At 68.4% G+C, this 46,673-nt stretch carries 30 protein-coding genes and 1 pseudogene; 15 read left to right on the top strand and 16 right to left on the bottom strand.

The window, feature by feature from the left end; translation table 11 throughout:
- The 9 genes and pseudogenes from ACIQ09_RS08260 to ACIQ09_RS08220 all read right to left on the bottom strand — a co-directional run.
- Positions 1-217 (bottom strand): annotated as a pseudogene (locus tag ACIQ09_RS08260) (IS5/IS1182 family transposase); the annotation flags it as partial.
- Between the two features lie 338 nt (positions 218-555).
- Positions 556-873, bottom strand: a complete 318-nt coding sequence (locus ACIQ09_RS08255) for a hypothetical protein (RefSeq protein ID WP_398308081.1) — start codon at positions 871-873, stop codon at positions 556-558.
- A gap of 5 nt (positions 874-878) precedes the next feature.
- A complete protein-coding gene (locus ACIQ09_RS08250; protein ID WP_398308079.1) occupies positions 879-13,364 on the bottom strand; it encodes a filamentous hemagglutinin N-terminal domain-containing protein in 12,486 nt (4,161 codons plus the stop codon).
- 11 nt (positions 13,365-13,375) lie between these two features.
- Positions 13,376-15,076 carry a ShlB/FhaC/HecB family hemolysin secretion/activation protein gene (locus ACIQ09_RS08245; RefSeq protein WP_398308077.1) on the bottom strand — a complete coding sequence of 567 codons (1,701 nt, stop codon included), beginning with the start codon at positions 15,074-15,076 and terminating at the stop codon, positions 13,376-13,378.
- Positions 15,060-17,009 (bottom strand): filamentous hemagglutinin N-terminal domain-containing protein, encoded by a 1,950-nt coding sequence (locus ACIQ09_RS08240; protein WP_398308075.1) that lies wholly within the window; start codon positions 17,007-17,009, stop codon positions 15,060-15,062. The genes ACIQ09_RS08245 and ACIQ09_RS08240 overlap by 17 nt, the downstream gene beginning before the upstream one ends.
- Positions 17,010-17,139: 130 nt before the next feature.
- The gene (locus tag ACIQ09_RS08235; protein ID WP_398308073.1) at positions 17,140-17,823 is read right to left on the bottom strand and encodes an SDR family oxidoreductase; all 684 of its coding nucleotides are present in this window, start codon (positions 17,821-17,823) and stop codon (positions 17,140-17,142) included.
- Positions 17,824-17,903: 80 nt separating this feature from the next.
- Positions 17,904-18,611: a hypothetical protein gene (locus ACIQ09_RS08230; protein WP_398308071.1), complete on the bottom strand. Its 708-nt coding sequence runs from the start codon at positions 18,609-18,611 to the stop codon at positions 17,904-17,906.
- Between the two features lie 589 nt (positions 18,612-19,200).
- Entirely contained in the window at positions 19,201-20,037 is an 837-nt protein-coding gene (locus ACIQ09_RS08225; RefSeq protein ID WP_398308069.1) for a hypothetical protein, read from the bottom strand.
- A gap of 71 nt (positions 20,038-20,108) precedes the next feature.
- Entirely contained in the window at positions 20,109-20,708 is a 600-nt protein-coding gene (locus ACIQ09_RS08220; protein WP_398308067.1) for a tetratricopeptide repeat protein, read from the bottom strand.
- A 490-nt stretch (positions 20,709-21,198) separates the two neighbouring features.
- On the opposite strand from ACIQ09_RS08220, the gene dinB reads away from it, so the two are divergent.
- Positions 21,199-22,359: a DNA polymerase IV gene (dinB, locus tag ACIQ09_RS08215; RefSeq protein ID WP_398308065.1), complete on the top strand. Its 1,161-nt coding sequence runs from the start codon at positions 21,199-21,201 to the stop codon at positions 22,357-22,359.
- Between the two features lie 39 nt (positions 22,360-22,398).
- Entirely contained in the window at positions 22,399-24,798 is a 2,400-nt protein-coding gene (gene ovoA, locus ACIQ09_RS08210; RefSeq protein WP_398308063.1) for a 5-histidylcysteine sulfoxide synthase, read from the top strand.
- Positions 24,799-24,943: 145 nt separating this feature from the next.
- On the opposite strand, the gene ACIQ09_RS08205 is transcribed toward ovoA, so the two are convergent.
- The 3 genes from ACIQ09_RS08205 to ACIQ09_RS08195 all read right to left on the bottom strand — a co-directional run bounded on the left by ACIQ09_RS08205 (position 24,944) and on the right by ACIQ09_RS08195 (position 30,323).
- Complete coding sequence (locus tag ACIQ09_RS08205) at positions 24,944-27,298, bottom strand: tetratricopeptide repeat protein (RefSeq protein WP_398308061.1); 2,355 nt, start codon at positions 27,296-27,298, stop codon at positions 24,944-24,946.
- Entirely contained in the window at positions 27,295-29,121 is a 1,827-nt protein-coding gene (locus tag ACIQ09_RS08200; protein WP_398308059.1) for a tetratricopeptide repeat protein, read from the bottom strand. Before ACIQ09_RS08200 ends, ACIQ09_RS08205 begins: the two co-directional genes overlap by 4 nt.
- Positions 29,122-29,426: 305 nt before the next feature.
- Positions 29,427-30,323, bottom strand: coding sequence for a LysR family transcriptional regulator (locus ACIQ09_RS08195; RefSeq protein WP_398308057.1), 897 nt, complete (start codon positions 30,321-30,323; stop codon positions 29,427-29,429).
- Positions 30,324-30,443: 120 nt separating this feature from the next.
- On the opposite strand from ACIQ09_RS08195, the gene ACIQ09_RS08190 reads away from it, so the two are divergent.
- On the top strand, positions 30,444-31,079 hold the full coding sequence (locus ACIQ09_RS08190; RefSeq protein WP_398308055.1) for a glutathione S-transferase family protein: 636 nt from the start codon (positions 30,444-30,446) through the stop codon (positions 31,077-31,079).
- A gap of 5 nt (positions 31,080-31,084) precedes the next feature.
- Positions 31,085-31,957 (top strand): pyridoxamine 5'-phosphate oxidase family protein, encoded by an 873-nt coding sequence (locus ACIQ09_RS08185; protein ID WP_398308053.1) that lies wholly within the window; start codon positions 31,085-31,087, stop codon positions 31,955-31,957.
- A 400-nt stretch (positions 31,958-32,357) separates the two neighbouring features.
- Here the strand turns inward: ACIQ09_RS08185 and ACIQ09_RS08180 are convergent, their stop codons facing one another.
- The 3 genes from ACIQ09_RS08180 to ACIQ09_RS08170 all read right to left on the bottom strand — a co-directional run bounded on the left by ACIQ09_RS08180 (position 32,358) and on the right by ACIQ09_RS08170 (position 34,115).
- Positions 32,358-32,855: a Dps family protein gene (locus ACIQ09_RS08180; RefSeq protein WP_398308051.1), complete on the bottom strand. Its 498-nt coding sequence runs from the start codon at positions 32,853-32,855 to the stop codon at positions 32,358-32,360.
- 119 nt (positions 32,856-32,974) lie between these two features.
- Positions 32,975-33,937 (bottom strand): ZIP family metal transporter, encoded by a 963-nt coding sequence (locus ACIQ09_RS08175; protein WP_398308049.1) that lies wholly within the window; start codon positions 33,935-33,937, stop codon positions 32,975-32,977.
- Positions 33,938-33,956: 19 nt separating this feature from the next.
- The gene (locus ACIQ09_RS08170; protein ID WP_398308047.1) at positions 33,957-34,115 is read right to left on the bottom strand and encodes a hypothetical protein; all 159 of its coding nucleotides are present in this window, start codon (positions 34,113-34,115) and stop codon (positions 33,957-33,959) included.
- 244 nt (positions 34,116-34,359) lie between these two features.
- Here ACIQ09_RS08170 and alkB point away from each other — a divergent pair, with 244 nt between their 5' ends.
- The 7 genes from alkB to ACIQ09_RS08135 all read left to right on the top strand — a co-directional run bounded on the left by alkB (position 34,360) and on the right by ACIQ09_RS08135 (position 39,009).
- Positions 34,360-35,004, top strand: a complete 645-nt coding sequence (gene alkB, locus ACIQ09_RS08165) for a DNA oxidative demethylase AlkB (protein WP_398308045.1) — start codon at positions 34,360-34,362, stop codon at positions 35,002-35,004.
- 95 nt (positions 35,005-35,099) lie between these two features.
- Complete coding sequence (locus ACIQ09_RS08160; protein WP_398308043.1) at positions 35,100-35,480, top strand: YciI family protein; 381 nt, start codon at positions 35,100-35,102, stop codon at positions 35,478-35,480.
- 27 nt (positions 35,481-35,507) lie between these two features.
- The gene (locus tag ACIQ09_RS08155) at positions 35,508-35,984 is read left to right on the top strand and encodes a VOC family protein (protein WP_398308041.1); all 477 of its coding nucleotides are present in this window, start codon (positions 35,508-35,510) and stop codon (positions 35,982-35,984) included.
- Positions 35,985-35,996: 12 nt separating this feature from the next.
- Positions 35,997-36,353 carry a YciI family protein gene (locus tag ACIQ09_RS08150; protein ID WP_324462428.1) on the top strand — a complete coding sequence of 119 codons (357 nt, stop codon included), beginning with the start codon at positions 35,997-35,999 and terminating at the stop codon, positions 36,351-36,353.
- A 20-nt stretch (positions 36,354-36,373) separates the two neighbouring features.
- Positions 36,374-36,739, top strand: a complete 366-nt coding sequence (locus ACIQ09_RS08145) for a DUF1428 domain-containing protein (RefSeq protein WP_398308039.1) — start codon at positions 36,374-36,376, stop codon at positions 36,737-36,739.
- Between the two features lie 31 nt (positions 36,740-36,770).
- Complete coding sequence (locus ACIQ09_RS08140) at positions 36,771-38,066, top strand: RNA polymerase sigma factor (RefSeq protein ID WP_398308037.1); 1,296 nt, start codon at positions 36,771-36,773, stop codon at positions 38,064-38,066.
- A 130-nt stretch (positions 38,067-38,196) separates the two neighbouring features.
- Positions 38,197-39,009 carry a peptidylprolyl isomerase gene (locus ACIQ09_RS08135; RefSeq protein ID WP_398308035.1) on the top strand — a complete coding sequence of 271 codons (813 nt, stop codon included), beginning with the start codon at positions 38,197-38,199 and terminating at the stop codon, positions 39,007-39,009.
- A gap of 194 nt (positions 39,010-39,203) precedes the next feature.
- Here ACIQ09_RS08135 and tpx read toward each other — a convergent pair whose 3' ends face one another.
- Positions 39,204-39,707 carry a thiol peroxidase gene (tpx, locus tag ACIQ09_RS08130; RefSeq protein ID WP_398308033.1) on the bottom strand — a complete coding sequence of 168 codons (504 nt, stop codon included), beginning with the start codon at positions 39,705-39,707 and terminating at the stop codon, positions 39,204-39,206.
- Positions 39,708-39,942: 235 nt separating this feature from the next.
- On the opposite strand from tpx, the gene ACIQ09_RS08125 reads away from it, so the two are divergent.
- From ACIQ09_RS08125 to ACIQ09_RS08110, 4 genes are read left to right on the top strand one after another with little or no spacing between them, the layout of a single operon-like run.
- Positions 39,943-41,298, top strand: a complete 1,356-nt coding sequence (locus ACIQ09_RS08125; protein ID WP_398308031.1) for a DUF4062 domain-containing protein — start codon at positions 39,943-39,945, stop codon at positions 41,296-41,298.
- An 11-nt stretch (positions 41,299-41,309) separates the two neighbouring features.
- Positions 41,310-42,248: an AAA family ATPase gene (locus ACIQ09_RS08120; protein ID WP_398308029.1), complete on the top strand. Its 939-nt coding sequence runs from the start codon at positions 41,310-41,312 to the stop codon at positions 42,246-42,248.
- On the top strand, positions 42,245-43,378 hold the full coding sequence (locus ACIQ09_RS08115; protein WP_398308027.1) for a VWA domain-containing protein: 1,134 nt from the start codon (positions 42,245-42,247) through the stop codon (positions 43,376-43,378). The genes ACIQ09_RS08120 and ACIQ09_RS08115 overlap by 4 nt, the downstream gene beginning before the upstream one ends.
- 6 nt (positions 43,379-43,384) lie before the next feature.
- Positions 43,385-46,261 (top strand): CHAT domain-containing protein, encoded by a 2,877-nt coding sequence (locus ACIQ09_RS08110; protein WP_398308025.1) that lies wholly within the window; start codon positions 43,385-43,387, stop codon positions 46,259-46,261.
- Positions 46,262-46,673: the final 412 nt, after the last annotated feature.

Genomic DNA, 46,673 nt, shown 5'->3' with positions numbered 1-46,673 from the left:
AGTAGAAGGCAATCAGCAATTGGGCCTTGAGCAGGCGCTCCGGCGGAATCGAAGGGCGGCCCGTCCTGGCGTAAAGGCCGTCGAGCTCCGCAGAAATGGCGGACAGTGCCGATTCGGCCAGTTTCTTAACCCGGCGCAACGGGTGATCAGCCGGAATCCGGGACTCGACCGAGAAATAGTGAAACATCGAGGACTGGGGATCGACTTCGCCGCGCATCGTTGTTCTGCCTGGGGTTCGGGGATACGGCTAGGACAGGCGGGTGGCGGGATCGGTCACTGGGTTTTGCATCACCCTGCTAGTTTATTCAAATGCTCATTCATGGCTTTTGGGGCATCCAGGAAGAGAAACCGTGGTGCGCGCCCTATTTCCCTACATCCATCCCTCGCACTATGCGCTGCCGTCATATTATTGACGTGATTATCAACCGACTTGAGCCGCCACCTCGAACCCGTATCGCGCCAAGTTGCTTGGTTTCGTGACAATGGAAGACGAGGATGACGACGATTGATGTCATTTGCGTAGTTTCGATAGCCCTGCTGGAGTTCCGCCCTTTGCTACAACAACTCAAACACATCCCACAGCCTAGTTCGGAGATTGTCTAGATCTTTATTGGCGGCAATTCGATCATCTTCGCTGTCCAGCCAAAAAAAATATTCAGCGAAGCCTCTCCCCCCTTCATTCATCGTCTTGTAGATTGACTTTGCAGCTTCGAGACCCGCCTTATTGAAAGTCCCGTCGCCAAAGGTCAGCTCGGAAATTGCGGCCTCAATGCCGCGAGTCCAATTTGACTCTCTATGTTCCTTTAGGAGCGAGCTGAGTTCAAGCAGCAATTGTCGGGCTTCTTCGCCTTTTTCAGCCGTGTTCTTCGTCATCTTATTCACCTAATCGGAGTCGCGTTCAGAATTTGCACGCCTTTGATATTCCATGGCGTGGGTACAAATACTTGGTTAGCACTTGGCCCCCCCATATAAATACCTCCTTGATATCCAACAGGCCCCTCGTAGATGATCGTGCCCTTAGAAATCCTGATTGCATACATTGTGTCAATCGTAGAAGTACCGGTGAGAACGCCAGTCTTGGGGTCAATCCATTGCGGTTTCACAGCAGAGTCGATCCGAATTTGGGCCACAGATTGAGGTGTTTCCCTCGTAAACCATTGCCCAAGCGGCTTGCCGGCTTCGCCACCTCGATAAAGCACTAAATCATCCGTCAGAACAGTTTGATTGTATTTTCCACCGTAGAAGTTTGCAGCTGGCCTGCCTGGCAACGAAGCCAGCGGTCCCGGATTTTCAATGGCATTAAAGGCAAACGAGCGCTCTGCCGCGTTTGCCCCTACCCCAACCTCCCCGATGTTCCCAACTACCCTACCACTAATCTTCGCTACGACCGTCCCGGCCCCACTGATGGTCAGCATTCCGTCCGTAAACAACTTCGCCAGCAGTTGCGTCGCTTCGTCGGCCCGTCCCTGCATCTCCAGTGCATTTGCTTGCGCGAAGGTGCTAGCAATGAGAGTTTCAGTTGCGTCGATCGGATGAGCCAGGGAGTTGCCGATCCCCTTAGCGAGGTTGCCGAGTTGAGCCTGGGCCTGGGGATCTCCTACGGTCGCCAGACCTATCGTGATGGCGAGCTCAACGGTGCCCACCACGCCACCCACGACACTCTGCGTTGCCCCGGTGAGCTTGTTGTATGCACCGGCATTGCTGCTTCGCAAGTTGTATTGAGTCGCAAGTGTCTGGCTTTCCGCACGCTCTTTAGCGATATCACCAAAAGGATCCAGGCCATCGGACTGACCTACATAACTTGCCGCCGCGAGGGTGACTTGGCGTCGCAGTTCTGCACACGCAGCACTCGACGGCGCATTACATGCGGCGGCCAGCGCTTCGTTCCGCGCCTTGTCCCGAGCTTCGAGGGTTTTGATCTCGGCTTGGGCGTCGATTCGGCATTGGGCGCTTTGGCAGGCCTTCAGTTTTTCCTTGGCCTGACTGAGTTGGCGCGCTTCGATGTGGTTGAGCCAGTTGTTCTGCGCCGCGTTCCCCGCGGCGCTTGCGCCAACCTGTGCATCGCCACCCACCAACGTAACGGCTAGTGCGCCAAACAACCGGGCGACGTCCACGGTCTTGCTGGCCTGAGTGGCGCTAACCGGTTCGCGGTTGCCGCCGTACCATTCGGCCGCCAGCTCGCCGGCCAAGCCGCCGATGGCGCCGGAGCCGCAGTCGCCGCCTTTGGCTGCGCCCAGGGCACAGCCGACAACGAGGTGACCCATGCGATTGCCGAAGCCCTCCAGGTCGCCCACGCTATTGGCGGCGCTGGCGCCGGCGGCGTCGATGACGCTGGTGGTGATGGCTTGGGCGAGTTTGTCGCCCAGGTCGCCGCCGTTGATGGCGGTGTCGATCACCGCACTGGCGGTGTTGTTGATGACGTTCTTGCCGATCTGGGCAACCAGATCGGATTTGCCGCTGATCTCCGCCAGGGTGACGAGATTACCGTCGGCATTGGGAACACTGATGCTGCCGGCCAGGGCGCTCAGGGCGCCGGCAGTGAGCATCGCGGTGGCAACGTTCCGGATGGTTTCATCGCGCCCTAAATCACTGAGCGTCTTGCCCAGGTTGCCTTTGTTGTTGATCAGGGTGACCGTGGCCTGAGTGGTGAGGGCGACGATACCGGCCTGCAGGATGATGGCGGAGGTGGCGCTGGTAGCAACGGTAGTGCCTGTAGCAAAGCTGGCCAGTGCGGCACCGGAACCAGCAGTGAGGATGCTGACGACAATGGCGATCGCCAGCGCCGCTTCCGCCGTCAGCCCCTCCTGCTTGTAGTCCCACTTGTCATAGGCCAGGGCGACGGCCTTCCAATCCACGCCGGGGCGGTCGGCCAGTTGCAGCATCCACGCCTGTCCGGGCTGCGCCGCCTGTTTCACCAACTGGGTCTTGAAGTCGCCTTCCGGGAGTTGGGCGACGATCTTCTGGGCCTGGAGCGTGACCGGGCCCTGGATGTTGACGAGCGTCAGAGTCTCCGTGCTTTCGCCCTGGCCGGATTGGCTTTGCCAGACGAAGGACTTCTTGCTGACGGAGTGGCTGGTGTCGAGCCGGCTCTTCGCGCCTTCGAGGATCAGGGTGGCGTCGGCCTGGGCCTTGTCACCGACACCCACCTCAATGCGGGTTTGGGCTGCAGCGATTGAAGTGCCCTGCAGCAGGGTGTCGCCGCCGCTCTGGGTGGTGAGCTCACCCACGCTCTGAAGCTGGGTAACCTGGGCTTCGTCAGTCGTGCTGCTATCGCGGGTTTCGGTCTTTCGACGCCGAAAGGTCGGGTCTTCTCCCAGCAGAAGGGCGCCGATACCTGGCGCACGGACAACTTTCCGGCGGTCCATGACGCTGTGCACGTCCTGCACAGCATAGGCGTGCAGCTCGCCCCCGGCAGACAGGCGTGCTTCGCCGCCGGCATTGAGACGGGTACCGTAGAGATCCAGGTCACCGCCCGACTGGAGCTGGATGTCCTGGGCGTCGATCCGGGTGGTGGCGGCCTGAAGGCTTTGTTCGGAGTGCTCGGTGGTGGTCGTCTTCTTGCTCAACCAGCTGCCGCTTTTTTTGACGTTGAGGGTGTGTTCGAAGGCGGTGTCGGTGGCGGCGGTGAGGGCGAGGACTTCCCGGGCAACGATCGTGGCTGTGCCTGGGGTGGTGAGCGTGGCCGCTTCGAGGGTGACATTGCGGCCAGCCAGGCTGATGGCCTCGCCACTGAGCAGGTTGCGGGCGCTTTCGTCACGGCTGCGCTCGACGATGGACGTGCCGGAACGGTTGCGCGTGACGTGCTCCTCGGTGTTACGCCCGGCTTCGAGGGCGATATCGCCTTCGGCGGCGAGGGTCAGCGCGCGGCTTGCGTCGAGCTGGACACCGCTGCCACGGATGCTGCCTGCCGTGCTCGCCGCGTCGGCGGGCTTGCCGGTGGCGGTGACCTCAAGGGTGCCAGCGCTCTGGATGGCGCTTCCGACATGGCGGGTCTGGGCGTCCAGGGAGACGGTGGTCGCCCCAACGTTGCGGGCTTCCTGGCGGTTCTCGAGCGTGATGCCGTCGAGGATGACGCTGTCGCCGGCGAGGCGGGTGTCGCCAGCGCTGTTGATGCGCTGGCCGCTCAGGATGAGGCCTCCAGCGGCCTGGAGGGTGGTGGCGCCACCGGCATCAAGTTGCCCGCCGACGGCGGTTTCGGTACGTGTCAGTTCAAGGCGTTCTCCGTTTGCCGTCGGCAGCCCGGGAAGAATCGCCGCGCCTTCGACGCGGGTGGTGAGGCGCTGCTCCACATGGGTGCTGTCAACGACCGCGCCGAGGGCCAGGTGCCCGCCGGCGACGATGCGCGTCTCTGCTCCGGACTTGACCTGGGCACCGACGATGACCGTGCTGCCGCCGCTTTCGAGGTCGAGCTTGCTGCCGGCCTCCAGTACGGAGGCCTGATGGCGGATCTGACGGTCGATCCGGGTGTTGACGATGCTGCCGCTGGCGGTGAGGCCGGTGGTTTCGGTCTCGCCGTTGTTGAGGGTGTAGCTGCGCTCGTTGCTAACCGTGTCGACGCGCTGCCGGCTGGTCTCTACGGACAGGGCCCGAATGTCGATGTTGCCGCCCACCCGGCCGGTGAGCGCGCCGGCCGCCTTGAGGTCGGCGCCGGTGACGACCAGGTCCTTGCCCACATTCAGGCTCAGATCGCCCGTGCGGGCCACGATGCCGGCGCGAAGGTCGGCGCTCTGGGTCACGGTACTGTCGCTGCGGGTGGTGACGGTGGTGCCGAAGACGCTGTCGTACTCGGTGCGAGTGGTGGTGGTCGTGTCCTTGAGGTCGACCGCGTAGAGGCTGCGGTTGTAGAGATTGCCGCCCACATCCAGGGCCAGGCTGCCGGCCTCGATGCGGCCGGAATCGTTGATGAGGTCGCCGCCCACAGCGAAGCTGGCGTCCTTGTCGATGAGGATGCGGCCCCGGGTGTTGTCCAGGGATCCACCCAGGGCGAGCACGAGGCTGTCGGCCTGGATGGCGCCGTTGCGGTTGTCCAGACTGGCCCCGAACAAGCCCAGGGCACCGCCAGCCTTGATGGAGGCCCCGAAGTTGTCGATGCCACCTTCGGCCTGGATCAGCAGCTGGTTGGTGACTTCAAACGCACCCCGGTTGGTGAAGCGGCCAGACAGCAGCAGGTCTACGTTGTCGGCGCGGAGGGTGCCGGCGACACCGCTAAAGCTGCCCCAGTCGGGGAAGGCCAGGCCGTAGCGGGCGGCTTCGTCTGCTGGCAGGCTTCCACCAGGGGTCGCGGGCACGGAGGGCGTCTTGATCGAAGATTCGCCTCCACCCACCGCCAGGCTTGGCGAGGCCGGGTCGATGTCGGCCTGGGGCACGGCATGCGTACCATTCCCCGATGCAGGCTGACCGGGATCGGCCAGCCCCGGATCTGTCGGAGTAACCACCCCGGCAGTGCTGCCAGCGACGAGGCTCTCGCTCACCTGAACGACGCCGCTGCCCTGGGCCTGGGTGGGTGTGACACCGGCCAGCACCGTCTGCCCCGGACTGAGGGGCGACGCGGCAACCGGCGCCGTCGGGCCTGCAGTTTGGATCGAAGCAGGCTGAAGCGCGCCACCCGTTCCGATCACCCCACCCGGCGTCGTGACCGTCCCCTGGAGCCCCGTCAGGCTGCCGGCCGTCACCCGGTTAAGGCGTGACGCAGCCAGGGCCTGCTGGGCGGCAGCAGGATCGACCCCCGTACCGAGGCTGAGATTGACACCCGTGATGCCGAGATTGCCGGCGATGATGGTGCCGGCGTCCGGGCTCTCCAGGGTGATGACCGTGCTGCCACCCGTGGCGTCAAGGCGCGCCTGGCTGAGGGCAGCGGTCTCCTCGATCTCGCCCTGGGCGTTGGTCCAGCGGACGGTCTGGGCGACGCTTCCTGCGCTGTAGCTGTACGTGCCAGCCGCCTTGGCATCGGAAGCCACATTGCGCAGGCTGCCCTGGAACAGGCCATTGACCACGAACTGGGCCCGGGTCGCCACGTCGGTATGCTGATCCACGTAGGGGCCGTTCAGTGCCGGCAGCCCGAGCAGAAGATAGGCGCCGTTGAGCAGATCCGGCTCGCCCGCCAGCGTCTGGCTGCCGGTGGCCAGGTTCTCCACACTGCCCGCCCCATTGCCGCCCAGCAGCACACGCCCGGTGTTCACAAGAACACCCGTCCAGAGGGTATTCGTGGCGGGGCTTACCCAGGTTTCACCAACGTCAACAGCAACACCGGCCACATCCAGGCGCAGGGTGCCGAAGGCCAGCAGAGAACTGCTGGCGGGACGGAACACGAAAGTCGGCGCCTCCAGCCGGGCGTCGCCCCGGGACGCCACCGTGCCACCGTTGGCGTAGGCGGCAGCCTTGATGTCCAGGGAGGCGTCGGCCAGCACCGTGCCCGTGCCGGCGTTACGGAAGGTGCCATCTCCCGCGTCGATGAGCACCCGTTCGGCAGCCTCCCCGTTGCCGTAGATCAGGCCGGCATTGTCGACACCGTGGGCACCCTTGAGGCTGATTGAACGCGTGCCCAGCAGGGCAGCCTTGTCGGCGTTGGTCACGGCCGTGCCGGCAACGACGGCAAGGCTGTTGTCGGCGAGCAGGGTGCCGCGGTTGGTCAGGCTGCCGGTGAGGGCCAGGAGGGTCAGATCCTGGGTGGCATGCACCAGGCCGTCGGTGCGCAGCTCGGCACCGGAGAGGGTGATGTAACGCCCGCCCAGAACGGGCGAAAGGCCGGCGCGGGTGCCCGCCACCGAGCTCAGCTCGCCGCTGACGCGGGCATCCAGCCCGCCCCCGGCGGCAATGCGCCCACCACTGTTAAGCAGCGATCCCGCGGAGACGATGATGTCGTCCGCCGCCAGGATCAGGCCGGTGTTGGTGGTGGGTGCCTCGGCACCGAAGTTGGCATCGGTGAGGACATCGTTCTCACTGCGCGCGTTGACGAGGGCACCCAGGCCAAGGGCCATGTGGATGCCGCCGGCCTGGATGACGCCACGGTTCTCCACCCTGCCGCCGGAGAGCGTGAGTTGCCCGCCCACGGCCAGCACCCCAGGGGTCTGCACGAAACGGAAATCCTTGTCGGGGTCGGGTGGGAGCGGCGGTGGCGACCCGGGCAGAGGATTGCAGACGGCAGGCGTGATGCAGCGGGACACCTCGGCCAGCTGATTGACGAAGCCGCCATCCGCCACGATGTCGGCATTGCCGCCCACCAGCACGCTGCCAGCATTGGTGAAGGCGCCGAGGGTAAGTGCGTCGAGGGATCCGGCGCTGAGCGTGCCCTGGTTCCCCAGCTCAGCGGCCTGGATGACCACATGGCTCGCCGACACCAGACCACTGTTGGCCACCACGCCGCCCGACAGGCTGACCCGGTCGCCGCTGATCTCGCCGTTGTTGCTGACAGTACCGGACGCACTCACGGTGCGGCCAGCAATAACACCCGCGTTACCCAGCCCACCATCGAAGGACAGGGCAGTACCGGCGATGGCGCCCCGGTTGGTGGTATATCCGCTGACGCTGATCGTCTCGCCGTAGACCGCCCCCTGGTTGTCGAGCGCACCGGTCACCCGGACCGTTTCTGCGGCAATCTGCCCGGCGTTGCTCAGGGTGCCACCCGAGAAGACAAAACCCGCCCCACCGGCGATCACATCACCGGCATTGCTGAAGCGGCTCCCTGACAACAGGACCGACCCGCCACTGCTGTTCACGCTGCCCAGGGCGCCAAGCTGACCCAGGTCGCGGACCACCAGCTCAATGTCCCCGTTGGCCACGATGCCGCCGGCGCGGGCGAGGTTGGTGGTGATGTTGCGAGCCTGGATGCGCACGCCCCCGGCGCTCTGCAGCAGGCCCTCACTGACGAAGTCGCCGGCAATGTCGAGCAGCAGATCGCCCCCGACCTGCAGACGAGTGCGGCTGTCCAGCGTCCGCCCCACCCGCGTCGCCGACAGGGGGCCATAGAACAGGGCGTCGCCCAGGAAGACGAGATCCTGCCCCACCGAGAAGCTCGCGGCCCCGGCCACCCCCAGCCCACGCTCGAACACCACCGACCCGGCAGCCGAACGCGCATCGAGCGAGGCGCCCGCCGCCAGCTCGGCGCCAAGCCTTACATCCCCCGCGGCGTCCAGGCCCAGGGCTTCCAGAGCGGTCACGGGGCCCTTGAGGTGAATGCCATCCTGACGACTGCGCAGCTGTGCCGCAGCAAGGGCCAGCGTTTCGCCGCCCACGGTAACGGCCTTGTCCGTGTCCACCTGCAGACGGCCGCCTGCGCCCAGCTCACCGGCAACGCTCACCGCGCCCGTTCCGCCCTCGACCGACAGCGCGGCCGGGGTACGCAGCGCACCAGCCACATCCACCCCGGCGCCCGCGCGAAGCTCCAGGGTGTCACCTGCCGACACGCTGCCGGCATAGGCCTGCCCGCCCCCGCTAATGAGCACGCCCTGCCCCAGGATGCGTGTCTCGCCCTGGGCCAGACTGCCGCCGGCCTGCACCGTGGCATTGCCGCCGATGCTCACGGCACCGCGCTGGGCCACATCCCGAACGGCAAGCAGATCGAGGTTCCCGACCACCAGGCTTGCGCCGCTCACCCGGTAGTCGCCCCCCGCACGGGCACGGTAGTGGCCGCCGGCCTGCACCTCGGCGAGGCCTACGCTCTCGCCCGCCTCGATCGAGACGGACTCACCCTTCTCCAGGCCACCGCTCACCGCTCCGGCATCAAGCGCCCCGCCGGCCTTCAGGTTCAGGGCGCCATTGGCAGCCACCCGACCTCCCAGCGTCAGGGCACCGGCATCCGCGACCAGGCTCATGGCGCCACCGGCCAGCACATCCCGGGAGTTGCCCAGGGACTGCCCGGCCCTGGCCTCCAGAGCGCCGGCCGACCACCACGCACCATTGGCAAGGACGTGCTCGGCGGCGTCCAGGCGCAGATTGCCGCCGGCCTCCACCTCACCCGACACGCTCAGACCACGGCCGGCCACCAGGGCGACATTCCCCTGACTCGCCACGCGGCCCCGTTGTGCCACACCGCCCAGTGACACCACATCGACACCGGTATTGCCCACCAGGCTGCCGCTGTTGTCGAAGCCATCGGCCCCGGCCTGCACTGCGACGCTCCCTCCAGTCAGCACACCGCTGGCTGAAACCTGCTGCCCCTTGAGCACCACGCCGGCGCCCGCCCTGACCTCTCCGGAAAGCGCCAGCCCACCCGAACCAGCATCCGCCAGCAAGGCCCCCACCACCTGGACCGGGCCGCCCACCCACACGCTGCTGCCGGAGAGCCTGGCCGCAGCACCGGATGCCAGCACCCCATCCACGCCCAGCGCCGCCCCCGCACTCAGGGCCACCGCCCCGTCACTCACCACGGAACCGAGCACGCGGGCGTCCCCCGCCGCGACGAGACTCACGGGCCCCGATGCAGCGAGGCTCCCCGTGCCCACACTGCCCAGGGTACTGCCCACACCCAGGGCGCCCCCTGCCGCCAGAGCGTGCGTCACCACACCGTCCCGGCCAGTCAGGAGCAGATTGCCGCCGGCGACAAACGGGCTGCCGACGCGCAACTGGCCACCGTCGGCAGAGAGCGTCGCATCACCCCCTGCGCCCCCTTCAGCCACTTCGACCCCACCCCCCGCCTGGACCCGCAAGTGGCCATTTGCAGCCAGCAGGCCGGCACCACTCAGGTCGCCCGCCACCTGCACGCCCAGATCGCCACCCGCCAGGATCCGCCCTGCGCGATTGCTCAAGGAGGTGCCGGTGACGATGCTCAGCCCGTCCACCGCCGAGAGCTGCCCGCCATCATTTGCCACGGCAAGGGCCGTCCGGACGCTTCCCACGGTGCCCGCCTGCAGCGTGCCGCTGTTGCCCAGGGAATCCGCCACGATGGCCATGCGGCCGGCAGACTCGATGACCCCACTGTTGTTCAGGTCGCCGCCAAGCTGCAGATCGACCGTGCCCCCATGGAGCAGCCCCCGGTTATCCAGGGTGGCGGCCGTGCCCGCCACAACCTCGGCCGCCAGCAGCCCGGTATTGACGAGGCTGCGGCCACTGAGACTCAAGGTGCCGCCGCCAAGGCTGCCCGCATTGAGCAGATCGCCCCCCACCTCAAGCCGATCACCCACGACGGTCCCGGCGTTATTCACCCCATCCGCCAGGATCAACGAGCCACCACCGATCTCGCCCCGGTTGAGGGTCGCCCCGCGGACCTCGACCGACGCCGCCGACACCTGCCCGCCGCTCTCGTTCTCCAGGCGTCCGTTCACCACCACGGCCTGCGCCGCCGCCAGACCGGCATTGACCAGGGTATTGCCGCTGAAAGTGATGGCACCCCCCGAGGAGAGGACCTCCCCGGCCGTCTCGAATCGCGGCCCCTCAAGTGCGATGGCGCCACTGCTCGCGAACGTGCCCAGGCTACCCAGGCGGCCGGAATCCCGCGCCACCAGACGGATGCCACCGTTGGCAAAGACACCGCCAGCCCCGCGTTCATTGAAGACCAGCCGTGCCGCCTGCACGGAGACCACACCGAGGCTGTCGATTCGCCCTTCGCTGGTGAAATCGCTCAGGGTGTCCACGATGAAGTCGGCGCTGGAATAGAGCCGCCCATGGTTTGTGATCGGGCCGCCGGCACCGGCCAGGTTCAGCGCACCGAAGAAGCGGCTGTCCCCCCCGAAGCGCAAGCCACGGGTCGTCGCCAGGCGCGCCGCGCCGCCCACCTCCAGGTTCTGCTCGAAAGCAAGGGCGCCGGCAGTCGTTGCCACGGCCAGATCACCGCCCACGACGGTTTCTCCAGCAAAGCGGATATCCCCCGGCGCGTCGGCGTTCAGACTGCCGGCACCGACGACACTGCCCGCCACGGCCATCCCCTCCGTTCGACTGCGCAGAACGATGGGCCCCCGGGCCGCCACGTCGCCGCCAACATCAATCTGCCTGGCGCCGTCGAGCGTCAGGCCGGCTGCCGTACTCGCGCCGCCTTGCACGGTGATACGCCCCTGCTGGCTGACCAGCGCTGCGCTGGCGCCGCTGCCCAGCCCGCCGAGCACGCCGATGTCACCCTTCGCGCTAACCGCGAGCGCGGCATTGGAGGCCAGCGCACCACCCAGCGCAAGGGCACCATCACTCACCACGACGCTGAGCGGCCCATTGGTCAGCACCCCGCCAGTTACGCGCACGCCCGTGAGGGCGTTTACCGAAAGCGCCCCACCCGCCCCCAGTGCATCAGCCTCGACCTGCCCGGCCTCGACCAGCATTTCCCCGGCGGCCAGCACCTCCCGGGCACGGACCGAGGATCCGCCGAGGCGGAGATCAGCCCCGGAAGAGACACTGCTGGCAAGCTGCAGTGCGTTCCCCGCAAGCAGGCGGACATCCCCGCCCCCCGCCACCGGGCCCGCAGCAGTCAGACCGAGGGCGGCATTCACCCCCACGGCTCCCGGAGCGAGCAGCGCGCCGGTTGTCACCCCGCCACTGCTGCTGGTGATGCCCAGATCGCCGCCCGACTGGACGATGTCCACACTCACCCCGTCCCGCCCGGCCAGCTGCACGGCGCGCCCGGCCACGAAGGGACTGCCGATGGACAGGGCGCCACCCCGGGCCGTCACGTCGGCCCTGCCGCCGGCACCACTCTCGGCAAGGGCCAGGCGCCCCCCGGCGCCCAGGCTCAGGTCGCCATTGGCCACCACCCGCCTACTGCTGATGAGGTCACCGGTGGTGTCGATGCGCAGGCTCCCACCCGCCTCCACCCGGGCGGGCAATACCAGGCTGCCCGCCACGATGGCCCCGTCACCCGTCACCATCACATCACCACCGAAGACCGCCCGACCGGCGACGAGATCGAGGGCTCCTGCCGACACCCCGCCGACGATGTCCAGGGCCTGGCCGGCATGCAGACGCATCAGGCCACCCGCACTCAGGTGGCCGCCGGCGCGGATATCCGCCGCGGCATCCACCGAAAGGTTCCCCCCCACCATCACATCCCCGCCCAGCCCCACCGAGCCGCCTGCCGAGAGGCGGGTGTTGCCGCTGACCGTCACCGCCCCCGGCGTCACCAGCTCACCGGCCACCGCCAGGTTCAGGTCGCCGCGGATCTGGACATCGCGCCCACCGTCGCCCAGCACCAGCGAGCGGGCGTCGATCTGCGTTTCGCCGGCCGTCACCCCGGCCGCCAGGCGCACCTGGTCTGCGCTGACGCTGGCGCGTCCGCCCACCGTCAGCGGCGCGAGGATCTCGACCGTGTCGGCGGCGGACAGGCTGGCTGCACCGCTCACCGAGCTGGCCGCGTTGACGCTGGCCCGCCCTCCGGCATGAACGGAAAGGTCGCCGCCACTCGCCGCGGCGCCCTGCATGTTCAGATTGCCGGCGGCATCCAGGGTGATGGACTGGCGCGCCACCAGCTCGCCCACGCTCAGATCGCCGGCGCTGCGGATCACCAGCCCCAGACTGTCGGCCAGCAAAGGCCCAGCCATGCGCACACCGACCCCCTGGTCGGTGGACACGATGCGGATCTGGCTGCTGCTCATGGCGCCAAAGGCCGTGCCGTCGATGGCGAAGCTGCCGAGGGGCGCAGAGGCCGGCTGCCCCGGGCTCAGGTTGTCGAGCTGCCCCGCCTTCTCCGCCACCCGCCCGGCCCCGGCCAGCACGGTGATGCCGGCAAGCTCGGGGTTGAGGTAGTGGGCCCGCACCGGGCCATCCAGCTGGATGGAGGCGCCCACCAGCTCGACCTTGCCGACCGTCCCTTCCAGGCCTTGTCCTTCGACACGCACCTGCCCGCCGATCACATCAAAGCCCACCCCCGTGGCGCCGGCGAAGCTGGCCGGTGAGCCCAGCGCATCCAGCCACACCGGCGTGCCGGTGGAGAGCATGAAGCGCGGACTGTTGACCGTGCCACAGCCGGCACAGGTGACGCCATTGGGATTGGCCACGATGACCGCGGCCGGGGCGCCAAACACCTCGATCGACCCCACCAGGCGCGATGCCGCCCCCGGTGCCACCACCTCATTGACGATCACGCTGGCGCCAGCGCCGCCCGACAGATTGGGATTGGCCGCCACACGCCCCCCCAGCAGGGTCGTACCTGCCTGGCTGCTGTTGTTGAGGACCACACCTTCCTGGTCCACGTCGAAGCGCTGGTAGCGGTTGTAGGACGTGCCGCCCGCGTTGGGACGGGTGATATCCACCGCGGGCACGCCGGTGGAGGTCTGGCCAATGCCGGGCCGGAAGGCGATGGGGCCGGTGGGGTCGGCGATGGGCGCCCCGTGGGCGCCGCCGGGCAGGATGCAGCCCGAGCCAAAGACCACCAGCAGGATGCGCGCCGTGATCCGACGCCACGGGGAGACACGGGAGATGTCGTCATCGGCAGGCAGATTGGCACGCATGGGCAGCACTCTCAGAAGAACAGGGTCAGGGACAGGTTGAGGCGGAAGGCGGTATCGGACATGTCCGACGGAGAAACGACGGGCTTGCCTGCAATCACCTCGAGGTTGCCGGCACGTATGGCCGCGCGCAGCCCGAGGCCGGCTGACATGAGGGTGGCGGCACGCCCGCTGGCGAGGGTCCGGACATAGCCCGCATCCCAGAAAGCGAAGGGCTCCAGGTGCATGCCGGCCGGGGCCGCCAGGCTGCGGCCGAGCTCGGTGCGCCAGTAGCCGCCCCGATCGCCCCCCGCTGCAGACTCGGCAAAGCCCCGCACGCTGGCCACGCCGCCCACGAAGATCTGCTCAGAGGAGAACAGGGGCACGCCACTCCACTGCCACGCCCCGTTGCCGCGCAGGCTCCAGTTGCCGGACAGGTAGAGGGCTGCACTACCTGAGACGTCCAGCTTGCCGAAACGGGCGCGGGCCACCGGGCCACTGCCCGCCCCGGCGTCGCCCATGGCGCCGAAGACATCCAGCCCCCGGGAGAAACCCCCATCGACCATCCATTGGCCGGTCATCGCCGGCAACTCGAAGCGGGTCAGGCGGTTGATGCCGGCCCTCAGCACGGTGAGTTTCTGCGGGGCAAGGGCCACGTTGTTGATCTCCCGCCGCGCCTCCCGCACGGACAGGGCCAGGTCGGCCGCCACCTTGGTATCCCGGTCGCGGAAGAGCAGCCGGTTCCACGACGCCGCCTGGTTGGTGGAACTGCCATGGAGCAGCGCCACGTTGCCGATCAGGCTCTGGTACTCGGACCAGGTGGTGAGCAGGCTGAAGGTGTTGTAGCCCCAGGCGAGCGACAAACTGGCATTGAGCGCATTGGTCTCCAGGCTGCCCGTGTAGCCGAGGTTGAGGTTCTCGTTGAGGCCAAGCAGGTCGCCCGTCTCCAGCCCCAGGCGCAGGCGCCGCGTACCGGTGGCGGGGCTGCCCTGGTTGTCGGCGCCCAGCCAGGCACGCCAGGCCGACGCAACGGGCGGATCGACGAACTCGAGCACCGAGCCCCCCGGGGTTTGCCCGGGCACGATGCGCACCTGGGCCTGTCGGCCGCGCAGGCGGTTGAGCTGGTCCAGCCCCTGTTCGATGTCCCGCAGCTGCAGGATGTCGCCCACCCCCATGGGCAGGGCCAGGCGCACGCCGGGCGCATCCATGGCGTCAGCCTCCAGCAGCCTGCCGTTGTAGCGGATGGCTTCGATGCGGCCCGGCACGATGCGCAGGCTGAGCACGCCACTCGCCAGGTTCTGGCTCACCACGTAGGCCCGGGAGGTGATCAGGCCCGCCTCGATCAGATCGGCGTTGAGCCCCTGCAGCAGCAGGCCGATGCGCACGGTGCCAAGTTCAAGGCCGGTGAACGGCCGCAGGCGGCGGGCCAGGACATCCGCCGGCAGCAGCGCCTCGCCCTGCAGCTCGATGCGCTCGATACGGAACATGGGCGCGGTTTCGGCCACGTCGGCTGGATCCAGCCCCACCGCAGCGGGGGTGGCGGGCTGCTCGATGCGTGGCGTGGGCTGGCGCAACAGGCGCTCCCGCTCCCGTTCCATCTCCTCGCGCAGGATGCGATCGCCCTGGTCCTGACGCGGCGACTGCTGGGCATGGGCTGCCGTCCCCGCCAGTCCGAGGACCAGTACGTGGACCGAGGCCAGGGCCAGGCGCCGCAGCGGATCAGCGCCAGACCGCACTGAAGATCCCCAGGTGGCTGCTCAGCTCGACCGGATCCCGCCCCGGCGCCCGCAGCACGGTGATGACGCCATCGATGCCCTGGCTGGCGATGAAGAAGCCCCGATCCTGGATGGCCTGGCCGCGCAGGCTGAGCCGCCCCGTCTGGGCGGTGAAGCCGCCCCCCTGGTCGATGGCATACAGCCCCGCCCAATGGTCACCGAAGAAGGCGCGCAACCCGTCGGCCCGGCTCAGTGCCACATGCACCGGCACACCCCGCGCCTCGATGCGGGGCGCGTCCAGCTGCATGTCCCGGGTTGCATGGATCAGGCCCCCGTCGTTCAGCAGACGCTCACCAGCCTTGAGGCGCACGTCCTGGCTGGCCAGGATCTGCCCGCCCACCAGGCTTTCGCTGACCTCCGCCATGCGGCGGCAGAACAGGAGGTTGCAGGTCTCCCGCAGGGTGAGGGCGCCGGTAAGCCAGGCCCGGTTGAGGATCTCGCTGCCCGCGTCGAGCACCACGTCGCCGGCGTTGGCGAGCAGGCTGCCGCCCAGGTTGTGCACCTGCCGGGCGGTGACGCTGAGCTGGCCGTCGGCCACCCAGTAGGCCGTGTGCGCCGGGTCGGCCAGCACGCCGTTGTCGATGGTCGTGGTGTGGCGCTCGCGGGGCAGGCCGAGCCAGTTGCGCTCGTCCCGGGACGACATGCTGCGGCCACTCCCGGCCACGAAGACCGACTCATTGAGCGCCGTTCCGCCAGCGTGCAGGCTCAGGGCGCCGTTGGAGACCACCCGCCCGTTGATGTTGCGGATGTCGCCCCCCGCCTCCAGCAGCACATCATCGGCGGCGCCGAAGATCACCGCACCGGCGCCACCTGCGGGCGTCTGGTTGACGATGTCAGCACCGGCGACGATGCGCAGCGCAGCCGGCGCCGCCCCTTCCGCGGGGTTACGGGCCACGCCGGAGAGACTGCCGCCCAGGTTGCTCAGGCTGCCGCTCACCTGGACATCCAGGCTCCCCGCCGCGGAGATCGACGGTACATCGCCTGACTCAGCCTGAGCCTGATGCACGGATCCGGCCCGGATGCGGATGTCGCCGGCCGCCTCGATGCGGCCGCCTTTCTGCTCCAGCAGGCCGGCGCTGTCGATCACGAAATCGCCCGACGTGGCCTGCAGATGGCCCGCATTGCGCACGCCGGCGCCGGCATCGGTGACCAGCAGCTCGATGCGCCCCGAGCTGATCCTGGCCTGGGTGGCGAGATCGATGACGATGCCCTGGCCCGTGGACTTTCCTGCGGTGTAGTAGGCCCAGGGGGTCAGGTTGTCGGTGGGCGAGGCCGCCGTATCGAAGAGCGCGCTGGCATCGCCCGCCACCAGTCGCAGCAGGGCGGTGGGCGAACTGTAGGCATTGACGAGGGGCCCGGCCACCTCGATGCGCCGGGCCAGCAGCTCGAGCCGGATCAGATCGGCCGCCAGGCCGTCGGGGCCGATGCGGATGGCTCCGTTCCCCGAGGCGGCGGAAACATAGGTCTGGACGCTATTTCCGACCGCCCGGCTCTCCAGCGCGACGCTGCCCGCCACCAGGGCCACGCTGCCGAAGTTGATGAAGCTCCCGCCATTGATGACGAGGCCGTTGGTGTTGGCGAGGATCAGGTTGGCCCGGGGGCCATCCACTGACACCGGCCCTTCAATCAACGATGGCTGGGACGCACGGACCTCCGCCACGATGCTGCGGGCGCCGACCGCCTGATTCTGGAAGGCCGCCCCCGCCGGGCTCACATCAAACCGCGAGAAGACGTTGTGGGACACGCCGCCGGCCGCTGGCGCCAGCTGGATCAGGGTCTTGCCCGACGGGGCCATCGACACAGTGGTCGCCGTGTGACCATCCGGGACGACACCCGCCGAAGTGCAGAGGGGAAGCAGGGCCCCCACCAGGCCCGGCAACAGTCTTTTTGGCATAAACCTGAACAAAAACACACCAGGTCGCCATTAAGACATTTATTCAAATGTCATAGTCATAAGACACAAAATTTTACATCGAGATTATTCGATTCAAATAAATCTGAAACCGGATTTCCCGCCTGGACGACTAGCGCTGCACCCAGCCCCCGCACACCGGGAACACCTGCCCCACGAAGCAGTTGGCGGCCTCGCTGCACAGATAGGCGGCGAACTCCGCGTCCTCGCTGGCACTCACCAGACGGCCCAGGGGCACCTCGCGTTTAAGGCGGTCCTGGAAGCGCGGGTCGGCCTGCACCTCGGGCGGAAAGTAGGTGGGGTTGTCCACGAAGTTCTGGGCGATGGCATTGACCTGCACGTTGTGGCCAGCCACCTCCACACCCAGCGACTGCACATAGGCCAGCTGGGCGCCACGGGCGGCGCTGTAGGTGGTGGCCCCCTTGATGCCCCGCAAGGCCGAGGCGCTGCCCATGAGCAGGATCTTGCCGGCACGCCGCGCGATCATGGCCGGCAGCACCGCCCGGCACAGGCGCGGCAGGGGATCGACAAGGGCGGCAAACACCTCACGCCACTCCGCCTCGTCCACGTCGGTGGCCGAGGTGCGCGGATTGCGGATGGCCAGGTTGGCGACGAGAACATCCACCTGGCCCGATGCCGCAATGAGGGCCGCCGGGGCCTCCGGTTCGCGCAGTGGATCGGTGCTGGGCAATACCGTTGCACCGTGACGGGCAAGCACATCACATAGCACAGGCCCCATGAAGGCATCTGCATGAGTGACCAGGATGCGCTTACCCTGAAGGGATGACTTGGGCATTTTTTGTCTCCTTTGACATTTTCAGGCCCTTGGAGCCTCACTATCGCAAATGAGAACGCTCCCTGCGCGGACCATCCAGTTCATCGATAGGCTGGCTCGTTAGCGTTATGGATGATCCAGATCAGATTTGCCCCGGCCAGATCACCCATCGAGCCACCGGCAAAGATTAGCCTGCCTTGCCCCTTATAAACCAGCTCTTGGCGATGCCTGTCCCCACCAAAAAAGAAAGGGATAAACGCCTTGCCAGTGATATAGCTCCCTTCATCTGAGGGCTGGCCGATCAGGTCGGTCACCTGCTTCAAAGGCATGCCAATCTGCAGACGGGCAAACTTGCTGCCCGGAGCCGGGCGCCCCGTAATCTCGCCATCGTAGTCACGAACTCCCTTCACCTTCTGACCGTAGCCCGATTCAACCTTTGAGGAATCCACGACCTCACCGCGAGCGTTCATTCCCGGGCCAATCTTTCCTGGCGTCGGCGCCGCAGACTTTTCTGGAGCCGCAGTCGGAGCGGACGCAGGAGCGGACTCTGCAGTCGGCACGGACGCCACCGACTTCGTTGGCTTTGCCTTGCCCCCCTTCCGCCCCTTGACGGGTAGCTCTGCCTTGACCGAAGCCGAAGCAGCAGGCGCCTGCACGACGGGGGCTGGAGCCGGGGCTTGCACCGGTGTCTGTGCAGAAGGTGCCGGCGCGCTCTCCTTCTTCTCCGGGTTACTCGAACAACCTGCCATGCCCGCAACGGTCACCACAGCCAGCGCGCACGTACTCAAAACTCGCATTTTTACGATCATGTCATCTCCGCAATTAGGTCACTACTTTCGAAGGAAATGTAGCACAGCGCTTGGCAATGCCATGCGGCCGCACTGATGCCCGCGGATAACGCGCAGCACGGCATTGCCCGGTGGGCAAGCATCGCTGCTCGCCACCGGCGCCTCGCTGCAGAAGTTGATGAAGCGCCCGCCACTGATGGAGCGGCTCCAGGGGTTTGGCGAGGAGACGGCTCGGATGCACGGACCTCCGCCGCGATGCTGTGGGCAGCGACCTCCTGAATTCTGGAAGGCCGCGCCCGCACAGCGCACATCGAACCGCGAGAAGACCTTATGGGACACGCCGCTGGCCACCGGCGCCAGCTGGGGCAGGGCCTGCCCGACGGTTCCACGACACGGCTGTTACCGTGCTCCCAGGGGGCACGTCGTGGTTCAGGCAGACCTGGGAGCTCACGTCTGCCGCACCCCGGGCGGGGCGTCAGGTGTGGCCCCTGAATGCGGCGCAAGGCCGCAGCGCTGCCCATGCTCAGGATCTTGCCGGAACGCCGCGTGAGATGACTGGCAGCATCGCCCGGCAGGGCTGACGCGACGGATCCGGCCCCCCGGGCAGCGCTCAGTTCACCTTCAGCTGACCACCACGGCCGAGACCGCCTTTTACGTCCTGGGCCTTGTAGTTGCGCAGGGCAACGACCATCTTGTTGTAGGCGTCTGTGAAGGCGGCGACTGTGGCCTTGCCTTCAGGCGTCTGGGAGAAGCCGCCGAGGCCGCCCGCTGCGCCAGGACCAAACGCCCCCAGGGCTGCGCCAAAGTTGGTGGCGGTGGCGTTACCTTCAGAGATGGCCAGTTGAACACCGGAACGGATATCAAACAGGGTCATGGTCACGACGGAGACCTTGCTCTCCATACCAGCAGCGACCAACGCGCCGCCCGGGCCCAGCAGGCCGCCCACGGCACCGGCCATCCGGCCGGTGGATGAGTTGTCGATGATGATCGACGGCTCCATGTAGTAGTCTGCCGCGACGCGCTGGCCCTTCTGCTGCTTGGAGCCGGCTCGGAACTCGCCCGAATTGCGCTGCTTGTCGGTGATCGCGGAGAGCTTGCTTTCGGTCCGGGCGTTGCCGACCGAGGTGATCACGAAGCAGTTGGACTGCTGAACGGCCAGACGGATCAGCGGTTCGATGGTGGTGACCCTGGTCGCTGCACCGAAGCTGGCATACCACTCCTTGCCACGGCCATCATCCACCGCCAGCGTGCCCAGCGGCGCGGGACACCGTTCGAGGGATACGTTTGCCCCCGCACTGGTGCCGCCACCGGCTGCACCGCTCACCGCGGTGGCGTTGGGCGAACCGGAGCTCACGGAACCGCCGGCCAGAGGGGTGTTGGCGCAACCTCCCAGGGTCAGGGATGCGGCGACCACGCCGGCAATGGTGGTAAGTTTAGCGTTCAACATCGGCACTCTTCCTATGAAAAGGGATCATCGGGTGGTTCAGCCTTGGGCCGGGGGCAGTTCGCCCGCGGCGCTCAGTAACGGGCGCCGTAGGGGCGGTGGTCGTACCAGCCCCCGTTGCGCCATTGCCATTCATATTGGTAGCGCTCCATCCAGTAGCTGTTCCAGATGACCCGCTGCGAATCGGCCCAGCGCCGATACGCGACCTCATTCTGCTTCGCCTTGCTAGCCTGGGCCAGCAGGGACTTCGCCTCCTTGTCACCGCGCCCTGCCGCGATGGACAGCCACTTCTCTGCCTCGGCCGGATCCGAGCCCATCTCTTCAAGCCCCATCAGGTAAAAGCGGCCGACGGCAGTCTGGGCCTTCAGGAACCCACGCTCAGCGGCATCACGCATCCACTTGAGCGCCTGGTAGCTGTCCTGGCGCACACCGTCACCCCGGAAGTAGCGCAAACCCAGATCGTAGGCAGCGCGGGGATCCTTCTCCGCCAGGGCAATCAGCTTGGCTGCCTGCTGTTCGGCAGCAGTATCACCCACCGCCGCGGGATTGAAAGTGACGGAATCACGGGGTCGCTCCGAACAGCCGCTCTCGTCGCAGATGCGGATGGTCGGTGACGGTGTCTGCGCCATCAGACTTGTGGAGAGCAGCAGCAAAAGGACAGGGATTCTGTTCATCAAGACACCCATGCTAATTCAGCGGGACACATGCAATCCACAGCCGCAGGCAGGCGCCGGAACCGGCATCCGCCGATGCGTCAAAAGACAGCGCAAAAATGAGAAAACAAATTCGTATCAAACACTTATGCCAGACAGCCCAAACAGATCCTGAATTCAGGAACGCGCACGGAGCCCGGCCTAAAGCTTTCTGATTATCCTGCCTGCCCTAGTCAAATTCAACCACGTATTGGCCCCGAAAATGCAGGAGTTCGCGTTCTCCGGCATACGGGCTTCCAGTCCATGCGGATATGCCCCAAATGTTGGCAATCCGGCCGGCAAGGGGCCTGCGTGCTTCCCGCCGGTGCAACCGGCCTTCCGCCCAAAGCACCTGGGAACCCCGTGCCCCGGCATGGACTGCGGCCGCGTTGCCGGACAAGGCAGGGCACGGTGACGCACGGTAGTGCAAAATAGCCGGCGGAATTCACTCCACACACCCGATCCCTGCCCTATGCCCCACCTCCCCCGCAGCATCGCCCACCTGGACATGGACGCGTTCTACGCGTCGGTGGAGCTGTTGCGTTACCCGCAGTTGCGGGGGCTGCCGGTGGTGGTGGGTGGGCGCAGGGCTGCCGCGGGCGAACGGCTCGAAGATTTTCCACGGCTGCGCAGTTATGCCGGGCGCGGAGTGATCACCACCTCCACCTACGAAGCGCGGGCGCTGGGCGTGCATTCGGGCATGGGCCTGATGAAGGCTGCCCAGCTGGCACCCGACGCCATCCTGCTACCCGCCGACTTCGACGCCTATCGGCACCATTCGCGCCTGTTCAAGGCCGCGGTGTGCGCCATTGCCCCGGAGATGGAAGATCGGGGCATCGACGAGATCTACCTGGACCTCACCGTCCTCAACCCCGACGGCAGCCGCGACGGTGCCCGGGCCATTGCCCTGCGCCTGCAGCAGGCCGTGCGCGAGGCCACCGGGCTGTCGTGCTCCCTGGGCGTGGCGCCCAACAAGCTGCTGGCCAAGCTGTGCTCCGACCTGGAAAAACCCGCCGGGATCACCGTGGTGGCGGCGGAGGACATCCCCGTACGCATCTGGCCCCTGCCCGCCCGGCGCATCAACGGCATCGGCCCCAAGGCCGCCGCACGCCTCGAAGCCCTGGGCATTGTCAGCATCGCCGATCTGGCCGCAGCCGATCCGGCCTGGCTGCAGGACCACTTTGGCGAGCGCTACGGCGTGTGGCTGCATCGGGCGGCCCATGGTGACGACACCCGCCCGGTGGTCACGCGCAGCGAGCCCAAGAGCCTGTCCCGGGAGACCACCTTCGAACGCGACCTGCACCCCCGCGCCGACAAGGCCGAACTTTCCGGGCACTTCACCCGTCTGTGCGAACAGCTCGCCGCCGATCTGGCGCGCAAGGGCTACGTGGGCAAGACCATCGGCCTCAAGCTGCGCTTCGACAACTTCCACACCGTCACCCGCGACCAGACCCTGCCCGCCCCCACCGGCGAGGCGGCGGCCATCCGCCGGGCGGCGGGGGAATGTGCCCGGCGCGTGCAGCTCGACCGACGCATCCGCCTGCTCGGCGTGCGCGTGGCCAGCCTGAGCCGCCGCGACGCCACCCCCGAACACGCAACACCCCAACCGGCCCAGGCCGAACTCTTCGCCTGACCCCGCAGACATAACAAGGAAGCACTCCAGGAGACCCGCATGTCCCACCCCACCCTCGAACCGGCCATCCCCGCCGCCGTGGAACCCTGGCGCCAGAACCTCCGCGGCGAACACGATGCCCTGCTGCACGGCCCCCGCCCGGCCTGGTGGTGGACCGGCCTGCCCCCCGCCGACTGCCCCGGCTGTCAGCCCGACGGCCGCCTCACCGCCCTGCCCCAGCCCCGGCTCGACACCTGTACCCGCGAGTCCGTGCTGGCCGTGTTCGACAACGGCTGGACCCTCACCGAGCTGCTGTTTGCCGGCCTGCAGGGTGAGGCCGCCTTCTATCGGCCGCCCTACCATCACCTGCGCCACCCCATGCTGTTCTACTACTGCCATCCGGCGGCGCTCTATGTGAACAAGCTGCGGGTCGCGGGCCTCATCGACAACCCCATCAATCCCTACTTCGAGCGCATCTTCGAAACCGGCGTGGACGAGATGCGCTGGGATGACATGTCCAAGAACGAGATGCTGTGGCCCAGCTTTGCCGAAGCCCACAGCTATCGGCAGCAGGTCTACACCACGGTGCGACAGGTCATCGAGACCCACCCCGACCTTTCCGCCGGCCACGCGCCGATCACCATGGATCACCCCCTGTGGGCGCTGTTCCTGGGTTTCGAGCACGAACGCATCCACCTGGAAACCTCCTCGGTATTGATCCGCGAGCTGCCCATCGACAGCGTCCAGCGTCCGCCCGAATGGCCCGCCCTGCACCCCAGCGCCGGCACGCTCGCCCCCTTCCCGCCCATGGCCGGCACCGACTACCCCCTGCCGCGCTTCGTCGATCTGCCCGCCGTCCAGGCGAAGATCGGCAAGCCCCGCGACTGGCCCAGCTTCGGCTGGGACAACGAGTACGGCGAGCGGACAGTGGCGGTGCAGGCCTTCCGGGCGGACAGCCAGCTCGTCAGCAATGGCGCCTTCCTCGAGTTCATCCAGAGTGGCGGCTATCTCGACCCCCAGTGGTGGACCGAGGCCGGCTGGGAATGGCGCAGTTTCCGCAACAGCAAGTGGCCGTGCTTCTGGGTGCCCGACGGCCCCGCCGGCCTGCACCAATACCGCCTGCGCACGCTCTTCGAGACCATCCCGATGCCGTGGAGCTGGCCGGCCGAGGTCAACGCCCACGAGGCCGCCGCCTTCTGCGCCTGGCGCAGCGCCCGGGACGGCATTCCCTGTCGACTGCCCACCGAGGCCGAACATCACGCCCTGCGTGAGGCCTCGTGGGCCAGCACCAACCCCGCCGCCCACCACGATGGCACCCGCCTGGGCCAGACGCTCGGCTGGAACAGCCAGCTCGCCCACGGCTCCCCGTGGCCGGTGGATGCCGGCCAGCCGGCCGCCAGCGGCGCCCGCGACGTGTTCGGCAACGTGTGGCAGTGGCATGGGGACGATTTCCACCCCCTGCCCGGAAGCAAGGTCCATCCCTACTACGATGACTTCTCCACCCCCTGCTACGACGGCCAGCACCAGATGATCCTGGGGGGCTCGTGGATCTCCTGCGGTGACGAGGCCAGCGTGTGGGCGCGCTTCCACTTCCGCCCCCACTTCTTCCAGCACGCCGGCTTCCGTGTGGTCCAGGCCGCCCACGATGGTGGCATCGTCAAACTCGCCATGGCCGACTCCGGCCGGCAGGTGTACGAAGACGCACGCATGGTGGACGACTACATGCTCCTCCACCACGGCGAACCCCAGACCCAGATGCCCTGGCCCGGCGGCCCCCAGCGCGCCACGGCCTTTCCCCAGCGCTGCGCCGACTGGCTCATCGACGGCGCGCGCCAGTACGCCAGCGGCACCGCACGCGCCCTGGACATCGGCTGCGCTGTCGGCGGCGCCAGCTTTGAACTGGCCCGGGGCTTCAACGAGGTGCTCGGGATGGATCTGTCCCGCGCCTTCATCGACGCCGCCAATGCCCTGAAGAAGGACGGCAGCCGCCCCTGGTTCCGCCGTGACGAGGGCGACCTCGGCCAGACCCTGACCGCCCGCATCGACCCGGCCATCGACCGCAGCCGGGTGAGCTTCCGCCAGGCCGACGCCTGCTCCCTGCCCGCCGAGCTGGTGGACATGGATGCAGTGCTGCTGGCCAACCTGCTATGCCGCCTGCCCAGCCCCAAGTCCCTGCTCGGTCGCCTCGGCGGCCACCGGGGCCTGGTCAAGGTGGGCGGGCTGGTAGCCTTGTTCTCGCCTTATTCATGGCTGGAGCAATTCACGCCCAGGGAAGCCTGGCTCGGCGGCTACGAACAGGACGGCCAGCCGGTGAAGAGTGCCGACGCCCTCAAGGCCTACCTGCGTGAAGAGGGCTTCGTGCTGCGCCGTGAGGAGGAAGTGCCCCTGGTGATCCGCGAGCACGCCCGCAAGTACCAGTTCATCGTCACCCATGGGATGCTCTGGCAGCGGGAGCGCTGAGAGGGTGTGAATAAATCTACTGCGCGGCCTGACTTCGCCCCTGGGATGCTCACCGTACCCTTGTACGGCTGCGCTTCTCGGGGCGAACTCGAACCGCTCGCTACGATTTCTTCACACCCTCTGAGCCACCGGAAGCGCCCGGGCCTTACTCGGGCCAGTTGCGGGCCGCAGCGACGCCGTTGGTGATGGCCTGCTGGCGGAGCTTGCGGGCCGCATCGGGGGCGCGCTGCAGCAACGGCAGGTAGGCGTCTGACGCCGCCTGCAGGTTGTTCTCCATCAGGTGGCTCAGCACCACCAGGGTCATCACCGGTGCCGCACCGGGTTGCCGCTCCAGCACACGCTGGGCGTTTTCCCGGGCCTTCTGGGGCAGGCGCGCGCCGAGGTAGGCCTGGGCCAGGTAGTAGCGCGCATCCATGGCTGTCGGGCTCAGGGTCAGGGCCTTTTCCAGGGACTGGATGGCCCGGCCCAGGTTGCGGCTGCGCAGCTGTGCCTCACCCAGGTTGATCCAGGCATTGGCCATGTTCGGATCAAGGCGTACCGCCGTTTCCAGGGGCTCGATGGCTTCGGCCAGGCGCCCCAGCTTCATCAGGGCGTAGCCCTTGCCACTCCAGGCATGCACGTTCACCGGATCAATCAGCAGCGCCCGCTCCTCATAGGCCAGAGCCCCGGCCACGTCCCCCTTGGCCCCCAGGGCCTTGGCGGTGGTGAGACACATGCGCAGCAGCTTCGGATCAGCCGCCTCGGCCCTGCGCAGGATGAACAGTGCCTGATCCGGGTTGCCGGTGCCGAGCATGGCTTCGGCCCACGACACCAGCTCGTCAGCGGTCATGCTGACCATGCCATCAAGCTTCTGGTAGGCCATGGCCGCTTCCCGTGGCTTGCCGGCCTTGAGATAGGCGAGGCTCAGCATGCGCCAGCCATGGAGGGCCTTTGGGTCAAGTTCCACGGCACGCCGGGCGTCCTCAATGGCTTCAGGCAGCTTGTTCAGTTCCATCCGGACACCCGCCCGGTTGGCCAGCATATCGGCATGGGTGGGCGCCTGGGCCACCGCCTTCTCGGCGGCTGCTTCGGCCTCCTGGGGGCGCCCGAGGCGCATCAGCACCACCGCCAGCCCCGACCACGCATCGGCGAGGTCTGGCGCCAGGACGACCGCCTTGCGCATGGCCTCCTCCGCCGGCCCCAGGCGGCCGCGCTTGAGCTCACCCTGCCCCAGGACAAGCTGGGTGCGGGCCTGCTCCCGCCTGCTGCCCTCGGCGCCCGCCGACAGGCGGCTCGCGTCATCGACCTTGCCGGACTGCGCATACAGCTCGGCCAGGCGGCTGCGCACGGCGCCGTCCACATCCCCCAGCCGTGCAGCGGCGGAGAGCGCCCGGGCTGCGTCCTGGTGGAGCCCCAGTTCATCCTCGATCTGACCAAGCAGCCGCCAGGCCGAAATCCACCCCGGAGCGCGTCGGACCGCCTCCTTCGCGTGGGCGCGGGCCTCATCCAGGCGCCGCTGCCCTCGAAGCCACTCGGCACGGCGTACGGCCGTTTCGGCATTGATGGGATGGATCGCATCCGCCTTCGCCAGACTGGCCTCGGCAGCAGCCGGCGTGCCCTGTGCGTACTGCACCAGGGCAAGGTGGGTCCACGCCCAGAAGAGGAAAGGATCGATCTGCAGGGCCCGAAGGATGGCAGCCTCTGCCTCCGGCAGACGCTGCAGCCTGAGCAAGGCCTGACCAAGGGTGGCGTGCCCTGGCGCAGACTCGGGCTGGGCCGCCGTCCACGCCCGGGCGTGAGCCTCAAGCGCGCCCCAGTCTTCGCTCCGGATCAGGGTCTCGGCCTCAGGGAGCCAGCGCTTTTCCGGGGCCGGCATGAGCACGGGCGCCGGCGGTGCCTCTCCTCCCGCCAGCAATCCGGCTACCCCCGCTGCGGACACCGCCATGTTGAGGTTCTGCCCCGTGCCCAGGATGGCCCGGGTCACCCCCACCAGCCGTCCTTCCCGGTCAAACAGGCCACCGCCGCTGGAGCCGGGGGACTGGGGTGCGGTGCTGACCAGATACGGATGGGGCTGCGTCTGCTCTGCCGCCGCCACCAGGCCGGCACTCACCGCCAGGCCGAAGCCCAGCGGATTGCCCACCGCAAAGACCGGCTCTCCCACCTTGGGAACGGGCCCCTGGCGCAGCCGGGCCGGCACCGCCCCCAGCCCATCCACCTGCAGCAGACACAGGTCCTGGACGGCATTCCGGCGCAGCCAGATGGCGGGCAGCCCCTTGTCGCCCGAAAATACCCGGATCACCGGGGCGCTCTCGATCACGTGGCAGTTGGTGACGACCCGCTCCGGTGCCACCACCACACCACTACCCTGCCCCTCGGCGACGCCCTGGCCGTCCTCCGTGCGTACGGTCACCACCGCCGGCGAGGCCAGCGAAAAGACCTGCTTCGCGTCGTCCGTCTCTCCCGCCGCCATGCCACTGGCAGCACCGAGCACCCCCGCCAGCATCCATGCCATCGGCTTCATCGTGCGGCTCCCTTCTCTTCCAGGCCCGCAAAATTGGCTCGCCAGGCCTCCTCGGCGGCCTTGCCGTCCAGGGCACGGAGCTTCTCGTAGGCATCCAGGGCCGCCGCCCGCCGGCCAAGGAGGCGCTGGGCCTCGATCAGTACCGCCCACACCTTGGCCTGGGCCGGATCGATCTGCAGGGAGCGCTCGAGGGCGAGTACAGCCTCCGCCTGGCGATCCAGGATAGACAAGGTGAAACCCACCTGGCGCCAGTTGCGGGCCTCGTCGGGCGCCCGCGTGGCGAGGGCCTGGAAACGTGCGAGGGCCTCCTCGGAGCGACCACCGTCCTTCTGCATCACGCCCAGCTGGTAGTCCCAGAAAGGCTCTGCGGGATTGGCGCGGTGGGCCGCGTCGAAGGCCGCGATGGCCTCGGGAAAACGCTTCATCTCGTAGTAGGCCAGGCCCAGTCCGACCCAGGCCCGGTCGGAGCCCTGCAGATCACGGGCCAGGCTTTCGCGAAAAGCGCCGATCGCCGCCTCCGGCCGCCCCAGGCGCGCTTCGACGACTCCGCGCCAGTACCAGGTCGCCGCGTCATCCTTGTCCTTGTCGGGCAGGCGGGCGAGCACCCCGTAGGCGCGCTCCGGTTTGTTTGCGTTCAGGTAGGCCTGGGCCAGCCCATAGCGGGGCCCCGGGGCTTCCGGGTACAGACTGGCCAGGCGGGCATAGAGGGAAATCGAGGTGGCGTGATCGCCACGCAGGCGAGCCAGATCGGCCAAACCCCAGTAGGCCGGCATCTGCCACGGATCGAGATCGATGGCCTCCCGGTAGGACGCCTCCGCCTCCCGGTACTGGCCCGCCGCGTGGCGGGCCTGGGCGACAAGCAGGCGCGCCGGTGCGTACTCCCGGTGGGCCGCCACCAGGGCCTGGGCATGCTCCAGGGCCTCGCGGCGCAGCACGGCCGCAGCAAGGGCCTGGCCAAGGCCGTAGCCCACGTCCGGGCGATCCGGGCTGATGCGCCACAGGGCGCGCCAGGCGTCGAGTTCCTGCGGGCCCTGCTTCAGGCCGCGGGCGGCGCCCACGGCGAAGCGCCAGGCATCGGCGCTGTCCGGCTCGCGCCGGGCCCAGTCGGCGCTCAGGGTCTGCAGTTCGCTCCAGCGCTCCGCCTTGAGCAGGGCCGAGGCGGCGTCGTAGCGCTGCAACTGCTCGACGTTGCGGGCGGCCCGCAGCTCGATCTCGTCCACCCAGGCGGCCAGGGAGGCGAAATTGACGTTCTGCCCGTCGCGCCGACGATAATCGATGATGCCCACCAGCGCCCCCGACGCGTCCACCAGGGCCCCACCTTCCGAGCCCGGAGAGATGGGCGCGGTGAACTGGATGTAGTCGCCCACCGCGAAGCGCCGCACCCCGGACACCACCCCCTCGGAAATACCGACCCCCAGGCCCAGGGCGTTGGACACCGCGAACACCCGGCTCCCCGGTGCGGAAGGGCGCGCCCTGGGCAGGGCCGGCCCCGCATCCCCATCCGCCGCGAGCAGGCACAGGTTGCGTTCCCGATCCCGGGCCACGACGCGGGCCTGCAGGGGCTGCGGCCCGGCGCCGAGCTGCAGGCTGGCCGCCCCGTCGAGGACCTCGCACACGGTGACGAAGCGGCCGGCCCCCAGCCGGGTTGCCGAATAGCTGCCCACGCGCCGCCCCTCGCCATCACGCACCTCCAGCACCACCAGGGCCGGCGCCACCGTGGCGAAGACATCCGGGGGTGACAAGGCCGCCGCCGGGCTGACCATGGCACTCACGAGCACGGCCGCAAACACGCAGGACAGAGGGATTTTCGGACTCGGCTTCATGACGGTGCACGGGGGGCGGGGCGCAGGGCCGGCCCCTGATGGGGGAGCGCCCGATTCTACCCTCTGGTCATGGGCTGCGTTCCAGCACCGGGATCCTCCCCAGGGACCCCGGTTCGAGGTGGCACCTGATAAAGCCGTCTGCGCGGCCTTTCCCGCAAGGGCGACTCGTACGGATGGCTCGCAGGGGCGACTCGTAGGGGCGACTTCAGTCGCCCACCACGCGTCGATCACCGGCATGCCTTTGATCTGGCGTCCGCGGGCGACTGAAGTCGCCCCCACAAACCCCCTCCAGCCTCCAGCGTGCCTTAGCTGCAAAGGCCCGCCGCCTCCAGCGCCTCGCGCACCCAGGCCACGAAGGCCCGCACCCGCGCCGGCTGCAGGCGGGCGTGGGGATAGACCACACTGATCGGCCGGGGCGGGGTCTCGAAGGCCTCCAGCACTACGCACAGGCGCCCGGCGGCCAGATGCGGTGCCACTTGGTAGGAGATGAACATGCCAAAGCCCAGGCCAGCCAGGCAGGCGTCCACGGCCGGCGCCACGTGGTTGAACTCCAGGTTGCCGGTGACCGGCACGGTGAAGCTGCGCCCCTTCTCCTCGAAGCGCCACCAGGGCCCGCCCCCGGCCGAGAAACCGACGCAGTTGGCCTGCAGCAGATCCCGCGGGTGGGCGGGGATGCCCTGGCGGGCCAGGTAGTGCGGGCTGGCCACCACCATGCGCCGCACTCTGCCGACGGGATGGGCAATCAGTGACGAATCTTCCAGGTGGCCGATGCGCACCCCCACGTCGATGCCCTCCTCCAGAAGATTGGTGACTCGGTCGAGGAGCAGCAGGCGACAGCGCATGCCGGCGTGGCGCTGCACGAAGGCGGTCACCGCGGGTGCCACGTACATCTGCCCGAACAGCACCGGCGCCGTCACCGTGAGCAGGCCGGAGGGATCATCCGCCTCGTCGCGCAGGGCCGACTCCGCCTCACCCAGCGCAGCCAGCAGATTGCGGCAGCTTTCCAGATAGTGGCGCCCCTCGCCGGTCAGGGCGATGCGGCGGGTGGTGCGGTTGAAAAGACGCACCCCCAGCTCTGCCTCCAGGGCCGCCAGGGTGCGCACCACCGCCGGCAGGGAGGCCCCGCTGGCGCGGGCGGCAGCACTCAGGCTGGCCGCTTCGGCAATCTGCACGAAGGTCGCCATTGCCTTCAGCTTGTCCACGGCCATTACTCCACTAAACGGATCAGTCAAATCCATGTTCCGGCATTTATCCGGATTGCGGATTAAACCACACTGCCATCCAGCGTCTCCCCTCGCCCCACCACCCACGAAAGGTCTGCCATGAAACACCCCGCCCAAGCCATCCAGCTCTTCCGTTTCACCCTGTCGGGCCACAGTCACCGGGCCGAACTCTTCCTGTCCCTGCTCGGCCTGCCGGTGGAGGCGGTGGACGTGGACCTCCTCGGTGGTCAGCAAAAGACCCCCGCCTATCTGGCCATGAACCGCTTCGGCCAGGTGCCGGTGATCCGCGACGGCGACGTGACGGTGGCCGACTCCAACGCCATCCTGGTCTACCTGGCGCGCCAGTACGGCGCCCCCCACTGGCTGCCCACCGACCCGGCCATTGAGGCGCAGGTGCAACGCTGGCTGACGGTGGCAGCCGGTCTGGTCGCCTATGGCCCCTGTGCAGCGCGCCTGCTCACGGTGTTCAAGATGCAATTCAATGCCGATGAGGTGATCGCCCGCGCCCACGCCCTGTTTGCCGTGATGGAGCAGGAACTGGCCGAGCGCCCCTGGCTGGTGCCCGGCGACACGCCGACCATTGCCGATGTGGCCAACTACACCTACATCGCCCACTCGCCCGAGGGCAATGTATCCCTCGATGCCTACCCGGCCATCCGCGCCTGGCTGGCCCGGGTGGAGGCGCTGCCCGGCTTCTTCCCGATGCCGGTGACGGCCGCCGGGCTGCGCGCCTGAGCACCATGAACAGCGTCTTCCATGCCGGAGAGACAGCCCTCCAGTCCGCCGCCGGCAGCCGGGAGCGGCTCGCCGAGGTGGGGCCGCGGGTGATCCGCGAGGAGATGCCCGAGCAGCACCGGGCCTTCTTCGCCAGCCTGCCCTTTCTGGTGATGGCGGCCACCGATCCGGCCGGCCAGCCCCATGTCGGCATGCTGGCCGGATCGCCGGGCTTTGTCTCGGCGCCGGATGGCCGCCACTTGCAGATCGCCGGACGGCCGGCGCCGGGCGCCCCTCTCGATGCCCTGCTGCTCCCCGGCGCACGCTTCGGCCTGCTCGGCATCGAGGCCCACACGCGGCGGCGCAACCGGGCCAACGGGCGGGTGCTGGCGCGCAGCGCCGACGGGCTGAGCCTGGCCGTGGCGCAAAGCTTCGGCAACTGCCCCAAGTACATCCAGCCGCGCCGCGCGCTGTTCGACCCGGACTGGCGCGCCGGTGCGCCGGCCGAGGAAAGGGCCAGCCTGAGTGACACCGATCGGGCCTGGATCCGCGCCGCCGACACCTTCTTCATCGCCACCGCCCACCCGGCGGACGACGCCGATCCGGCCCACGGTGTGGATGTCTCTCACCGGGGCGGCCCACCGGGCTTCATCACCGTGGACGGCGACACTCTGGGCATCGACGACTTTGCCGGCAACAACTACTTCAACACCCTGGGCAACCTGCTGCTCAACCCAAGGGCCGGCCTGCTCTTCCCCGATTTCACCCGGGGCAGCCTGCTGCACTTGCAGGCCACCGCCGAGATCCTGCCCGGCCCACCCCGACGCCTGCTGTTGCGGGTGAACGGCGTCAGACACCACCCCGCCGCCCTGCCCCTGCGCTGGGAGAATGCGGGCTGAGGCGGCGGGGCCGGGTTCATCCGGCCTTCCGCAGCGGATCTTCCTGAACCTGACTCAAACCGAATGCTGGCGAAGATCTGGATTGCCTGGGTCAAATCACCCGACGTGTGAAGCGGGTGGGGCTTGCGGGAGGCACTGACGGTGGCCGGAGGACGGATAGGGGCGACTTCCGTCGCCCGCGGACTTCGATCAAGGGCTTGTCGGTGAGCAATGCGCGGATGGGCGACTGAAGTCGCCCCTACAGATCACCGCGGCAAGTCGTTCATACAGGAGAGGGCACATCGACCGTGAGGCGACGCGGCTGGCCGAGGAAACCATGCGCATTCGACCTCAGCACATCACTTCCACGGCATGCCGATGACCGAGAGCCCGCTGTCGATCAATTCGCCCCCACAATGGCTCACTCCTCCAGCAGGCTGCGCAGCATCCAGGCGGTCTTTTCGTGCACCTCCAGGCGCTGGGTGAGGAGATCGGCGGTGGGCTGGTCACTGGCCTTGTCCACCAGCGGGAAGAGCCCCCGGGCGGTGCGGGCGGTGGCTTCCTGGGCCGCCACCAGCAGGCGGATCATGTCCTTCGCCGCGGGCACACCTTCCGGCGCCTCGATGGAGGCCAGGCGGGCGAACTCGCTGAAGGTGCCGGGGGCCGGATGACCCAGGGCGCGGATGCGCTCGGCGATCACGTCCAGGGCGTTCCACTGTTCGGTGTATTGCACCATGAACATCTGATGCAGGCTGTTGAACATGGGCCCCTTCACATTCCAGTGGAAGTTGTGGGTCAGCATGTAGAGGGTGAAGCTGTCAGCCAGGAGGCGCGACAGGCCGGCGGCAATCTCGGCCCGGTCGGTGGCGGTGATCCCGATGTCCATCATCGGGCCTGTGGCTTGGTCGGTGGATTTCATGGCTGTCTCCCTGGATTGAGGCCACCGCCCGGAAGGAAATTCGGCGGGGCTGACTCCAGTATCGGAGCGCCACCGCCGATGGTCCAATTGCCAATTTCGCTGATGGGGATTGCCCCTGACTATCCCAACGCCGTGTCCAGGAACATCATCACCGCAAAGCCGGCCATCAGGCCCAGGGTCGCCGGTGTCTGGTGGCCATTGCGATGGGTTTCGGGGATCACCTCGTGGGACACCACGAAGATCATCGCCCCGGCCGCAAGGCCCAGGCCGATGGGATAGGCCACCGCCAGGCCACCGGCGATGCCAACCCCGAACAGCGCGCCGAGGGGCTCCATCAGGCCGGACGCGCCCGCCATCAGCACCGCACGCCAGGCCCCCACGCCGGCAGCCCGCAGCGCCATCACCACGGCCAGGCCCTCGGGGATGTCCTGCAGGGCGATGGCGCTGGTCAGGGGCAGGCCCACGTCCAGCTCGCCACGGGCAAAGCTCACCCCGATGGCCATGCCCTCGGGCAGGTTGTGCAGGGTGATGGCGAGCACGAACAAACCGACTCGACCAATGCGCTCGCAGCCCGGGCCGCAGGGGCCGGTGCTGTCATGTTCATGGGGCGTGAAACGGTCGAGGCCGAGCATCAGAAGCACACCAAGGGCCAGCCCGGCCACCACGATGAGGGCCCCGGCCGCCCCGTTGCCGGTCATCTCCTTGGCCGCGGCGAGGCCAGGCAGGATCAGTGAAAACGAACTGGCCGCCAGCATCATGCCGGCGGCGAAGCCGAGCAGGCTGTCCTCCATGCGGGCCGAGATGCGCCCCAGGGCAATGCCCGCCAGCGCCCCCAAGGCCGTCGCGGCAAAACCGGCCAGGCCGCCGAGCGTTGCCAGACGCAGGGGCTCACCGCCCCCAGACAGGCCATCGGCGATACCGGAAATCAGCATCAGGGTCACCGCCGCCATGGACAAGGCCAGCCCGGCCGTCATCCACGGGTGCTGGCGTGCCTGCTGCCGCCAGGCGTCGCGCCAGGCCTGGCCGGTGACGGCGGCGGCGTCGAGGGCCAGCCCGGTGCCCGTCGTGTTGTTATTCTGCATGCGTCCTCCCGGGGTCAGATCAGATTGCCGTGGCGAGAAACTGCGCCACCTGGGCGAGGAACAGCGCTGCCCCCGTGGCAGCAACGGCCGCCCCGACGATGAAACGGACCGGATGGGCATGCACCTGGCCGCGGGCCTGAGTCCTGGCTTCGTGACGAGCCAATTGAAGCGTGGTCATGATCTTCTCCTTGCGAAAATGCATCTGATGGAGCCATTCTCGACACTGGCAGGCCGCGCGTCCAATTGCCTCTTTCGCTGATCCCGATTGGGAAAAACCATCGCCCGCAAGAAGGTGCCCGTGGGGTCGAATTCATTCGACCTCCACCCCGCCAGATCACTGGCAAGCGCCTGAGCAAAGTCCGCGGTCGAATGAATTCGACCCCACACATGCCGATCACGCCTTCATTTGCCGCAACACACCCATGAACGCCGACCTCTTCCCCGACACCCTCGCCGCCCGTGAAGCCCTTGCGCCCGGCGCCGTACTGCTGCGCGCCTTCGCCCTGAGCGACGCCCAGGCGCTGCTGGCCGCCGTGGCCGACGTCACCGCCTGCGCGCCCTTCCGCCAGATGCAGACACCCGGCGGGCAGACCATGTCGGTGGCCATGAGCAGCTGCGGCGAGCGGGGCTGGATCAGCGACCGGCGCGGCTATCGCTACAGCCCCGCCGACCCGCAGACGGGCCAGCCCTGGCCCTCCATGCCCGCCCTTCTTGCCGACCTGGCCCGGCACGCCGCCGCCGAGGCGGGCTTTGCCGACTTCGCCCCCGATGCCTGCCTGATCAACCGCTACCTGCCCGGCTGCCGCATGGGCCTGCACCAGGACAGGGACGAGGCCGACCTGAGCCAGCCCATCGTCTCCGTGTCCCTGGGCCTGCCGGCCACCTTCCTGTTCGGCGGTCCGACCCGGGGCGGGCGGCCCCTGCGCCTGCCCCTCATGCATGGCGACGTGGTGGTCTGGGGCGGCCCGGCACGGCTGTACTTCCACGGCGTAGCCCCCCTCGCCGAGGGCAGCCACCCGGCCACCGGCAACTGCCGCATCAACCTCACCTTCCGCCGGGCGGCCTGAGAAAAATCTTGCGACCGCTGTCGATTCCTGCCCGCGCCCTTCGTCGACAGCACAGGAGCCGGCGTACCACGCCAGCCGCAACCGGAGGAGCCTCCATGCGCTTCCTGATCATCGTGAAGGCCTGCGCCGAGCCGGAGGCTGGCACCCCGCCCGACCTCGACCTGATGGCAGCGATGGCCGAATTCCATGCTGCCCTCGCGCAGGATGGCGCCCTGCTGGATGCCGCCAGTCTGGCTCCCGACGCCGAGGGCTGGTGCATCCGCTACGGCGAGGCAGGCCCCCGGGTGGAAGTCGGCGGCTTCGACGGGCCCGGGCAGCGCATCAGCGGCTACACCCTGATCCAGGCCCGCAGCGGCGATGAAGCCCTCGAGTGGGCACGTCGCTTCCCCACACCCCACGGCGCCAGCCGGCCCGCGCAGATCGAAGTGCACCCGGTGCTGGGCCCCGCCGATCCACACCCCGGCCGCCAGGCCTGAAACCACCCCCGATACAAGGAGAAATCCATGAGCACCCCCGCCGTCAGCCCCATCCCCGCCAACATGCCCACCCTCACGCCCCACATCGTCTGCCGCGGCGCCGACGCCGCCATCGACTTCTACGTGCGCGCCTTCGGCGCCGTGGAGCTGGCCCGCCTGCCCAGCCCGGACGGCCGTCTGATGCACGCCATGGTGCGCATCGGCGACTCTCCGCTGATGTTGGTGGACGAGTTTCCCGAGATGGACTGCCACAGCCCGCAAAGCCTCGAAGGCACGCCGGTCATCCTGCATCTTTACGTGGCGGACGTGGATGCGGCCGTTGCCCGCGCGGCCGAGGCCGGCGCCCGGGTTACCCTGCCCCCCGCCGACATGTTCTGGGGCGACCGCTACGGCCGCATCGAAGACCCCTTCGGCCACGCCTGGTCCCTCGCCTCCCACCTCCGCGACATGAGCGCGGAAGAAATCGTCACCGCTTCCGCCCAGGGCTGCACCGGCGCCGCTTGAGAGGACTCCACCATGGCCTACCTGCTCCTCATCCACGAAACCCGCGGTGCCCGCGCCGCCCGTAACGAAGACGAAGCCCATCGCCAGTACGACGACATGATGGCCTTCGCCGCCAGCCTGCAGGCCGACGGCATCCTGCGGGCCGCCGAATCCCTGCGCACCGACGACCACGCCGTGCGCATCAGCGCCCCCGGCGGCAAGCCCCAGCTCCTCGACGGCCCCTTCACCGAGGCCCGGGAGATGGTGGGCGGCTTCTTCCTGCTCGACATCACCACCCGCGAGGAGGCCCTCGCCATCGCCCGGCGCTGCCCCGCCGTCGCCTGGGGCACCGTGGAAGTCCGCGAGTGCGCCCCCTGTCACGTCCTCTGACCCTGCCAAGGAGAACTGCAATGGACACCTATGTGGATGGCTTCGTGATTCCCCTCGCCACCGATCGCATCGACGACTACAAGGCCATCGCCAGCCTCGCCGGCCAGGTCTGGAAAGACCACGGTGCCCTGGCCTACTGTGAGTGCATTGGCGACGACCTGGGTGCCCCGGGCATGGTGAGCTTTCACCAGGCCGCCGCCACCGCCCCCGGCGAGACCGTGGTGTTCGCCTGGATCGTCTATCCCTCCCGGGAAGCCCGCGACCGCATCAACGCCGCGGTGATGGCCGACCCGCGCATGGCGCCGATGCAGCAAGCGGACGCCGCGCTGCCCTTCGACTGCAAGCGCATGGCCTGCGGGGGCTTCCGCGTCCTGGTGGAATGCTGAGCCGGAACCGGTCGAGCTGCCTGCAAGCCCGATGACGGAGCCCGCCGACCCCGCCCGCAGCCTGGCCGCCCTGTGGCACCTGGAGGCAGCCCGGGTCATCGGGCGGGTCACGCGTATCGTGCGGGACGTGGGCCTGGCCGAGGACATCGCCCAGGACGTGCTCCTCACCGCCCTGGAGCGCTGGCCGGTGGACGGCATGCCGGCCAACCCTGCCGCCTGGCTGATGACCGCCGCCAGCCATCGCGCCCTGGACCACCTGCGCCACGCCGCCATGGCGGCCGGCAAGGAGGGGGCCATCGGCCACGAAATGGACTTTCACCACCAGACCGCTGCCGAGGAAGCCGCCGAACGGGTGGACGCCGCCCTCGACGACCCGGTGGGCGACGACGTGCTGCGCCTCATCTTCACTGCCTGCCACCCGGTGCTGCCCCCGGAGGCCCGCTGCGCCCTGACCCTCAAGGTGATGGGCGGCCTTTCCACCGCCGAGATCGCCCGGGCCTATCTCAAGCCCGAGGCCACCATTGCCCAGCGCATCGTGCGGGCCAAGCGCAGCCTCGCCGCCGCGCGGGTGCCCTGCGAAGTGCCCCGCGGCGCGGAGCTCGTGGCGCGCCTGGATTCGGTGCTGGAGGTGATCTACCTGATCTTCAACGAGGGCTACGCCGCCACCTCGGGTGAGGACTGGATGCGCCCGGCCCTGGCCGAGGAGGCCCAGCGCCTGGGCCGGGTGCTGGCCAACCTGTTGCCGGACCAGGGGGAAGTGCTGGGCCTCCTGGCCCTGATGGAGATCCAGGCCTCACGCTTTGCCGCCCGCCTGTCGGCCACCGGCGAGCCTATCCTGCTGATGGACCAGGACCGCAGCCGCTGGGACCCCCTGCTGATCCGCCGCGGCCTTGACGCCCTGGCCCGCGCCGAGGCCCTGCCCGGCCCCCTCGGCCCCTACGCCGTACAGGCCGCCATTGCCGCCTGCCACGCCCGTGCCGCCCGGGCGACCGACACCGACTGGTCACGCATCGCCGCCCTGTACGACATCCTGGCCCACATCGCCCCCTCGCCGGTGGTCCGGCTCAACCAGGCCGTCGCCGTCGGCATGGCCTTCGGTGCCGCCGCCGGGCTGGAGATTGCCGACCGCGTGCACGCCGGAGGCGCCCTCGACGGCTACCCCGTTTTACCCGCCGTGCGCGGCGATCTGCTGGCCCGCCTCGCGCGCCACGACGAAGCCCGCGCCGAGTTCCTGCGCGCCGCCGAGCTCACCCGCAACGCCCGGGAACGGGCCCTCCTGAAGGCCCGCGCCGACGCCTGCGGGCGTCTGCCCCCCGAAGCGCGTTGACGGAATACCCCGGCCTTCGGAATACTGCCGGGCGCGACACCCTCGCTGTCATCCATTTTTCATACAATCGCGCCACGCCGCTGACTACAGCAGCCGGCGGCGGCGCCTCACTCCACACCAAGGAAAGTCCATGAAGTCCTCCCGCAGCCTGTTCCGCCTCGCCCTGATTGCCGGCCTGCTGGCCCAGGCGCCCGCCTTTGCCGCCGAGCCGGCCAAGACCTCGCCCCTGGGCAAGCCCGTGGCGACCGTGAATGGCGTCGTGATCTCCCAGGCCGCCTATGACCTCCTCGCTGCCCGTGCCAAGGCCCAGGGCGCCCAGGACAGCCCACAGCTGACCTCCGAGCTCCGCGGCCGCCTGATCCAGGCCGAGTTGCTCAACCAGGCCGCCAAGAAGAAAAATCTGGACCGCAAGCCCGAGGTGTCCCTGCAACTCGACATGGCCCGCCAGCAGATCATGGCCAGCACCTACGTGGCCGAGTACGTCCAGAGCCACCCGATCACTGACGCCGCCGCCAAGGCCGAATACGACCGCATCGTGGCCCAGGCCGGTGGCAAGGAATACCGCTCCCGCCACATCCTGGTGAAGGAAGAGAAGGAAGCTCTCGAGATCATCGAGCGCCTGAAGATGGGCGAGAAGATGGAGAAGCTGGCCAGCCTGTCCATTGACCCGGGTTCCAAGGACAAGGGCGGTGAGCTGGGCTGGGCAGTGCCGGGCGGCTTCGTCGAGCCCTTCGGCAAGGCCCTCGCCACCCTCACCCCGGGCAGCTACACCCAGACCCCGGTGCAGACCCAGTTTGGCTACCACGTGATCCAGCTGGACGAAGTGCGTGACCTGAAGGTGCCCAGCTTCGAAGAAACCAAGCCCCAGATCATCCAGCGCCTGCAGGCCCAGGGCGTCGATCAGCACATCCAGGAACTGGCCAAGGCCGCCAAGATCAACTGATCCGCGGCAGACCTGTGGGGGCGACTTCAGTCGCCCGCGGTCTGCGCTCAAAGGCATGCCGATCAGTCGTCGCTCGATGGGCGACTGAAGTGGCTCCTACGGGCGCAGCGGCACCCGCCGTCAGGCCACGCGTCATCACCCCACAAAAAACGGGAGCCCAAGGGCTCCCGTTTTTCATGGCCGTGCGCGACGGATCAGGCGAGGGCGGCCAATGCGGCAGCGTAGTCGGGCTCGTTCTTGATCTCGCCCACCAGCTCGCTGTGCAGAACCTTGTCGTTCTCGTCCAGGACCACCACCGCACGGGCGGTCAGGCCGGCCAGGGGGCCGCTGGCCAGGGCCACGCCGTAATCCTTGGCGAAGGCCGCGCCGCGCAGGGTGGACAGGGTCACCACGTTGTTCAGGCCTTCGGCGCCGCAGAAACGGCTCTGGGCGAAGGGCAGGTCGGCGGAGATGCACAGCACCACGGTGTTGGCCACGTCGGCTGCCGACTGATTGAACTTGCGCACCGAGGTGGCGCAGGTGGGGGTGTCGACGCTCGGGAAGATGTTGAGCACCTTGCGCTTGCCGGCAAAGCTGGTCAGCGGGGTGTCGGCGAGGTCCTTGGCGACGAGGGAGAAGGCCGGGGCGGTCTGGCCCTTGGCGGGCAGATTGCCTTCGACTTGCACGGGGTTGCCGCCGAGGGTAACGGTACTGGACATGAAGGGACTCCTGGGGATCAGTGATGTTGTTGTAGGCCTGCGCGTCCGGGGACGAGCAGGACGCGCCATGGTAGGGCCGACCGGGGAATCTGACCAGCCCCCCAAAGCAGACCCCGGCGGCGGCGGGACTCACGTCTGATGCTGCCGGATGAAAGACCTCGCAAGACGATGGCACAGCGCCGGGGTCTGGCATATTCTTCAATGCAAGGAGACTCCCGACGGATACGCCCGCGCCATGCCCCACGAAGCCGACATCCCGGAAATCCGGCAGATCTTCCTGAGCGCCACCGCCCAGGACTGCAAGACCTACCGGGAAGCCGTGCGCGATTTCATCCACGACAACATCGAGGCCGCCAAGGTCTTCCTCCAGGAGAACTGGGCCGAAGGCGGCAAGTTCGTGGAACCGGTGTGCAAGCGCAAGGTGGATGAGTGCGACGCCTACTTCGGCCTGTTCGGCTATCGCTACGGCTGGACACCGCCCCTGCAACGCTGCTCCATCACCGAACTGGAGTTCCGCTGGGCGGTCGATCGCTGGGGCGCGGCCGAGGCGCCGATCTTTGTGCTGCGCCCGGTGCTGGGCAGTGAGGCCGACCAGCACCTGCGCGATCAGGCCGCCCTGTTCCACGACAAGCAGCCCGCCCCCGACGCCGACGCGGACCGGCACGCCCAGCGCCAGTTTCTTGCCAGCGTCGATCAGTGGGCCGCCAACGGGCGTATCCAGGTCTTCTACCGCAACCCCTTGCAGCTGGTCGGCAAGGCCCTGTGTTGTGTCAAGGACTGGAACCAGGAGGTGCTCCGCAACGCCACCCGCGAGCGCTTCAAGGCCCCCGGCGACATCCCCAGGAACGAGCTCGGGCGGATCGGCCGCGACGAACAGATCGCCGCCCTCAAGAGCGCGCTGAATGCCCTCCGCGACCGCCGGGCCGAGCGGGCCGCCGCCTTCTTCATCCACGGCCCCGAGAACCACGGGCAGTTGGAGTTCGTCGAGTTTCTGCGCGACTGGCACGACGAATGGGAGGGCATGGACCTCTGCTGTGGTCAGGCCGACGAGCCGGACAGCGCCGAATCCCTGATCTGCTGGGCCTGCAGCCAGCTGGGCGAACCGCTGCTGGGCGAGCCCACCATCGACGCCCTGGCGGGTCTGCTCGCCACGCGCCTGAGCGGCCGCTCGGTGGTGCTGATCCTGCGCACCATCGGCCGCGAAGCCACCCGCCGCGAGCTGTTTCTGCAGCGCTTCTGGCAGCCCCTGCACGCTGCGCTGGCAGCCCGTCAGCCCGGCGGGCGGGGGCGCCTGTACTGCTTCGTGGCCGACCACGCCCCCCTGGCCGCCGCGCCGGATGCAGGCTTCCGCACAACCGGTCTGAACGCCGGCGATGTGGACTACCGCCAGCTCCTTGCCCTGCCGCCCCTCGCCGGCCTGACGCCAGGCCATGTGCGCAACTGGCTCGCTGACATCCGCAAGAGCGCCGGGGTACGCCTGGACGAAAACGAGCGCGACACCATCGCCGACTACGCCACGACGCCCGACGGCAACCCGCCCGACGTCTATAACCGACTGAACCTGCACGGCTTCTGGAGCCGCGCCCGCTGAGGACCCTCACCGTGCCCCACACCGCCCCCTACGCCGAGTTCACCGGCACGCGCTCCGCCCACTATGTGGCCGCCCCCCACACTGCCACCATCGTCAATCTGGCCATCCGCCTGGGCCGGCCACTGCTGGTGGAAGGTGAGGCCGGCTGCGGCAAGACCCGCCTGGCCAGCGCCATCGCCGAAGAGCTGGGCATCGGCCTCACGGTGATGACGGTCAAGAGCACCAGCCAGGCCAAGGATCTGCTATACCGCTTCGACGCCCTGCGCCGCCTCCAGGACGCCCAGGACCCGGCCAACAGCGCCGCCCGCCAGGTGCATCCGTATATCGACCTGGAGCCCCTCGGCCACGCCATCCGCGAGGGCCAGCCCCAGGTGGTGCTGATCGACGAGGTGGACAAGGCCGACATCGATTTCCCCAACGACCTGCTCGACGTGCTCGACCGCTTCGAGTTCGACATCGAAGACCTGCCCCGCGCCGAGGACGAGGCCTGCGCTGCCGCCCGGGGCTTCGGCCGCCACGTGAAGGGGCCCGAGGGCGGCCTGCGCCCCATCGTGCTCATCACCAGCAACCGGGAGAAGCAGCTCCCCGAGCCCTTCCTGCGCCGCTGCCTGTATGTGCAGCTGGACTTCCCCGCCGACAACCCGGCCATGCTCGCCGACATCGTGCGCAAGAACCTGGACGCCCGCCTCGACCAGATCGGTGACGAACTCATCACCGGCGCGGTGGAGCGCCTGTGCCGCATCCGCGAGCGGGGGCGCGAACTGGGCATGCAGAAGCTGCCCGCCACCAGCGAACTGGTGGACTGGGTGCGGGTGCTGCACTGGCAGGGCCGCAAGGCCGAGGCGGTGTCGGTGGACAGCCTCGACACGGTGGATCAGGCCGTGCTGTTCAAGGTGCGTCAGGACATCGAACGCTACCGCGCCCGCACCGACGACGAGGCCCGCCGGTGACCGACACCCTCCCACCCCTGCTGCTCGGGCTGTTCCGCGAGCTCAAGGCCGATGGCGTGCCGGTGGGCACCCGCGACTACCTGGACGGCGTGGAGGCCCTGCGCCTGGGCTTCGGCCAGGGCGACCGGGCCGCCCTGCGCGATCTGGCCAGCGCCCTGTGGGGGCGCAGCGACGAGGAGCGCCGCCTCATCGGCCGCTGGTTCGACGTGCTGCCGCCCCCCGACGGAGCGCTGATCGCGACCATTGATGACGAACTCGACGCCCGCGATGCCACCACCGACCAAGCCATAGCCTCCCCGGCGGCCGCCACCACCCGGCCCGCGGCGCCCACCCCTGCCAGTGGCGGCCCAATGCCCGGCGCCGCACCGGGCGCAACGGTGGACACGTCTGCCGCCCAGGCCGCCCGCGCCCGGGTCTCCTTCGCCGCCACCCGCGAAGGCAGCGGCCTGCCCATACCACGCCTCGCCAGCGCCCCGCAGATCGGCGAAGACTACGTACTCAACCCCCAGCCCCTCATCAGCCCCCGGGACATGGCCGTGCTGTGGCGCCGCTACCGCCGCAGCACCCGCCACGGCCCGCGCACCGAGATGGACCTGGCCGCCACCCTGCGCGAGCGCTGCCGTCGCGGCCTGCTGTGCCGCCCGGTGTGCCGGCCCCGGCGCAGCAACAGCGCCCGGCTGCTGATCCTGGCCGACGCCAGCCCGAGCATGGACCCGTGGCGGCCCTTCCTCGCCACCCTCGCCGCCTCCCTGCCCCTTGGCCGGCTGGCCCGGGCCGAGCTGCGCTACTTCAACAACCAACCCCGCCGGCAGCTCTATGCCACCCCAAACCTCGACGAACCCGAAGACCGGGACGAAGTGCTGCGCCGCCATGCCGGTGCCGCCCTGCTGGTGGTGAGCGACGCCGGCAGCGCCCGCGGCGCCCTCAACCGCCGCCGCGCCCTGCAGACAGCCGACTTCCTCGCTGACGCCCGACGGTTCTTCCCCTCTGCGGTGTGGCTCAACCCCATGCCGGCGCGCCGCTGGGCCGGCACCACCGCCGGCCTCATCGCCCACGGCCCGGTGCCCATGCTCCCCATCGATGCGCCCAACCTGCTGCGCGCCATCGACATCCTGCGCGGCACCAAGTAAACCGCCATGCCCTATCCCGCCGCCCTCGGCCAACGCCCGCTGGAAGTCCACGAGGCCTACGCGGCCCTGGAGCAGTTCGCCGCCGACTACGGCCGCGACCCGCTGCTGCTGCTGATGCACGCCGCGGTCCCCGAAACCCTGCGGCCGGATCTCCTCAACCTGATCCGGGTGAACTTCCTCGCCGCCCACGGCCCCGACCCCAGCCTGGAGGCCGACGTGCTGTTCTCGCCCCTGTCCACGGCCCTGGGCGGCGGCTACTACCGTATCGACCCCCAGGTGCGCTGGCACTGCCTGGTGATGCTGCGCTCGCTCCATCGCCACGACCCGCGCCCGCGCATCCGGCGCATCGCCGAGCTGTTGTGGCGCTACGTGGAAGCCCGCGAACACCAGGCCAGCCGCGTCGCCGACCCGCAGATGGCCGAGTTTCTCGACATCCAGCGCTGGGTCGCCCTAGCCTTCCTCGAACCCGCCAGCGCCGCCCACGCCTTTGCCGATGCCCTGCGCCAGGTGGGCACCACAGGCAGCACCGTCGCCCTGCGCCTGGGCGGCCTCGCCTCGGCCATCGAAGTGCCCCTTGCCGGCCAGCCCGAACTCCTCGCCTACGCCCGCGGCCTGGACGCGCTGGCGGGCGGCAACGAAGAAGAAGCTAGGCGCCTTCTCGGCGCGCTGGGTAGCGATGAGATCCGCGTGAGGGACATCGTGCTGAAGGCACCGGGGGCGGTGCTGGCGGCGTATAAGCGCGCACCACCAGCGACTGCGGACGGGGAAGGCACAGATACCGCCCCTGAAGAGGTACGACGGCACCGCAATGTACTGATCAGGGCATCGGGCAGGGAACGGAACCCGACCTCCGGTGAATGGCTGGACATGGACGAGCATTTCGGCGTGATCAACCCCGGTGACTGCCGCCATCTCGACGCCAGCGCACTCTCCGAAGCAGCCTGGCCTGACGCCCTGAGCGACATCCTCGCGGCCGACACCGTGATCTGCGATCCCGGCATGGGCGCTCCCGACATGCTTTACCTGATCGGCATCGCCTTGGGACTGCGGCACGGCGCAGTCATCCCTGTCGCTGCAGCGGGCTTTCAATCGGCTGCCTGCGCCAGATGGCTGGACGTGTTCTCCACCTACCCCGTTGGCGGAGACCGGGTGCCGCAGATCGCCGAGGATGAATTTGCAGCGCAATGGGCGGCGCGCCTGGCGGAAACTCCGGGCATCACGCTGCACGGTCCTACCCTCTCGAACGAAGGAGATCAGGCTTCCTCCGCTTCACCTGACATCTCGAATGCGTGCCTGGTGATCGAGGGCAGGCAACTTGATAAAGGCTGGGCGATGGCCACCATGAGCAGCTTCTTCCCGCCCAGTGCACGGGACGAAGCCATCCGACAGGCGATCGAAAGCGCCGGGATGGAGAAGCTGACCGACCGCGTGCCCGCCGACAAATCAACCTCCCTGCTGGTCGAAGAGCTGAGCAAGGCCCCCGTCGCCATCGTCGACATCACCGGCGGTGAGCACGACACCCTGATCCAGCTGGGGCTACGCCAAGCCTTGCGCCCCGGAAGGACCCTCATTCTCCAGGGTGACCCGCCCTCCACGTCCGCCGCTCCGCCGTTCACGCCGCAAACCTCGTTGCATGTCATTCGCTACACGGGCACTCAGGACTCACTCGATACGCAGGCCGCCGCCCGGCTTAGTGAAGCGATCACCCAGTGGCTCAACGCCAGCAGAAACCAGCCCACGGTCGACAGCCCCGTCTATCTCGCGCTGCCCCAGCTCCAGCCGCCGCGCTGGTTGGCGGCTGAACCAGCTCCGGAGCGCCCCACCGAAAGCGAAGTGCAGGCGCCCACCGCCGTCTGGGCGCTCACCATCCGCCAGCGGGGCGACAGCGCGCTGCAGTTCATGCTGCTCATCGACGGCCAGCGCATCGACGCCACCGTGCATTTCCAGCGCACGCTGGTAGACCCGCTGCTACGCCAGTTGGTGTCCGACACCCGACTCCAGCGGGACACCCTGCAAACCCTCATCCACTTGCTTCTGCCCCGGGAGTTCGCCGCCCTGCCAGCGGCCGGCCGCTATCACCTGACCCTCGGCCCCGACACCGCCCTGCTGCCGTGGGAGCAGCTCTTCCACAATCCGGCAGATCCGTTTGCCCACTTATTCCCGCCTCGCGTCATCCGCCGCCTCGACGGCCTACGCCCCCCGTCGCTGCGGCGCCAGCCCGAGAGCCTGAATGCGCTGCTGATCGGCAACCCCCAGACCGCCGGCACGTTGCCCGACCAGGAGAGCGGCCTGCCGGACCTGCCCGGCGCCCAGCGGGAAGTGGTGGGGGTGATGAGCGCGCTGAACGCGGCCGGCTTCACCACCAGCGTCGGCACCGACGAAAACGCCTCCGCCGTGATGAGCCGGATCTTTGCCCGGGACTACCGCATCCTGCTGATCAGCGGCAACGCCGTGCATGAATATCCGCGGCCTGACGGAAGCAAGGTGACGGGCTTCGTGCTGAGCGACGGGGTCTTCCTCACCGCCCTGGAGCTGCAGCAGATGCGCACCATGCCCGAAGTCGTCTTCCTGAACGGCTGCCACGCCGGCCGTCCGGTGGCCGACAGCAGCGATGGCCCGCCCCGGGACATGGTGCTGGCGCTGCTCAAGGCCGGCGTGCAGGTCGTGGTCGCACCCGGCTGGGCGGTGGATGACCTGGGCGCGGCGACATTCTCTGAGTCTTTCTTCACCGCCCTGGCCAGCGGCAGCCGTTTCGAGGACGCTGTGGATACAGCCCGGCAGGCAAGCGCCGCGGCCGCGCCGGACCTCAACACCTGGGCGGCCTACCAGGCCTGGGGCGATCCGGACTACCGACTGCTGCCGGCCCCCGGATCGGCAGCCTGAGCGGCTGTGTCTGCCGTCGGGTCGAATCTATTCTGCTTTCCTCGGTTTGACGCGTCGTCTGACAGTCGACGCAGCCTCTCCTGTAGTGGCGACTTCAGTCGCCCATCCCCGCGCCAATCACCGACATGCCCTTGATCTAAGTCCGCGGGCGACTGAAGTCGCCCCTACAGTCCCTCCATCCGCAGTCAGAGCCTCCCATCCAGCTTCACCCATCCGGGGATCCTGGCGAGGGCGTCCAAACCCACGTCGACGTTGGATCTACACCTGCTTCAGGGAGATCAACTGATGGAATCAGATAACCCTTCCACCGCAGCAACGCCTCACAAGGTCTTCAGATACTCCACCAGCACCTCCTTGTCGGCCGCCGGCAGCCCTGTGCCGAACTCGTGCCCCTGGTTGCCACTGCCCCGCT

Source organism: Zoogloea sp. (assembly GCF_044344315.1).
Taxonomy (GTDB): Bacteria; Pseudomonadota; Gammaproteobacteria; order Burkholderiales; family Rhodocyclaceae; genus Zoogloea.
The sequence above is the reverse complement of the archived record's forward strand: the minus strand, read 5'-3'. Positions and strand labels throughout refer to the sequence as shown.

Excerpts from the sequence above, each read along its gene's own strand:
- ACIQ09_RS08200 (WP_398308059.1), bottom strand. The coding sequence starts at position 29,121 with ATGAAGCCGAGTCCGAAAATCCCTCTGTCCTGCGTGTTTGCGGCCGTG.
- ACIQ09_RS08230 (WP_398308071.1), bottom strand. The coding sequence starts at position 18,611 with ATGATCGTAAAAATGCGAGTTTTGAGTACGTGCGCGCTGGCTGTGGTG.
- ACIQ09_RS08235 (WP_398308073.1), bottom strand. The coding sequence starts at position 17,823 with ATGCCCAAGTCATCCCTTCAGGGTAAGCGCATCCTGGTCACTCATGCA.
- ACIQ09_RS08110 (WP_398308025.1), top strand. The coding sequence starts at position 43,385 with ATGCCCTATCCCGCCGCCCTCGGCCAACGCCCGCTGGAAGTCCACGAG.
- ACIQ09_RS08250 (WP_398308079.1), bottom strand. The coding sequence starts at position 13,364 with ATGCGTGCCAATCTGCCTGCCGATGACGACATCTCCCGTGTCTCCCCG.
- ACIQ09_RS08135 (WP_398308035.1), top strand. The coding sequence starts at position 38,197 with ATGAAGTCCTCCCGCAGCCTGTTCCGCCTCGCCCTGATTGCCGGCCTG.
- ACIQ09_RS08240 (WP_398308075.1), bottom strand. The coding sequence starts at position 17,009 with ATGCCAAAAAGACTGTTGCCGGGCCTGGTGGGGGCCCTGCTTCCCCTC.
- ACIQ09_RS08225 (WP_398308069.1), bottom strand. The coding sequence starts at position 20,037 with ATGTTGAACGCTAAACTTACCACCATTGCCGGCGTGGTCGCCGCATCC.
- ACIQ09_RS08170 (WP_398308047.1), bottom strand. The coding sequence starts at position 34,115 with ATGACCACGCTTCAATTGGCTCGTCACGAAGCCAGGACTCAGGCCCGC.
- ACIQ09_RS08175 (WP_398308049.1), bottom strand. The coding sequence starts at position 33,937 with ATGCAGAATAACAACACGACGGGCACCGGGCTGGCCCTCGACGCCGCC.
- ACIQ09_RS08125 (WP_398308031.1), top strand. The coding sequence starts at position 39,943 with ATGCCCCACGAAGCCGACATCCCGGAAATCCGGCAGATCTTCCTGAGC.
- ACIQ09_RS08150 (WP_324462428.1), top strand. The coding sequence starts at position 35,997 with ATGGCCTACCTGCTCCTCATCCACGAAACCCGCGGTGCCCGCGCCGCC.
- dinB (WP_398308065.1), top strand. The coding sequence starts at position 21,199 with ATGCCCCACCTCCCCCGCAGCATCGCCCACCTGGACATGGACGCGTTC.
- ACIQ09_RS08145 (WP_398308039.1), top strand. The coding sequence starts at position 36,374 with ATGGACACCTATGTGGATGGCTTCGTGATTCCCCTCGCCACCGATCGC.
- ACIQ09_RS08155 (WP_398308041.1), top strand. The coding sequence starts at position 35,508 with ATGAGCACCCCCGCCGTCAGCCCCATCCCCGCCAACATGCCCACCCTC.
- ACIQ09_RS08140 (WP_398308037.1), top strand. The coding sequence starts at position 36,771 with ATGACGGAGCCCGCCGACCCCGCCCGCAGCCTGGCCGCCCTGTGGCAC.
- ACIQ09_RS08185 (WP_398308053.1), top strand. The coding sequence starts at position 31,085 with ATGAACAGCGTCTTCCATGCCGGAGAGACAGCCCTCCAGTCCGCCGCC.
- alkB (WP_398308045.1), top strand. The coding sequence starts at position 34,360 with ATGAACGCCGACCTCTTCCCCGACACCCTCGCCGCCCGTGAAGCCCTT.
- ovoA (WP_398308063.1), top strand. The coding sequence starts at position 22,399 with ATGTCCCACCCCACCCTCGAACCGGCCATCCCCGCCGCCGTGGAACCC.
- ACIQ09_RS08255 (WP_398308081.1), bottom strand. The coding sequence starts at position 873 with ATGACGAAGAACACGGCTGAAAAAGGCGAAGAAGCCCGACAATTGCTG.
- ACIQ09_RS08160 (WP_398308043.1), top strand. The coding sequence starts at position 35,100 with ATGCGCTTCCTGATCATCGTGAAGGCCTGCGCCGAGCCGGAGGCTGGC.
- ACIQ09_RS08205 (WP_398308061.1), bottom strand. The coding sequence starts at position 27,298 with ATGAAGCCGATGGCATGGATGCTGGCGGGGGTGCTCGGTGCTGCCAGT.
- ACIQ09_RS08180 (WP_398308051.1), bottom strand. The coding sequence starts at position 32,855 with ATGAAATCCACCGACCAAGCCACAGGCCCGATGATGGACATCGGGATC.
- ACIQ09_RS08220 (WP_398308067.1), bottom strand. The coding sequence starts at position 20,708 with ATGAACAGAATCCCTGTCCTTTTGCTGCTGCTCTCCACAAGTCTGATG.
- tpx (WP_398308033.1), bottom strand. The coding sequence starts at position 39,707 with ATGTCCAGTACCGTTACCCTCGGCGGCAACCCCGTGCAAGTCGAAGGC.
- ACIQ09_RS08190 (WP_398308055.1), top strand. The coding sequence starts at position 30,444 with ATGAAACACCCCGCCCAAGCCATCCAGCTCTTCCGTTTCACCCTGTCG.